At 58.5% G+C, this 56,950-nt stretch carries 52 protein-coding genes, 1 tRNA gene, 2 pseudogenes and 1 riboswitch (1 of these 56 only partly in view); of the genes and pseudogenes, 40 read left to right on the top strand and 15 right to left on the bottom strand.

What is annotated here, in order from left to right; translation table 11 throughout:
- Positions 1–67: the 3' portion of a YbhB/YbcL family Raf kinase inhibitor-like protein gene (locus HMPREF2724_RS07190; protein WP_061922432.1), read on the top strand. The gene continues 473 nt to the left of window position 1, outside the view; the window shows 67 of its 540 coding nt (coding positions 474–540); its start codon lies beyond the left edge, outside the window; its stop codon occupies positions 65–67.
- A 92-nt stretch (positions 68–159) separates the two neighbouring features.
- On the opposite strand, the gene HMPREF2724_RS07185 is transcribed toward HMPREF2724_RS07190, so the two are convergent.
- Complete coding sequence (locus HMPREF2724_RS07185) at positions 160–1,269, bottom strand: quinone-dependent dihydroorotate dehydrogenase (RefSeq protein ID WP_061922436.1); 1,110 nt, start codon at positions 1,267–1,269, stop codon at positions 160–162.
- A gap of 15 nt (positions 1,270–1,284) precedes the next feature.
- Positions 1,285–2,295, bottom strand: coding sequence for a hypothetical protein (locus HMPREF2724_RS07180; RefSeq protein WP_141744792.1), 1,011 nt, complete (start codon positions 2,293–2,295; stop codon positions 1,285–1,287).
- Positions 2,296–2,419: 124 nt separating this feature from the next.
- Here HMPREF2724_RS07180 and HMPREF2724_RS07175 point away from each other — a divergent pair, with 124 nt between their 5' ends.
- The 9 genes from HMPREF2724_RS07175 (at position 2,420) to HMPREF2724_RS07135 (ending at position 11,984) form a co-directional block, all read left to right on the top strand.
- Positions 2,420–3,244, top strand: coding sequence for an undecaprenyl-diphosphate phosphatase (locus HMPREF2724_RS07175; protein WP_201040701.1), 825 nt, complete (start codon positions 2,420–2,422; stop codon positions 3,242–3,244).
- A gap of 92 nt (positions 3,245–3,336) precedes the next feature.
- Entirely contained in the window at positions 3,337–4,575 is a 1,239-nt protein-coding gene (gene mshC, locus HMPREF2724_RS07170; RefSeq protein WP_070588004.1) for a cysteine--1-D-myo-inosityl 2-amino-2-deoxy-alpha-D-glucopyranoside ligase, read from the top strand.
- 24 nt (positions 4,576–4,599) lie between these two features.
- Complete coding sequence (locus tag HMPREF2724_RS07165) at positions 4,600–4,983, top strand: hypothetical protein (RefSeq protein WP_061922445.1); 384 nt, start codon at positions 4,600–4,602, stop codon at positions 4,981–4,983.
- 20 nt (positions 4,984–5,003) lie between these two features.
- Entirely contained in the window at positions 5,004–5,759 is a 756-nt protein-coding gene (locus HMPREF2724_RS07160) for an HAD family hydrolase (RefSeq protein ID WP_062040812.1), read from the top strand.
- Positions 5,760–5,808: 49 nt separating this feature from the next.
- Entirely contained in the window at positions 5,809–6,072 is a 264-nt protein-coding gene (locus HMPREF2724_RS07155; RefSeq protein WP_061922452.1) for a phosphoribosyl-ATP diphosphatase, read from the top strand.
- Between the two features lie 17 nt (positions 6,073–6,089).
- Positions 6,090–6,935 carry an ATP phosphoribosyltransferase gene (gene hisG, locus HMPREF2724_RS07150; RefSeq protein WP_061922455.1) on the top strand — a complete coding sequence of 282 codons (846 nt, stop codon included), beginning with the start codon at positions 6,090–6,092 and terminating at the stop codon, positions 6,933–6,935.
- Between the two features lie 144 nt (positions 6,936–7,079).
- Positions 7,080–8,612, top strand: a complete 1,533-nt coding sequence (gene aspA / locus HMPREF2724_RS07145; RefSeq protein WP_061922458.1) for an aspartate ammonia-lyase — start codon at positions 7,080–7,082, stop codon at positions 8,610–8,612.
- Between the two features lie 311 nt (positions 8,613–8,923).
- Positions 8,924–10,231, top strand: a complete 1,308-nt coding sequence (locus tag HMPREF2724_RS07140; RefSeq protein ID WP_061922461.1) for an anaerobic C4-dicarboxylate transporter — start codon at positions 8,924–8,926, stop codon at positions 10,229–10,231.
- An 85-nt stretch (positions 10,232–10,316) separates the two neighbouring features.
- Entirely contained in the window at positions 10,317–11,984 is a 1,668-nt protein-coding gene (locus HMPREF2724_RS07135) for a formate--tetrahydrofolate ligase (protein ID WP_070432922.1), read from the top strand.
- On the opposite strand, the gene HMPREF2724_RS07130 is transcribed toward HMPREF2724_RS07135, so the two are convergent.
- The gene (locus tag HMPREF2724_RS07130) at positions 11,981–12,805 is read right to left on the bottom strand and encodes a RecB family exonuclease (RefSeq protein ID WP_070432923.1); all 825 of its coding nucleotides are present in this window, start codon (positions 12,803–12,805) and stop codon (positions 11,981–11,983) included. The genes HMPREF2724_RS07135 and HMPREF2724_RS07130 overlap by 4 nt on opposite strands.
- A gap of 46 nt (positions 12,806–12,851) precedes the next feature.
- On the opposite strand from HMPREF2724_RS07130, the gene HMPREF2724_RS07125 reads away from it, so the two are divergent.
- The 13 genes from HMPREF2724_RS07125 (at position 12,852) to HMPREF2724_RS07065 (ending at position 28,109) form a co-directional block, all read left to right on the top strand.
- Positions 12,852–14,111 (top strand): M18 family aminopeptidase, encoded by a 1,260-nt coding sequence (locus tag HMPREF2724_RS07125; RefSeq protein ID WP_061922470.1) that lies wholly within the window; start codon positions 12,852–12,854, stop codon positions 14,109–14,111.
- Between the two features lie 45 nt (positions 14,112–14,156).
- Positions 14,157–14,993: a tRNA (adenine-N1)-methyltransferase gene (locus tag HMPREF2724_RS07120; RefSeq protein ID WP_061922473.1), complete on the top strand. Its 837-nt coding sequence runs from the start codon at positions 14,157–14,159 to the stop codon at positions 14,991–14,993.
- Positions 14,994–15,085: 92 nt separating this feature from the next.
- The gene (arc, locus tag HMPREF2724_RS07115) at positions 15,086–16,645 is read left to right on the top strand and encodes a proteasome ATPase (protein ID WP_070588002.1); all 1,560 of its coding nucleotides are present in this window, start codon (positions 15,086–15,088) and stop codon (positions 16,643–16,645) included.
- Entirely contained in the window at positions 16,630–18,147 is a 1,518-nt protein-coding gene (dop, locus tag HMPREF2724_RS07110; RefSeq protein ID WP_070587999.1) for a depupylase/deamidase Dop, read from the top strand. Before arc ends, dop begins: the two co-directional genes overlap by 16 nt.
- A 73-nt stretch (positions 18,148–18,220) precedes the next feature.
- Positions 18,221–18,412: a ubiquitin-like protein Pup gene (locus HMPREF2724_RS07105; RefSeq protein WP_061922482.1), complete on the top strand. Its 192-nt coding sequence runs from the start codon at positions 18,221–18,223 to the stop codon at positions 18,410–18,412.
- Between the two features lie 44 nt (positions 18,413–18,456).
- Positions 18,457–19,833 (top strand): Pup--protein ligase, encoded by a 1,377-nt coding sequence (gene pafA / locus HMPREF2724_RS07100; RefSeq protein ID WP_179294261.1) that lies wholly within the window; start codon positions 18,457–18,459, stop codon positions 19,831–19,833.
- A gap of 34 nt (positions 19,834–19,867) precedes the next feature.
- Positions 19,868–20,866, top strand: a complete 999-nt coding sequence (locus HMPREF2724_RS07095; RefSeq protein WP_070587993.1) for a helix-turn-helix transcriptional regulator — start codon at positions 19,868–19,870, stop codon at positions 20,864–20,866.
- 2 nt (positions 20,867–20,868) lie between these two features.
- A complete protein-coding gene (locus HMPREF2724_RS07090) occupies positions 20,869–21,825 on the top strand; it encodes a helix-turn-helix transcriptional regulator (protein ID WP_061922492.1) in 957 nt (318 codons plus the stop codon).
- Positions 21,826–21,902: 77 nt separating this feature from the next.
- On the top strand, positions 21,903–22,166 hold the full coding sequence (gene tatA, locus HMPREF2724_RS07085) for a Sec-independent protein translocase subunit TatA (RefSeq protein WP_062035022.1): 264 nt from the start codon (positions 21,903–21,905) through the stop codon (positions 22,164–22,166).
- A gap of 85 nt (positions 22,167–22,251) precedes the next feature.
- Complete coding sequence (gene tatC, locus HMPREF2724_RS07080) at positions 22,252–23,313, top strand: twin-arginine translocase subunit TatC (RefSeq protein ID WP_371326207.1); 1,062 nt, start codon at positions 22,252–22,254, stop codon at positions 23,311–23,313.
- A 21-nt stretch (positions 23,314–23,334) separates the two neighbouring features.
- Positions 23,335–26,148, top strand: coding sequence for a DEAD/DEAH box helicase (locus tag HMPREF2724_RS07075; protein WP_070587991.1), 2,814 nt, complete (start codon positions 23,335–23,337; stop codon positions 26,146–26,148).
- A gap of 23 nt (positions 26,149–26,171) precedes the next feature.
- Positions 26,172–27,356: a M24 family metallopeptidase gene (locus HMPREF2724_RS07070; protein ID WP_070587987.1), complete on the top strand. Its 1,185-nt coding sequence runs from the start codon at positions 26,172–26,174 to the stop codon at positions 27,354–27,356.
- Complete coding sequence (locus HMPREF2724_RS07065) at positions 27,357–28,109, top strand: SDR family oxidoreductase (RefSeq protein ID WP_070455636.1); 753 nt, start codon at positions 27,357–27,359, stop codon at positions 28,107–28,109.
- A 70-nt stretch (positions 28,110–28,179) separates the two neighbouring features.
- Here HMPREF2724_RS07065 and HMPREF2724_RS07060 read toward each other — a convergent pair whose 3' ends face one another.
- Positions 28,180–29,061, bottom strand: coding sequence for a hypothetical protein (locus HMPREF2724_RS07060; RefSeq protein WP_246815586.1), 882 nt, complete (start codon positions 29,059–29,061; stop codon positions 28,180–28,182).
- 100 nt (positions 29,062–29,161) lie between these two features.
- Between HMPREF2724_RS07060 and HMPREF2724_RS07055 the strand changes: the two genes are divergently transcribed.
- Genes HMPREF2724_RS07055 through HMPREF2724_RS07045 form a run of 3 tightly spaced genes read left to right on the top strand, consistent with a single transcriptional unit; the run spans position 29,162 to position 32,213 of the window.
- On the top strand, positions 29,162–29,770 hold the full coding sequence (locus tag HMPREF2724_RS07055) for an FxsA family protein (protein ID WP_062040772.1): 609 nt from the start codon (positions 29,162–29,164) through the stop codon (positions 29,768–29,770).
- Positions 29,770–31,317, top strand: a complete 1,548-nt coding sequence (lnt, locus tag HMPREF2724_RS07050) for an apolipoprotein N-acyltransferase (protein ID WP_070587985.1) — start codon at positions 29,770–29,772, stop codon at positions 31,315–31,317. The genes HMPREF2724_RS07055 and lnt overlap by 1 nt, the downstream gene beginning before the upstream one ends.
- A gap of 5 nt (positions 31,318–31,322) precedes the next feature.
- Entirely contained in the window at positions 31,323–32,213 is an 891-nt protein-coding gene (locus tag HMPREF2724_RS07045) for a polyprenol monophosphomannose synthase (RefSeq protein WP_061922519.1), read from the top strand.
- A 142-nt stretch (positions 32,214–32,355) separates the two neighbouring features.
- Here HMPREF2724_RS07045 and HMPREF2724_RS07040 read toward each other — a convergent pair whose 3' ends face one another.
- Positions 32,356–32,730, bottom strand: coding sequence for an RNA polymerase-binding protein RbpA (locus tag HMPREF2724_RS07040; RefSeq protein WP_061922522.1), 375 nt, complete (start codon positions 32,728–32,730; stop codon positions 32,356–32,358).
- Positions 32,731–32,860: 130 nt separating this feature from the next.
- On the opposite strand from HMPREF2724_RS07040, the gene HMPREF2724_RS12415 reads away from it, so the two are divergent.
- Complete coding sequence (locus HMPREF2724_RS12415) at positions 32,861–33,199, top strand: hypothetical protein (RefSeq protein WP_082778601.1); 339 nt, start codon at positions 32,861–32,863, stop codon at positions 33,197–33,199.
- A gap of 6 nt (positions 33,200–33,205) precedes the next feature.
- On the top strand, positions 33,206–33,904 hold the full coding sequence (locus HMPREF2724_RS07035) for a YceI family protein (RefSeq protein ID WP_070587982.1): 699 nt from the start codon (positions 33,206–33,208) through the stop codon (positions 33,902–33,904).
- A gap of 440 nt (positions 33,905–34,344) precedes the next feature.
- Here the strand turns inward: HMPREF2724_RS07035 and HMPREF2724_RS13205 are convergent.
- A pseudogene (locus tag HMPREF2724_RS13205) lies at positions 34,345–34,473 on the bottom strand (bile acid:sodium symporter family protein); the annotation flags it as partial.
- A gap of 106 nt (positions 34,474–34,579) precedes the next feature.
- Between HMPREF2724_RS13205 and HMPREF2724_RS07030 the strand changes: the two are divergent.
- Positions 34,580–37,501 carry an FAD-binding and (Fe-S)-binding domain-containing protein gene (locus HMPREF2724_RS07030; RefSeq protein ID WP_070587980.1) on the top strand — a complete coding sequence of 974 codons (2,922 nt, stop codon included), beginning with the start codon at positions 34,580–34,582 and terminating at the stop codon, positions 37,499–37,501.
- Here the strand turns inward: HMPREF2724_RS07030 and HMPREF2724_RS07025 are convergent.
- Positions 37,498–38,811, bottom strand: a complete 1,314-nt coding sequence (locus tag HMPREF2724_RS07025; protein WP_070587976.1) for a class I SAM-dependent methyltransferase — start codon at positions 38,809–38,811, stop codon at positions 37,498–37,500. The genes HMPREF2724_RS07030 and HMPREF2724_RS07025 overlap by 4 nt on opposite strands.
- Positions 38,812–39,009: 198 nt before the next feature.
- Here HMPREF2724_RS07025 and HMPREF2724_RS07020 point away from each other — a divergent pair, with 198 nt between their 5' ends.
- The 3 genes from HMPREF2724_RS07020 (at position 39,010) to thiD (ending at position 42,179) form a co-directional block, all read left to right on the top strand.
- Positions 39,010–40,350: an NAD(P)/FAD-dependent oxidoreductase gene (locus HMPREF2724_RS07020; protein WP_062035000.1), complete on the top strand. Its 1,341-nt coding sequence runs from the start codon at positions 39,010–39,012 to the stop codon at positions 40,348–40,350.
- A 180-nt stretch (positions 40,351–40,530) separates the two neighbouring features.
- Positions 40,531–41,073 (top strand): CAP domain-containing protein, encoded by a 543-nt coding sequence (locus tag HMPREF2724_RS07015; protein WP_070587972.1) that lies wholly within the window; start codon positions 40,531–40,533, stop codon positions 41,071–41,073.
- Between the two features lie 178 nt (positions 41,074–41,251).
- Positions 41,252–41,349, top strand: a riboswitch (TPP riboswitch).
- A complete protein-coding gene (gene thiD, locus HMPREF2724_RS07010; protein ID WP_070587969.1) occupies positions 41,337–42,179 on the top strand; it encodes a bifunctional hydroxymethylpyrimidine kinase/phosphomethylpyrimidine kinase in 843 nt (280 codons plus the stop codon). Its footprint overlaps the riboswitch before it by 13 nt.
- A 27-nt stretch (positions 42,180–42,206) precedes the next feature.
- Here thiD and HMPREF2724_RS07005 read toward each other — a convergent pair whose 3' ends face one another.
- On the bottom strand, positions 42,207–42,806 hold the full coding sequence (locus HMPREF2724_RS07005; protein WP_070587966.1) for a class I SAM-dependent methyltransferase: 600 nt from the start codon (positions 42,804–42,806) through the stop codon (positions 42,207–42,209).
- 108 nt (positions 42,807–42,914) lie between these two features.
- Between HMPREF2724_RS07005 and corA the strand changes: the two genes are divergently transcribed.
- Positions 42,915–43,988 (top strand): magnesium/cobalt transporter CorA, encoded by a 1,074-nt coding sequence (gene corA, locus HMPREF2724_RS07000; protein WP_061922546.1) that lies wholly within the window; start codon positions 42,915–42,917, stop codon positions 43,986–43,988.
- 52 nt (positions 43,989–44,040) lie between these two features.
- Here the strand turns inward: corA and HMPREF2724_RS06995 are convergent, their stop codons facing one another.
- Positions 44,041–44,502, bottom strand: coding sequence for a PaaI family thioesterase (locus tag HMPREF2724_RS06995; RefSeq protein ID WP_246818227.1), 462 nt, complete (start codon positions 44,500–44,502; stop codon positions 44,041–44,043).
- A 43-nt stretch (positions 44,503–44,545) separates the two neighbouring features.
- On the opposite strand from HMPREF2724_RS06995, the gene gndA reads away from it, so the two are divergent.
- The 4 genes and pseudogenes from gndA to HMPREF2724_RS06975 all read left to right on the top strand — a co-directional run bounded on the left by gndA (position 44,546) and on the right by HMPREF2724_RS06975 (position 49,278).
- Entirely contained in the window at positions 44,546–45,991 is a 1,446-nt protein-coding gene (gene gndA, locus HMPREF2724_RS06990; RefSeq protein WP_062034992.1) for an NADP-dependent phosphogluconate dehydrogenase, read from the top strand.
- A gap of 116 nt (positions 45,992–46,107) precedes the next feature.
- Complete coding sequence (locus tag HMPREF2724_RS06985) at positions 46,108–47,508, top strand: DEAD/DEAH box helicase (RefSeq protein WP_070587963.1); 1,401 nt, start codon at positions 46,108–46,110, stop codon at positions 47,506–47,508.
- Positions 47,508–48,370, top strand: a pseudogene (locus tag HMPREF2724_RS06980) (3-methyladenine DNA glycosylase). The gene HMPREF2724_RS06985 and the pseudogene HMPREF2724_RS06980 overlap by 1 nt, the downstream one beginning before the upstream one ends.
- Before the next feature lie 71 nt (positions 48,371–48,441).
- Positions 48,442–49,278 (top strand): VWA domain-containing protein, encoded by an 837-nt coding sequence (locus tag HMPREF2724_RS06975; protein WP_246818226.1) that lies wholly within the window; start codon positions 48,442–48,444, stop codon positions 49,276–49,278.
- Positions 49,279–49,648: 370 nt separating this feature from the next.
- Here the strand turns inward: HMPREF2724_RS06975 and HMPREF2724_RS06970 are convergent, their stop codons facing one another.
- The 5 genes from HMPREF2724_RS06970 to secA2 form a co-directional block, all read right to left on the bottom strand.
- The gene (locus HMPREF2724_RS06970; protein ID WP_141748361.1) at positions 49,649–50,227 is read right to left on the bottom strand and encodes a MerR family transcriptional regulator; all 579 of its coding nucleotides are present in this window, start codon (positions 50,225–50,227) and stop codon (positions 49,649–49,651) included.
- Between the two features lie 117 nt (positions 50,228–50,344).
- A complete protein-coding gene (locus HMPREF2724_RS06965) occupies positions 50,345–50,983 on the bottom strand; it encodes a bifunctional nuclease family protein (protein WP_070455643.1) in 639 nt (212 codons plus the stop codon).
- Positions 50,984–51,074: 91 nt separating this feature from the next.
- Positions 51,075–51,821: a transcriptional regulator FtsR gene (locus HMPREF2724_RS06960; RefSeq protein WP_070455644.1), complete on the bottom strand. Its 747-nt coding sequence runs from the start codon at positions 51,819–51,821 to the stop codon at positions 51,075–51,077.
- A gap of 39 nt (positions 51,822–51,860) precedes the next feature.
- Positions 51,861–52,292 carry an oxoglutarate dehydrogenase inhibitor Odhl gene (odhI, locus tag HMPREF2724_RS06955; RefSeq protein ID WP_062034986.1) on the bottom strand — a complete coding sequence of 144 codons (432 nt, stop codon included), beginning with the start codon at positions 52,290–52,292 and terminating at the stop codon, positions 51,861–51,863.
- Between the two features lie 98 nt (positions 52,293–52,390).
- Positions 52,391–54,682, bottom strand: coding sequence for an accessory Sec system translocase SecA2 (secA2, locus tag HMPREF2724_RS06950; protein ID WP_070587960.1), 2,292 nt, complete (start codon positions 54,680–54,682; stop codon positions 52,391–52,393).
- A 106-nt stretch (positions 54,683–54,788) separates the two neighbouring features.
- Here secA2 and HMPREF2724_RS06945 point away from each other — a divergent pair, with 106 nt between their 5' ends.
- The 3 genes from HMPREF2724_RS06945 (at position 54,789) to HMPREF2724_RS06935 (ending at position 56,499) form a co-directional block, all read left to right on the top strand.
- Complete coding sequence (locus HMPREF2724_RS06945; protein ID WP_070587958.1) at positions 54,789–55,943, top strand: bifunctional alpha/beta hydrolase/OsmC family protein; 1,155 nt, start codon at positions 54,789–54,791, stop codon at positions 55,941–55,943.
- Positions 55,940–56,338 carry a YchJ family protein gene (locus HMPREF2724_RS06940; RefSeq protein ID WP_062034979.1) on the top strand — a complete coding sequence of 133 codons (399 nt, stop codon included), beginning with the start codon at positions 55,940–55,942 and terminating at the stop codon, positions 56,336–56,338. Before HMPREF2724_RS06945 ends, HMPREF2724_RS06940 begins: the two co-directional genes overlap by 4 nt.
- Before the next feature lie 84 nt (positions 56,339–56,422).
- Positions 56,423–56,499 (top strand) — tRNA-Pro (locus HMPREF2724_RS06935).
- Between the two features lie 69 nt (positions 56,500–56,568).
- On the opposite strand, the gene HMPREF2724_RS06930 is transcribed toward HMPREF2724_RS06935, so the two are convergent.
- Positions 56,569–56,950, bottom strand: a 382-nt coding sequence (locus tag HMPREF2724_RS06930; protein WP_210386686.1) for a TetR-like C-terminal domain-containing protein, incomplete at its 5' end; no start/stop codon positions are given.

Raw genomic sequence — 56,950 nt, 5'->3', positions numbered from 1 at the left:
AGGCTTTAATCTTCATTTCCACGCCCTGGGACGTGCGATCACTTGGGGTTGGTACGAGACCACCTAAGGCTCGTTAAAGACGTGTTAAAACGCCCGTCCCGCCACCTTGTAGGTTGAGGTGGTGGGACGGGCGTTTCGTGGTTTTGGCTTGGCAGCTTTCTACTTCCAAGGAAGGCCGGAGCCTACAGCCTCAGAGATGTTGCGAAGGCCGTGAGCCCGAATTTGCTCGGCGATGCCGCGGTGAATATCGCGAATCCAGTCCGGGCCGCCGTAAATCAGGCCCGTGTAGCCCTGCAGGAGGCTGGCTCCTGCAGCAATGCGCTCCCACGCCTGCTCCGGGGTTTCGATGCCACCAACGGAGATGAGCACGAGCTTGTCACCCACCCGCGCGTGGAGGCGGTGGAGGACCTCCAAGGAGCGCGCCGCAACCGGTGCGCCCGAAATGCCACCAGCGCCCATTGCAGCAACCTCGTCGGCGGGGGTCTTGAGTCCCTCACGTGAAATAGTGGTGTTGGTGGCCACGATGCCCGCAAGGCCCAGCTCGACCGCCATATCGGCAACTGCGTCAACGTCCTCGTCAGAGAGATCTGGAGCGATCTTGACCAGGACTGGAGAGCTGGTGGATTCCTGCACAGCAGCCATGATCGGACGCAGGGACTCAACGGCTTGGAGGTCACGCAAGCCCGGGGTGTTTGGCGAGGAGACGTTAACTACGAGGTAGTCAGCCAGGTCGCCCAAAACCGAAGCTGACTGGCGGTAGTCCTGGACCGCTTCTTCGGCAGGGGTGACTTTAGTCTTGCCAATGTTGATGCCGATGACGTCGGAAGTCCGACGTGCCCGCAGGTTGCGGGCTGCAGCGGCTGCGCCCTCGTTGTTAAAGCCCATGCGGTTTAAGATTGCGCGATCCGCCTTCAAGCGGAAAAGGCGTGGGGCAGGGTTTCCCGGTTGCGCCTTTGCCGTGACGGTGCCCAGTTCTGCATAGCCAAAGCCAACAGCAGACCAAGTATCGGCGGCTGCGGCATTCTTATCAAAACCAGCTGCAAGTCCCAGCGGACGCGGGAACTTTACACCGAATACCTCTTGCTCCAGTACTGAATCATTGACTGGCACCACCTTGTGTAGACCGCGGTGCAGCAGGGGTGCTTTCTGCAAGCCGGATAAAGCACCCATCATAATGAGGTGAATGCGCTCGGGCGCGAGCTTAAACATGCCTTTGAGCGCTAATTGATAGGCGGCTTTGCGCAGTGCGTCGACGCGAGTTTCTTGCATGGTTTTAAAGGGCCCTTACTTCAGATTCGGTTCGGAAATAAACTGGATGCCGCTGCCACTCGCAGAGGCGGTGACCACGGTGGCGTCGTCAAGCACGGCGATATTTTGAGCATCTGCGACCGTGTCAACACTACCTTTATTCTCAGGCACGCCGGAGACGATGGAAAAGGCATGTGCCTTGCCGTTGTCGGTGGTCGTAACCCATGCCAGCTGGCGCTGTGGGTCCCATGCCACGCCCCATGGCGAGCCGTCGACGTTGCCGTATTGGTGCAGGCGGATTACGTCGTCGGCGGTATATACCGCAAGACGCTCGCCAGAGGTATCGGAGGCGAGGACGAGGGCACCGCCACCAACAGAGATCTGGCCTATGCCTTGGCCTGCGCGAAGGCGGCCGCCGGCGCGATCGTTTTGCCAATCGATGTTCTGGATCGTGGAATCAGCGCGCAGGATGCGCACGACGTTGTCGGCACCGGCGTCGTTAGGCACAGCTAGGAGCTGATCGGAGCCTTCCTCGACCTCAATGTCGCGGTCGCGCTTGCCGTCCTCATAGATGCCAACCGTGCGCGAGTCCTTGGAGCCTGCGAAGATCTCGCCGCTAGAAAGTTGCGTGGCGACGGTGACCGGAGCTTCTTCTTCCATGGCTACCTCGGTCGGGGCATCGGGCTTGGTTGGGTCAATGAGATAGACCTTATCGCCGCAGGCAAGTACGAAGCCCTGCTGGGAGGCGTTCAAATCGCCGCACTTTTCGTCGATGTCGATCTTCTTTGCGTCGCCGCCGAGGAACTCGCTCTGCTGGCCGACGTAAAGTGCGTCCTTGGTGCGGACGGCGATGGTGTTGCCGTGGGCCGCGAGGTCCGTTACCTTCTCCTCAAATTTCGCGACCTTGCCTGCAGGCTTTGCCCCATCGTTGGAGGCAGGAGCAGGCGTGGCGTTTACCTTCAGAGCTGAATCTGGATAGCCGCCAACGCCTACCTCCGGCTGGCATGCACTAAGTGCTAGGGCGCTTGCAAAAAGCGTCAGTGGCATCAATTTCTTTGTTCTGGCCAGTGGTTTCACGGTTGTTTATCCTAGCAGCCAGCGTGGGTAGATCCCGAAGCGCGCCAGACTATGTATGCTCACCCGAGTGAATACTGCAGCAGCAACAGACGCAATGTCCTGGCTTCAGGTCATCGTCCTATCCATTGTCCAAGGCCTCACCGAGTTTCTGCCAGTTAGCTCTTCCGGCCACCTGCGGATCGTCTCCGAGCTTTTTTGGGGTCAAGACGCTGGTGCATCCTTTACTGCCGTGATCCAGCTTGGTACGGAAGCAGCCGTATTGGTCTACTTCGCCGGAATGATTTGGCAGATCCTTAAAGGCTGGTTTGCTGGACTTTTCAACAAGGAAAAACGGGGTCAAGACTATCGAATGGGATGGATGGTCATTGTCGGTTCCATTCCGATCGGCATCCTGGGCGTGCTGGGCAAGGATTTCATCCGTGACAATCTGCGCAACCTGTGGATTACGGCTGCGATGCTCATCCTTTTCTCTTTTGTCTTCATCACGGCTGAGCGCACCGGAAAAAAGGAGCGCGGCTTCGAAGAATTGAACATGAAGGACGCCATCGTCATGGGTCTATGCCAGTGCTTGGCGCTGGTGCCTGGCGTTTCCCGTTCCGGCGGTACCATCTCTGGAGGTCTCTTCTTGGGCCTCGACCGCGAGGTGGCAACTCGATTTAGCTTCTTGCTCGCAATCCCAGCCGTGTTGGCTTCCGGGCTGTTTTCTTTGGGGGATGCCTTCGGCCCGACTGTCGGCCAGTCCGCAACCGGCGCGCAATTGCTAGTGGGCACCCTTATCGCCTTTGCGATTGGCTATGCCTCCATTGCATGGCTACTGAAATTCGTGGGCAACCATTCCTTCGAATGGTTTGCCGCATACCGCATCCCAGTGGGCATTATCATCATGGCGCTCATCGCTTTCGGCTACCTTCAGCCATAGGCCGGTTTTCTCATAACTGGCTATTAGCCCTGCCTGATGCCTAATGCTGTACAAAGTGCATTAGGCATGAAAAGGGCGCTACGATAGACCGCATGCATTCTTGGCCTGAACCCCATGTTGAATTAGTTCCAGGGAAACCCCACGCACTCCGCCTCTACGACTCCGCGGATCAGCAGATCCAGAAGGTAGAGGTAACGGGGGACACCGCCACCATGTACGTGTGCGGTATTACTCCCTATGATTCGACCCACCTGGGCCACGCGGCAACATATTTGACCTTTGACCTGGCCTATCGCCAGCTCCTGGATAACGGCTACAAGGTTCATTACGTCCAAAACATCACGGATGTGGATGACCCGCTCTTTGAGCGTGCAGAGCGCGACGGCGTCGATTGGCGTGAGCTCGGCACCTCCCAGATTGATCTTTTCCGCTCCGATATGGAGCTGCTTTCTGTTTTGCCACCCCAGGATTACGTGGGCGCGATGGAAGCCATCGATGAGGTCACCGAGATGGTGGGCAAGCTTCTCGATGCCGGCGCCGCCTACATCGTTGACGACCCCGAATCCCCCGACGTCTATGCGTCCATCGAAGCCACGGAAGCCTTTGGCTACGAGTCCAACTACTCCGCAGCGGAGATGGAGGAGTTCTTCGCCGAACGCGGTGGGGACCCTGAGCGTCCAGGAAAGCGCAACCCGCTGGATGCCTTGATTTGGCGCGCTCACCGTGAAGGCGAGCCGGCATGGGATTCTCCATTTGGCCCGGGCCGACCTGGTTGGCACATTGAGTGTTCTGCTATCGCCACCAATCGCCTGGGCGCCTCGTTTGATATCCAGGGCGGCGGAAGCGATCTTAAGTTCCCACACCACGAGTTCTCAGCAGCGCATGCGGAGGCAGCCTTGGGTGTGGAGCGTATGGCGCAGGTTTACGTGCACACCGGCATGATTGGCCTCGACGGCGTCAAGATGTCGAAGTCTCTGGGCAACCTCGTTTTCGTACACAAGCTGGTTGAAGCGGGCGTTGATCCCTCCGCCATTCGCCTGGGCGTCTTCGCAGGCCACTATCGCAGCGAGCGCGATTGGTCCGATGAGGTTCTGCACGCGGCCAACGAACGCCTGGCAAACTGGCGTAAGGCACTGGAGAATCCGGGCAGCGTAGATGCCGCACAGGCGCTTGTCGACGCAGTGCGTCTCGCGCTTTCCAATGACCTGGATACGCCGGCAGCTTTGCAGGCCGTCGACGAGTGGGCAGCGGGCGAGCGCGGCGCAGATGACGAGCAGGCGGCCGAATTGCTGCGCACCGCTTTTTATTCGCTACTTGGCGTGCGCGTTTAAGAAATATCAGGCAGAATTCACTTCATGAGCATTCGCGCAGACTTTCAGCCCATCGTCGATGAGTTCATCAGCAATCTCGAATCCTTTGCCACTGGCAGCTACCTCAAAGAAGAAGAGAAAGAATTCTGGGAGGCGCCCTTCGACGCCGGCGTTCTTCCAGAGCTGCGTTCCATTGTGGAAAAGCTTCTCGACGATCTTGATGCACTCCCTGATGATCCAGACGGGCAATCTCTTGCCGCGAGCGTAAACAAGTCAGTCGAGAAGCTGGCTGCGTTCAACCGCAAGAACGCAGATGCAGTTTTGGAGCCGGAGGAAAAAGAAGAGCTCTCTGAGCTTATCTACAATGCCTCCGCAGCCACCGGCGCCGATGACGAAGCCTTGGCACAACTGCCTGAGCTCGACTTCTAAACGTAACCCCTTATCTTTTGATGAGCTCATCTTTCGAATCTGCAGGTTCCGCATCCAGTCAATCCATACCCAAACGGCCCGCAGCCATCTTTTGGGACATGGACGGCACGCTGACCAACTCTGAGCCCTTGTGGGCCCAAGCCACATTGCATCTGTCTAGCCTTATGGGCCATGCAATGACCCCGAAGGAGCGGCTTGCTACGGTTGGCGGCACTTTTGAAAAGACTCTTTCAGTCTGCGCTGAGTTGGCTGGAGTCGAGCTTATGCCCGGTGACTATCAGCGTTACCAGGAGGTTACTTTTGACTACGTCAAAAATCTCTTCCACGGCAACCTAGAAATCTTCCCAGGTATCCCGGAGCTTCTGCGCGAACTGCATGCGGATGGTATGCCGATGATGGTCACCACGAATACGGAGCGCTATGTCGCTTCTTCGGCCATTCCGGAGATAGGCGAAGAATTCTTCGTCGATACAATCTGCGGTGACGAAGTACCAGCCGGAAAGCCTGCACCCGATATGTACTTGGAGGCAGCACGTCGCCTCGATCTTCATCCCGCTGATTGCTTGGTCTTTGAGGATTCCGCTGCGGGCATGCGTGCGGCTGTCGACGCCGGCTGCCACGTCATTGGCCTACCAGAGGATGACAGGGTAGAGGTTCCAGCGGAAGTAACCGAAATTTCTACGCTACGGCCTGCGCGTCACTTAGACGGCGTTAACGCGGCCGATGTCTATGCGTGGTTTGGCGAGATGAGCTCTAATTCGTCCAAATCTATTTAGTTATCGATTTTAGCCCTCGGAGCCAAGTTTCTATGCAACAATAGAATCCGTGAAGAATTTCGAGTCCCTTTTTGCAGAACTGTCCGAGAAGGTTCAGGCCCGTGCAGCGGGCTCTGGAACCGTGGCTGCATTCGATAAGGGCGCTCATCATCTTGGCAAGAAGATCATCGAGGAAGCCGGTGAGGTCTGGATTGCTGCCGAGTATCAATCCGACGAAGAGCTCGCCGAGGAAATGTCCCAACTTATTTACTGGCTACAGGTCATGATGCTAAAGCGGGGGCTTAGGCCAGAAGATATCTACAAGTATCTCTAAAGGGAAGGAGCCTTAAGATGATTAAAGTTGCCGTTCCCAACAAGGGATCATTGTCCGAGGCTGCCCTTAGCATCTTGGCAGAAGCCGGCTACAAAGGCCGCGGGCACTCCAAGGCACTCAACATCGTTGACGAGGCTAACGGCGTCGAGTTTTTCTTTTTGCGCCCCAAAGACATCGCCATCTACGTCGCCCAAGGCGTCTTGGACTTAGGCATAACTGGTCGCGATCTCGCGCGTGACTCCCGCGCATCATTCAACGAGGTTTTAGATTTAGGCTTTGGCGCATCCACTTTCCGCTACGCCGCCCGCCAGGGTGAAGACTGGACCATTGAAAAGCTGCAGGGCAAAAAGATCGCTACTTCTTATCCCAATCTCGTGCGCGCGGATCTGCGGCAGCGGGGGATTGAAGCTGAAGTTATCCGCCTCGATGGTGCGGTGGAAATTTCCATCCACTTAGGCGTTGCCGATGCGATCGCAGACGTGGTCTCTACCGGAGCGACGCTGCGTCAGCAGGGGCTTGCCCCGTTTGGGGAAGCCATCACCGAGTCCACGGCGGTCCTCATCAAGCGCGCCGGCGTGGGATTGAGCGATGAAGAGCAAGTAGTCCTCCAACGCATCCAGGGCATCCTAAATGCGCGTAACTATTTGATGCTCGATTACAACGTGCCCAAAGAAGACTTGGAGGCGGCTTCGGCAGTAACACCGGGGCTTACCGGGCCCACGGTTGCCCCTCTCGCAAGGGACAATTGGGTAGCGGTGCGCGCGATGGTCCCACGGCAGGATGCGAATCGAATTATGGACCACCTTTCGGCGTTGGGAGCGGAAGCTATCCTGGCATCAGAGCTACGCATCGCCCGCTTTTAGGGGTAAATTTTAGAGATCTTGCGCAGATTGAACGCCGGAATGCCTGCTCTAGCTACGATGGGCCTTGAGTTTACTCAAACAACTATCGTTCGAAATGCTCGCGGATTTTTCAGCGAGTATTGACCACTTAAGGAGTCCCGCCAAATGGCTAAGACCACTAAGAAGGATGCAGAAATCGACGCTAAGCAGGAGGGCGTAAAACCTTCTGCTAACGAGGCCAAGGACGCTGCCAAGGCTAAGAAGTCTTCTTCTAAGAAGTCTCGCACCGAGACCGACCTTCTCGGCTCCATGGAGATCCCGAATGACGCGTACTACGGTGTCCACACCCTGCGCGCCATCGACAACTTCCAGATCTCCTACGTCACTATCAACACCATTCCAGACTTCATCCGCGGCATGGTGATGGTCAAGAAGGCCACCGCAATGGCCAACCGTCGTCTGCACGTTCTGCCTAAGCAGAAGGCAGAGGCAATCATCTGGGCATGTGACCAGATCCTGGACGAGGGTCGCTGCATGGACCAATTCCCGCTCGACGTCTTCCAGGGCGGCGCGGGCACCTCGCTAAATATGAACACCAACGAGGTTGTTGCCAACCTCGCTCTTGAGTACCTCGGCGAGGAAAAGGGCGCATACGACATCATCAACCCGAACGATGATGTCAACATGTCCCAGTCCACCAACGACGCATACCCAACCGGTTTCCGCTTGGGTCTGTACTACTCCCTGGACACCCTGATCGAGCGCATCGATTCCCTGCAGAACGCTTTCCACGACAAGGGCAACGAGTTCCAGGACATCCTGAAGATGGGCCGCACCCAGCTGCAGGACGCTGTTCCTATGACCCTGGGTGACGAGTTCAAGGCATTCGCTCATAACCTGGCTGAGGAGCAGGCGGTACTGCGCGACGCTCAGAAGCGCCTGCTGGAGATCAACCTTGGTGCCACCGCAATCGGTACCGGCGTTAACACCCCAGCTGGCTACCGCCACCAGGTCACCGCAGCCCTATCCGAGGTCACTGGCCTGGAGATCAAGACCGCTCGCGACCTCATCGAAGCAACCTCCGACTGCGGCGCATACGTTCTGCTGCACTCCGTCATCAAGCGCACCGCTATGAAGTTGGCCAAGATCTGTAACGATCTGCGCCTGCTGGCTTCCGGCCCACGCGCTGGCCTGGGCGAGATCAACCTGCCTGCTCGCCAGGCTGGTTCCTCCATCATGCCGGGTAAGGTCAACCCGGTTATCCCAGAGGTTGTCAACCAGGTCTGCTTCAAGATCTTCGGCAATGACCACGTTGTCACCATGGCTGCTGAAGCTGGCCAGCTCCAGCTCAACGTCATGGAGCCGGTCATCGGTGAGGCACTGTTCCAGTCCATCCGTATCATGGGCAACGCTGTTGACACCCTGCGCGAGAAGTGCGTCACCGGCATCACCGCCAACGCTGATGTCTGCCGCGCATACGTTGAAAACTCCATCGGTATCGTCACCTACCTGAACCCGTTCATCGGTCACCACAACGGTGACGAAATCGCTAAGGAGTCCCTGAAGACCGGCAAGGGCGTCAAGGAACTCGTTCTGGAGAAGGGCCTTATGGACGAGGCAACCCTGTCCAAGGTTCTGTCCGTTGAGAACCTGATGCACCCAGAGTTCCGCGGCCAGCTCTACATCGACGAGGACTAAATCCGACCTAAACCTTTAATGGTTTCGCTGGGGGAGTATCAGCGCCTCCTGCGAGCTATTAAGTACGGATTTTAGGCCATGTGGTTTTACCACATGGCCTTTCGTCGTTTTGTTGTTGTGCAGGGATTTCTCTGGTTTTCAATCAACCAACCGTAATGCAAAAGGTTAATTTTGTGGGAACAAGCACAAACGGGCGTTTTAATTAACCAAAACCACATGATTTGGGGGACAATGGGGAGGACAGAGCATGGCTGACTCGTTTATTTTCGGCTGAGGAAGCCATTTAATTTTTCGACCTTGTGGAGATTCCCATGGCTGTAGTCCATATCCTCATTGTCCTCGCCGCGATTTACTTAGGTGCCCGCATTGGCTCAATCGGCATCGGTGTCGCTGGCGGTCTCGGCGTCCTTTTGCTGGGCCTAACAGGCGTGCCGGTTACCCGCGAAGATATCCCTTTCGACGTCATCGGCATCATCATGACCGTTATTGCCGCCATCGCCGCCATGCAGCGCGCGGGCGGTATGGACTACCTGGTCCAGGTGGCCGAGCGCTTCCTGCGTAAGAACCCGCGGCGCATCACCTACTATGCGCCGATCGTCACCTGGCTGATGACCGTTCTAGCAGGTACTGGCCACACCGCATTCTCTACGCTGCCCGTCATCGTCGAGGTAGCAAAGGAAGGCAAGGTCCGCCCATCGCGTCCGCTTTCCATCGCCGTGGTGTCCTCCCAGATGGCAATTTGTGCCTCGCCGATTTCCGCCGCCGTGGTCCTGCTGGCCTCGCTTCTGGAGCCAACCGGCATCGGTTACCTCCAGCTGCTCGGCGTTCTTATTCCAGCAACCTTCCTCAGCATCTTCCCGGCTGCTTGGCTAGCAAACCACGCGGGTAAGGAACTAGAAGACGATCCGGTCTATCAGGAGCGCCTCGCACAGGGCCTCGTCGCAATGCCGAAGGGACACACCGACCAAAGCACGCAAAAGGGCGCAAAGGCCTCCATCTACATCTTCCTGGCTGCCATCGTCATCGTCATGATTTGGGCAACGCTGACCTCGGAGCAGGTTGGCCTCATCTCCGAGCCGACCCTGCCACGCAACGAGGCCATCATGACGGTCATGCTTACCGCAGCAACACTCATCGTCATGATCACCAAGATTCCAGCCGCCGACATCCTCAACACCCCGGTATTCAAGTCCGGTATGTCTGCTTCCATGTGTGTTCTCGGCGTCGCCTGGCTGGGCACCACGCTCATCAACCACTACATGGACAACATCCAGACCATGGCGGGCGACGTCGTCAAGTCCGCTCCGTGGATGCTGGCCGTCGTTCTCTTCTTCGCCGCCGCACTGCTGTACTCCCAGGCTGCTACCACCAAGGCGCTGCTGCCGGCCGCGCTGGCCCTGGGCGCAAGCCCGCTGACCGCACTGGCCGCATTCCCAGCCGTTTCCGCTCTGTTCATCCTCCCGACCTACCCAACCTTGCTGGCCGCAGTTGAGATGGACGATACCGGCTCCACCCGCATCGGAAAGGCTGTGTTCAACCACCCATTCCTCATCCCAGGAACGGTCTCCATCGTGGTCGCTGTTCTGCTGAGCTACGCACTCGGTGCTGTCATCGCCTAGAGCCCGCGATTTGACAATTTAGCCGCCCACTGTCCTTTTCTCCGAAACAGGCAGATCGGGCGGCTTTTCTCTGTAGCATAAAGCCATGGCTACCCAACTCTCAGATGTCGAAATCGCACAGGCTCACAAACTGGAGCCAATTACCGATATTGCTTCTCGTGCGGGAATCCCGGAGGAAGCGCTCATTCCTTATGGCAACACCAAAGCCAAGGTTGATATCACGAAGCTCGAGGACCTTCCCACCAAAGGCAAGCTGGTGCTCGTCACTGGTGTTTCTCCAACACCGGCTGGTGAAGGCAAGTCCACCACGCTGATTGGTCTAACCGATGCTTTAGCACTACTGGGGCACAAGGCCATCGTCGCTTTGCGTGAGCCTTCCCAAGGTCCAGTCATGGGCATCAAGGGTGGTGCCGCCGGCGGCGGTTATTCCCAGATTGTCCCGATGGAGGATATCAACCTTCATTTCACCGGTGATTTCCATGCCATCGCAGCGGCCACCAACACCTTGGCTGCCATCATCGATAACCACATCCACCAAGGAAACCAGCTCGGCATCGACCCGCGCCGCGTGACCTGGCAGCGCTGCCTCGATGTCAATGACCGTGCGCTGCGCGGCGTCGTCACTGGCCTCGGCGGCCCGGCACACGGAGTGCCTGCGGAAACCGGATTCACCATCACCGCAGCTTCAGAGATCATGGCTATCTTGGGCCTGGCTACTGACCTCGAAGACCTTAAGAAACGCTTGGGTGATATTACCGTTGGCTATACCTTCGACCAAAAGCCAGTCACGGCACGCGAGCTTGATGCCGAGGGCACACTGACTGCTTTGATGCGCGACGCCCTCAACCCGAACCTAGTACAGACTCTGGGCGGCACCCCGGCATTCGTACACGGTGGACCTTTTGCCAACATTGCGCATGGCTGCAACACCTTGCTTGCAACACAGACTGCGATGAAGTTCGGCGACATTGTGCTCACCGAGGCTGGCTTTGGCGCCGACTTGGGCGGCGAGAAGTTCATGGATATCAAGGCTCGCTTTGGCGAGCTCGACGTCGCGGGTGCTGTGGTCGTTACCACCATCCGCTCCCAAAAGTACAACGGCGGCCAGGCCCGTGAGGACCTGACCACGGAAAACCTTGACGCACTGCGCAAGGGCATCGTCAACCTCGAGCGCCACGTTGAAAACATCCGCAAGTTTGGTCTGCAACCAGTAGTTGCGCTCAACTCCTTCTACAGCGATACCGAGGCCGAGCGCGAATTCATGCGGACCTGGGCCAAGGACTTTGGCGTCGCCCTGGCTGAGGCAGATGTCTGGGCAAAGGGCGGCGAAGGAGCCAAGGAGTTGGCAGAAACTCTCTTAGAAAACCTCTCCGAGGGTCAGGCACATCAGCTCTACGATCCAGCAGAGGGCGTGGAAAAGTCCATCGAAAAGATCGCCACCGAGGTCTACCGTGCAACCTCTATCGAGTACGGCCCGAAGGCCAAGAAGGACCTGCAGTACATCAAGGACAATGGCTGGGATAACTTCCCAGTGGTCATCTCAAAGACGCAGTACTCCTTCTCCGATAGCCCGGCTTCCTTGGGCGCTCCAGAGGGCCATACCCTCCACGTGCGCGAGCTGCTGCCGCGTACTGGTGCGGGCTTCATCGTGGTGCTGACTGGCGACGTCATGACCATGCCGGGTCTGCCGAAGAAGCCGGCGGCCAACAACATCGATGTTGCCGCCGATGGCACCATTTCCGGCCTGTTCTAGTTATCTGCGGCGGAGCCCGGCCAACCCGGATACTCGGGCGGGGTTCCGCCGAATTCAGGACAAAGCTCTTGGAAAGAGCACCAGCCGCAAAGCTTCGAGGTCTTCGGGCGGAAGAGACCTTCCTTACCGTCGCCCTCGATCTTTGCCCATAGCTCGCCTAGATCGCGCTCGAAGTACTCCAGCTCTTCGCGGGTTGGGGTAAGGAACATCGAGTCAATGACCTTGAGGTACATCAGGCGCAGCTGGGCGGGGATGACGCCTAGCATTCGCCAATAGACAAGCGCGTAGAAACGCATCTGGAACTGGGCGTCTTGGCTAAAGCGGGGGATTGGCTTCTTGCCGGTCTTATAGTCCACGACGCGGACCTCACCGGTTAGGGCAACGTCCACGCGGTCGATGAAGCCGCGGACCGGCACGCCGTTTGGCAAGACGGTATTGACGTACATCTCGCATTCTTTAGCATCGAAGCCCTGCGGGTTTTCCATCTGGAAATAGCCCTTGAGCAATTCGCGGGCCGCTACGAAGAAATCGAGGGTTTCTTCCTCGGGCACGAGCTCTTTAAGCTCGGCGTCGGCAGCGACCATTTTGGCCCATTCCGGCTTAATCATTTTCACTGCAGCGGGGTAGTCACGCTCTTCGCGCGGCAGCTTGTGGGTGTTTTCTAAAACTGCGTGGACCAGCGTTCCTTTTACTTGCGCTACGGTCTTCGGCTCGGGGAGCTTGTCAATTGCCCGAAAGCGGTAGAGAAGTGGGCACTGTTTATAGTCTGAGGCCCGAGAAGGCGAAAGCGCCAACGGGCGAGGTTTTCGTGCATCAGCCATGGTCCTTTTAGCTTAGCGCGGCGCAATTCATGGCAAAGTAGGAGGCATGAGTATTTCGGATGAGTTCCTTGATTTCATAGCCGCTTCTCCTTCTTCCTATCACGCGGCCCACGAGGTGGCGCGCCAGCTAGAAGAGGTGGGCTTTGTCCGCCAGGATGAGGCCGCGGAATGGTCAGCAGCCCCAGGCGGCCACTACATGATTCGCGGCGGCGCCATCATGGCTTGGTTCGTGCCGGAGGGCGCGGGCAAACACTCCGCGTTTAGGATCATCGGTTCTCATACAGATTCGCCGGGCCTTGTGCTCAAGCCGACCCCCGATTTTGATGCTGCGGGCTGGCAGCAGGTCGCGGTAGAAATTTACGGCGGCCCGTTGCTGCATACCTGGTTTGACCGTGAGCTGACCGTTGCCGGTCAGGTGGTAACGAAGGATGGCGTGCATCATTTGGTTAACACCGGCCCGATTCTGCGTCTTCCTTCGCTGGCTATCCACCTCTACCGCAAGGACGAGTTCAAGCCGGATCGCCAGCACAACATGCAGCCGGTGCTTTCCGTGGGCACTCCCGATGCCTCGGTATTGCGCGTGGTAGCGGAGTCCATCGGCGTGGCTCAGGATGAGATCTCTGCATTCAATCTCATTACTGCCGATGCCCAGCGGGGCGCCGTATTCGGCACCGGTGAGCGCTTCATCGCGGCCGGCCGCATGGATAATCTTTCTTCCGTGTTTGCCAGCCTCGTCGCAATGCGCAATGCCGCCCAGCAGAAGGACTATGGACACGAAGACATTTTGGTCATGGCTGCCTTCGACCACGAAGAGGTGGGCTCGGCTTCTCGTTTCGGTGCTGCCGGCCCGATTCTCGCCGATGTCCTGGGGCGCACTGGTCGCGCGCTGGGAGCCAACGAGGAGGAGCGGTATCAAATGTATGCGCGTTCTTGCTGCGTGTCGGCCGACGCCGCGCATTCGGTCCACCCTAATTACGCAGGCAAGCACGATCCCACGCATCACCCGATTATCGGTAAGGGCCCCGTCACCAAGATCAACGGCAATCAGCGCTACGCGTCCGACGCCACGACCGTCTCCCTGTGGGAGCGCGCATGCGAGCGAGCCAAGGTTCCTTTCCAGCGCTTCGTGGGCAACAACGACGTGCCCTGTGGCTCCACCATCGGTCCCATCACCGCGACCCGCTTAGGCATCGACACCGTCGACGTCGGCGTGCCGATGCTTTCTATGCACTCCGCACGCGAGATGGTCGGCGAACGTGACCAAGTATGGATGGCCAAGGCCATTGAGGCATACTTGTTAGGTTAATTAAACCTCCTTTAAATCCACGAGAAAGCATAGGAAGCACACACCATGCCTTATTCCGGACCTTTTCACTATGGCGATCGCGTCCAACTGACCGATGCTAAGCGCCGCCACTACACGGTGATACTTGAGGAAGGCGGCGAGTTTCACTCGCACAAGGGCATCATCCGCCACGACGAAATCGTCGGTCTGGATGAGGGCTCCGTGGTGCGCTCCACACTGGGCAGCGACTTCCTGCTCTTCCGCCACTTGATGGTGGACCACGTGCTTTCCATGCCGCGTGGCGCGGCGGTCATCTACCCGAAGGACTCCGCGCAGATCCTGGTCGAAGGCGATATTTTCATGGGCGCACGCGTCCTGGAGGCTGGCGCCGGCTCCGGTGCGTTGTCCATGACGCTGCTGCGCGCCGTTGGCCCGCAGGGACACGTCTTCTCTTACGAGGTGCGCGATGATCACCTGGAGTACGCCGTGGACAACGTCAAGGAATACTTCGGCGAGCAGCCTGAGTGGTGGACCCCGCGCTTGGGTGATTTGGCGGACGTCACCGTGGAAGAACTCGGCGGTCCGGTCGACCGCGTCATCCTCGACATGCTTGAGCCGTGGGAGCATTTGGAGAAGGTTCGCGACATCCTGATCCCTGGCGGCGTTTTCATGACCTACGTGGCTACCGTGCCGCAGCTGATGAAGGTCATGGAGGGGATCCGCGAGCTGAAGTGCTTTACCGAGCCGAAGGCCTGGGAGTCCCTCGTGCGTGAATGGAAGGTGGAAGGCCTTGCCACCCGTCCAGAGCACCGCATGAACGCGCACACTGCGTTCCTCATCTGGACGCGCCGCCTTGCCGACGGCGTGACTCCACCCCGCCCGCAGCGCCGCGCCCGCAAGTAGGTGCAAAAGAAACGAAGCGGAGCCAAAGAATCCGCGGGGAGATTTTAGGCCAACCTGACTTGTCGGCATGGTTCACGCGCTAGTGTGTAGCTATGACCGACGCAAGTCACACAGCCGCCCTCAAAAGGCAGATTGATCAGCTAGCCGAGCGCAACACCAAGCTCGCTTCGCTGCTGCAGGATTCCCGCAACAAGCTGCAGCAGATGTTGGCCGAGGTCAACGAACTATCAGAGCCTGCCTCAACCTATGGTGTATTCCTCGGATACTCAGGAAAGCCGCATGATTCCCGGCGCGACGCCGAGGTCTATACCAACGGCCGCCCCATGCGGGTTAAGGTCTCGCCCAACCTAGAGCCAGGCAGCCTTGAAGCCGGCCAACTCGTGCGTTTAGGCGAGGGCTTCGTCGTTGTAGAAGCTTGTGGTCACCCGCAAACGGGAAGCCTTGCCACCGTGCAAGAGACTTTAGGCACCACCCGCGTCATCATTGCGAACTCCTCCGGCGAGGAGCAGGTTGTGCTTTTGGCCGCCCGTCTTCGCGAGGGCATTCGCGCTGGCGACACAGTCCTTGTCGATGGCAAGGCAGGTGTCGCGCTCGAAAAGATTGAAAAGTCCGAGGTGGCACAGCTTTCGTTGGAGGAGGTCCCAGAGCTTAGCTACGACGACATCGGCGGTCTGGATGCTCAGATCTCCCAAATCCGCGATTCGGTCGAGCTGCCTTTCCTGCATCCGGATCTTTATCGGCAATATGACTTGGAGCCGCCGAAGGGTGTGCTGCTTTATGGCCCGCCGGGCTGTGGCAAGACCTTGATTGCTAAGGCCGTTGCCAATTCGCTCGCTACGAAGATGGGTAGTGGCGGCCCGAGCTTCTTTTTGAACGTCAAGGGCCCTGAACTCTTAAACAAGTACGTGGGTGAGACCGAGCGCCGCATTCGCCTTATCTTTGAACGCGCTCGCGAACTCGCAGCCCAGGATTCGCGCCGCCCGGTCATCGTTTTCTTTGACGAGATGGAATCCATCTTCCGTACCCGTGGTTCCGGAGTTTCCTCAGACATGGAGACAACGGTGGTTCCGCAGCTGCTGACGGAGCTCGATGGCGTCGAAAAGCTGGGCAACGTCATCGTCATCGGCGCCCCCAACCGTGAGGAGCTCATCGATCCCGCCATCATGCGCCCGGGCCGACTCGACATCAAGATTCGCGTCAATCGCCCCAGCAAGCAAGGCGCCCGCGAGATCTTTAGCCGGCATCTGGGTCAGAAGGTGCCGCACCAGGCGGACCTCGAGGGGCTGATTGATTCTGCAGTCGAAGAGCTCTATTCGGAGCGACCCTTCGTACGTCTGCATTACCGCAATGATGAGCCACGGACGTTGTTCTACCGCGACTTTGTCTCCGGCGCGATGATTGCCAACATCGTAGCGCGTGCAAAGAAGCTTGCGATCAAGGACGCGCTTGCTGATAGCGACATAAGCACGCACGGTATTACTTCGGAACACTTACGCCAGGCCATTGCCGCGGAGCAGGCGGAGTCAGAATACGTACCAACCTCGGCTAGCCCTGAGGAGTGGACCAAGATTGTTGCCGGCACCCAAGCTGGCGCAGAAGTAACCCGAGTCGAGCTAATGGGCTTTAGGAGTACCTCATGGCACGCGTCCTAGGAACAGAAACTGAGTACGGGATTTCCCCTCCCACGAGTCCGGAGTTTTCGCCCATTGTCACCTCGACCCATGCCGTGGTGGCTTATGCGGCGCTTCATACTTTGGCGCGTTCGCGCTGGGACTTCCGCGAGGAACATCCGCTGCGTGACTCCCGCGGTTTTGATTTGAAGCGCTATCAAACCGTTCCTGTGGTTGATCCAAATGCAATCGGCGTGGCCAATGTGGTGACCGCAAACGGTGCGCGCTTCTACGTCGATCACGCGCACCCGGAGTATTCCTCCCCGGAATGCACGAATGCTTGGGACGCCATGCTTTACGACGCCGCCGGTGACGTAGTTTTGCGACAAGCCGCCGAAGCGGTAGCGCGCCTATCCGCGCAGGGCACATCTGTGCTGGCGAATCATGATCCGTGCCCGCCACTGAAGTTCTACAAGAACAATGTGGATGGCAAAGGCGCATCCTACGGTTCGCACGAAAATTACCAGTACCGGCGCTCTACCGAGTTTTCCGCGATTGCCGCGGGCCTCATCCCGTTCTTCGTGGCACGTCAGGTGGTGGTTGGCGCTGGCCGCGTTGGCCTTGGCCAAGAAGGTGAAGAGCCAGGATTTCAGATCTCCCAGCGGGCTGACTACATCGAGCAGGAAGTCTCGCTGGAGACAACGCTCAACCGCGGCATCATCAACACTCGCGACGAGCCGCACGCGGTAGCTGAGGACTTTGGCCGCCTACACGTCATCATTGGCGATGCCAACATGTCACAGACAGCAAACCTGTTAAAGCTTGGCATGACCTCCTTGGTGCTTGATGCCATTGAAGCGGGCGTCGATTTCAGCGACCTACAGCTCCGCGATGCGGTGGCCGAGGTTTCCTTGGTTAGCCGAGACCTCAAGCTACAGCACAAGCTGAAGCTCAAGGACGGACGCGAGCTCACAGCACTTGAATTGCTAGCTGAATATCGCAAGCGGGTCACTCCGACGAACGACGTGGATGAGAAGGTCCTGGCGGCGTGGGACGAGGTCGCCGGCCTGCTCGCGGCAGAGCCGCTTTCCGCAGCACATCTGGTGGACTGGGTAGCCAAATACCAGTTGCTCAAGGGATACATGGATCGCGGCGTAGCCATCGATGATCCCAAGCTGGCTCTTATCGATCTCCAATACACTGACGTCGATCCCGCCAAATCGCTTTACCATGCGCTGGTGCGAAAGGGGCGCATGCGCGTGCTCGTCAGTGAGGAGGAGATTGACAGGGCAGCCCAAAACCCGCCGCGGGATACGCGTGCGTTCTTCCGCGGTCAAGTCATAGAAAAGTACGGTGAGGCAGTCGTTGCCGCCAGCTGGCAGTCTGTCTCCCTGCGCAGTGGTTCCGGTATCGCGACCGTCACTCTCGATGACACGCTAGAGCTAGGCGCAGCTGATGCTGCGGAGCTCATCGAGCGGGCTGACGACGTCGAAACACTACTCGTTGAGCTCGATAAGGCCGGGGTAGCAATTCGGCGCAGTTAGCGCGAAGTATCCATAAGAAGCAATTCACCGAAAAGATAGAAAGATAGTAGGAAAGAAAGAAGGTTTAGAGACAATGAGCGGAAACCAATCCCAGGTAAACGCCGGCAACGGCGGTAGCAACGGTGACGAGGCCGCGGAGTTCTCCGCGGGCCAGGTGAGCATCAATAGCGCGGGCACGGATGATCTGCTTGATGAGATCGACGGCTTGCTTGAAAACAACGCTGAAGAATTCGTACGCGCATATGTGCAAAAGGGCGGCGAATAAACGTGAGCGAGGCGCACACGGATCACGTTTATGCCCGCCGCATCATGGGCATCGAGACCGAATATGGCGTGACCTCACGGGCTGATGGCGATCAGCGCGCGCTGACTCCGGATGAGGTGGCGCGCATCCTGTTCCGGCCCGTCGTGGAGCAATATTCTTCCTCGAATATCTTTAGCCCAAATGCCTCAAGGCTCTACCTTGATGTGGGCTCGCATCCGGAGATCGCCACCGCCGAGTGCGATAGCCTCACCCAGCTCATCAACTATGAGCGCGCGGGTGACCGCATCGTAGACGAGCTAGCCCGCAAAGCTGAAGAGACGATGGCTGCCGAAAATCGCCCAGCTTCCGTCTACTTGTTTAAAAATAACGTCGACTCAGCAGGCAACTCTTATGGCTGCCACGAGAACTACCTCATTAGCCGTCACGCGGTGCTCAAAGACTTAGGCCTGGCCTTGCTCCCTTTCATGATCACCCGCCAACTCATCTGCGGCGCCGGCAAGATTCAACCGGCTAAGGCAGACGAGCCTGCTCGCTTTTTGCTTTCCCAACGCGCGGATCAGGTCTGGGAGGGCGTGTCCTCGGCCACGACTCGTTCGCGGCCTATCATCAACACCCGTGACGAGCCGCATGGTGACTCTAAACGCTTCCGCCGCATGCACGTCATCGTCGGCGATTCCAACATGTCGGAGACCACGCTGGCGTTGAAGATCGGTTCAACGTTGTTGATGCTGGAAATGCTAGAGGCAGGCTTCGACGTACCGCGTTTCGATGTCGTTGATCCGATTCATCGCATCCGTGACATCGCCCGCGATACCACTGGCCGTACCGAATTAGGGTTGAAGGACGGCTCGACCATCACAGCATTGGAAGTGCAGTACGCCCTTTGCGAAGCCGCCCAACGTTGGCTGGAGGAACGCCCGGATGAGGGCACTCCGAATGCCGAGATGCGCAAGGTAGTAGACCTCTGGCAGCGCACGCTGCATGCCATTGACACCCAAGATTTCAGCGGCGTCGACCGCGAGATCGATTGGGTAATCAAGCGCAGCCTTCTGGATCGCTATCGTGAGCGCCTTGGTGGCGATTGGGCCCACCCCAAGCTGGCGCAGATTGACTTGACCTATCACGATACTCGCCCTGGCCGCGGCCTGTTTAACGTGCTGGAAGCGCGCAAGATGGTTGAGCGTTGGACCACCGACGCGGCAATCGCGGCCTGCGTCGATACTCCGCCGCAGACTACGCGTGCGCGCCTGCGCGGAGAATTCCTGCAGACGGCGCGCCGCTTGGGCGCCAACGTCACCGTGGACTGGACGCGTCTGAAGGTAAACCGACCTGAACCGCACACCGAGGAGTTCTCAGACCCGTTTGTCTTCGAGGATGCCAGGCTGCAAGCGTTGTTAGACTACATGGAGCACAACGCATAAATTCACCTATTGCCTTTAAGGAGCACACGGGCCTATGGCGAAGCCTCAACCAGGCAAACGCGACCCCGCCGTTGAAAGGTTGACCAATCTTTCTTTTGCGCTGCAGGGCGCAGCCCACGGCGGCGGCAGTCCCGATCGCAGCGCGGCCTGGATCCGCAAGAACGTGGAAGGCTACCAAGATCGCGGAGACGAGGCCTTTCTAAAACAGCTTGCGCGCGACGTCGTCACGCTCCAGCGCGCAGGCGTGCCAGTGGTCCATACCAGTGGTGAATTTGGCTCGACCTATCGTCTTAACCAGGAGGAGTACCAACTTCCTCCGGTCCACTTCACCCCAGAGGAAGCGATGGTGTTGGGCGTAGCCGGCGGCATCGGCAAGCCGGGCGGACTCAGCGATTTCACGCTGTCTGCTTGGACCAAGATTGCCGCCTCGGGCGCCTCAAGGGATCTCAGCGGCGCGCCGGTCTACGTTGCGGTAAACGACATCACCCGCATTAGCCCTGAGTTAACCACCGCAGTGCTGACGGCCGTGCGTAAGGGGCTGCGTATCAGCTTCGACTACTACGCGCGGCCTTCCGCGCCGGCAGTCCGGCGCACTATGGATCCGTGGGGATTGGTCAACCATGACAGCCGCGTTTACCTCGTGGGCTGGGACGTCGACAGACAAGCCCCTCGCGTATTTCGCGCCACTCGCATCGATAATGTGAAACGTTCCCGGCAGGAGGCAACCCACCTTGTTGCCCCCAAGCCACTGCAAGAGCTGGTGATAGACACGCTTAAGCGCGGTCAGCGCGTCGATGCGCTGGTGGCGATCCCTGAAGGCGGTGCCCGGGAGCTAGAAACAGCAGGGGTACGACGCGATGATGGAATCGTGGAGATGCGCGGCGTGGATAAGGATTGGCTCGTGCGAATAGCAGCAAGTTATGCGCCCGAGGGGGAGGTTAAGGAACCTGCAGACGTACGCGAGGCAATAATTAAGCTGCTGAGTGCGCCACTCGGCGTCACAGATGAGGCCGCACTGGAAGGAGGGGAGTAGCCATGGCTGATGGTTCGCAAAAGTTGCAAGCGCTAGTACGCTCTTTAAACCTGATCCCGTACTTTCGCAATCACCCGGGCCAAACCCCGATGGAAGCCGCCACCGACCTTGGTATGACGCCGGCGGAGCTTAAAGACGCGGTCGATCGCCTTTTTTGCTCAGGCGTGGGCCGTCACACTGAAGACCTGATCGACCTGTCCTTCGATTATCGCGACGGCATCCAAATCTACAATGACCAAGGCTTAACGCAGGCGCTGCGGCTTACTCCGACGGAAGCCGGTGCGCTTTTGCTCACCCTCGAAAGCCTCGAGGCCATGCCTGGGCTCATCGATACCGAGGCCGTTAAGTCAGCAGCCGCAAAGCTGCGGGAGATCATGGATGAAAAGACAGCAGCTATCTATGACTCTCTCGCGGATACCGATCCACATGAGTCTCAAGTCCAGGCCACGCTAGCAAGCGCCGTCGATAAGCGGCACCGCGTGCGCTTCAAATACTGGTCCGCCTCCAGCAACCAGGAAAAAGAACGCACCGTGGATCCTGCGCGCATCTTTATCTATGAATCCGAGCCATACCTCGTTGCGTGGGAGGAATCGCTAAAAGCGCATCGCACCTTTCGCTTGGACCGCATTCAGGAGGTCGAGACGCTTGCTGAAAAGGCCTACCCCCACCTGCGGGAGCTTGACTTCGATCCCGAGCAGCCCTTTGCCATGCGACACGCCAAGAAGGCGACATTAGAGATTCACCCAGAATTCACATGGTTAGCAGAACAGCACGACATCGACTTGGGCGAGACGTTAAAAAATGGCTACGTAGCTGCAACGATGCCGATCGGTTCGGAGGAGTGGTTTATTCGTTTCGCGTTAAGCCAAGCTGATAGAGTGCGGGTCACCAGCCCGGATTCCCTCGTGAAGGCGATTACAGATCGCCGTCTAGCGGCACTGGACGGTTATACTAAATAGCCGTTCGTAAGTTCAGAAGGCGGTTGCTTTTTAAAACTGCCGCCCCACACCAATAATCTGAAGAGAAAGAGGAACCCATGAGCCTGGGACCTTGGGAAATTCTAGCTATTCTGCTTGTCGTTTTGCTTCTGTTCGGCGCTACCAAGCTGCCGGAGCTGGCTCGTTCGATGGGCCGCTCCATGCGCATCTTCAAGTCTGAAGTAAACGAGATGCACCAGGAAAACCAGCCAAAGCAGGAGCCAAACCAGATTTCTGCCGCTAAGCAGTCCGACGAGGAGTTCTGGAACGGTACCTCTTCGCAGCCAGGCCAGGCCCAGCCAAACGGCGGCAACGCTAACTAATCACTAGGCCTAGCAACCACGGCGAACTCCAGCCTCAGCTGAGGTTCGGTGTTCGCCTTTTTATGTGAAAGCATCCTTTTAAACAATGCCGAAGAATTCTCCTGCGAAAGCCGCGAAGCCCGCGAGCGCACTTGCGCGTTTGCGCGCGCAACGCAAGGCAAAAAAGAACCCGTTGGGGGAGATGACGCTCGTCCAGCACCTGCAAGAGTTGCGCCGCCGCATTGTCATCTCCTTGCTTGCGCTGGTGGTAGGAACCATCGTCGGTTTCATTTGGTATCAACAGGCACCGTTTAACATGCCACCGCTCGGTGAGATTCTGCGCGGACCTTATTGTTCGCTTCCGGAAGAAAAGCGCGTGTCCTTTACCGCGGACGGAGAGTGCCGCCTTTTGGCAACCACTCCGTTCGAGATGCTGATGCTGCGAGTTAAGGTGGGCGCCCTAGCGGGTGCCGTGCTGTCTTCGCCGGTGTGGCTCTACCAAATCTGGGCCTTCATTGTTCCTGGCCTGCATAAGAATGAGCGCCGCTTTACTTTTAGCTTCGTCGCTATCGCGGTGATTCTTTTCGTTGCCGGTGCAGTTCTTGCTTACTTCATTCTGTCGGTTGGCCTTGAATTCCTCATGGGCATTGGTGAGGAATTCCAGACCGCAGCGTTGACTGGTGGGGACTATTATCGTTTCTTGCTCGGTTTGCTCATTATCTTCGGTGTCAGCTTCGAAATCCCGTTGCTCGTTGTTGCTTTGAACCTGTTGGGCATCCTGCGGTACGAGCACGTTAAGGACAAGCGCCGCATCATCATCGTGTTGATTATGATTTTTGCCGCGTTTATGACGCCTGGCCAGGATCCGTTCTCGATGCTGGTGCTCGCTGGCTCGCTGTGCTTGCTCGTAGAGCTTGCATTCCAGTTCTGCCGCATCAACGATAGGCGCCGCAAACGCGAACGCCCCGAGTGGTTGGACTTGGACGAAGAGACAGCCTCACCGCTTAATACCCAAGCCAGCGGCATTGGCGGCGCCTCCGCAGTCTCGGCTCCGACCCCGATTGCCGCACCGCAGCAAACCCGTCCCACGCAGGCTTCACAGCCATCAATTCCCAACTCTCAGTCGGCACCGAACAATAACGCGAGCTTCTTCGACGATGTGTTGTAGCAACAGGTAGCCTTGGTGCTTATGACTTCCATGCACCTGGATACCTTTCGCGCAGAACTTAGCCACCCCCTCGATGACTTCCAGGTGGAAGGTTGCCGTGCGGTTGAAGATGACCACGGCGTGCTGGTCTGCGCGCCTACTGGCGCGGGTAAGACCATCGTCGGTGAGTTTGCAGTTTCCCTGGCGCTTTCGCGCGGCACTCGCTGTTTCTACCCCACGCCGATTAAAGCGCTAAGCAATCAGAAATACCACGATCTCGTAGCTGCCCACGGCGAGGATGCTGTGGGGCTTCTAACTGGCGATGTCTCCATCAATTCCGGCGCGGAAATCTTGGTGATGACCACCGAAGTTCTGCGCAACATGATCTACGCCGAGTCCGGAGCCTTGGAGCGGCTTAGCCACGTTGTCATGGACGAGATCCACTTCCTGGCCGATGCCTCTCGTGGTGCGGTCTGGGAAGAAGTCATCCTCAACCTTGATGAAAGCGTATCCATCATCGGTCTGTCAGCCACGGTTTCTAACTCGGAGGAGTTCGGTGAGTGGCTGTCTACCGTACGCGGAGATACCACCGTCATCGTCTCTGAGCACCGTCCAGTTCCGCTCGACCAATGGATGATGATTGGCCGCAAGGTCTATCCGCTCTTCGAGCCAGAGACTGGGGGACAGGTAAACGCCGAACTGGCGCGCCGCATCCGACGTCTTGAAGCCGGCGATAGTGACGATGGCAAGACAGCTGGCAACGACCGTGCAGGTTTTCGCAGCCGCGCGCGCCACAAGGGTGGCGGACACGGCGGAGGCCGCGATAAGCGCGGCCGCTCTGGCAATGCCCGATCCCAAGACCGGTATCGTCCGCTCGGCAGGCCGGAAACCCTTCAGGTGCTCCAGGGAATGGACATGCTGCCGGCAATTACCTTCATCTTTTCCCGAGCTGGCTGCGACGGCGCACTCTATCAATGCCTGCGCAGCCGCATGGTGCTGACCACTCAGGAAGAGTCCGAGGAGATCAAGGCGATTATCGATGCCGGCGTAGAAGGCATTCCGGAAGAAGATCTCCAGGTGCTTGACTTCAAGCGTTGGCGCGAAGCGCTGTCGCGAGGATTTGCCGCCCACCACGCGGGCATGCTGCCGGCTTTCCGCCACATCGTTGAAGAGCTCTTCGTTAAAGGTCTCGTGCGCGCGGTATTCGCCACGGAAACCCTGGCGCTGGGCATCAACATGCCGGCCCGTACCGTGGTTCTAGAAAAACTGATCAAATTCAACGGCGAGGCGCACGTCGATCTCACTCCGGGCCAGTACACGCAGCTAACCGGCCGCGCGGGCCGTCGCGGCATCGACACCATCGGCAACGCGGTGGTGCAATGGGCACCAGCGATGGATCCGCACGCCGTCGCAGGTCTTGCCTCCACGCGTACCTACCCGCTCATCTCTACCTTTACGCCGGGCTACAACATGGCCATCAACCTGCTCGGCATGCTGGGCTTCGAGGAATCGCTGCGCCTGCTGGAAAAGTCCTTCGCACAGTTCCAGGCAGACGGCTCAGTGGTGGAGGAGACCCGCGAGGTAGAAAAGGCAGAGCACCGCGTACGCGAGCTGCGCAATCAGCTTGACGACGCCATCGATGCTCTAGCACCGCCGGCGCGTGACGGGGAGGATCCGGCTGAGGTGCTCATGGACTATATCCGTTTGCGCCGCAAGCTCACCGAAGAAGAAAAAGCCGCGCACGCGAACAACACCGCGCAACGCAACCAAGAAGTCGCGGTGGTGCTCGCCCGCCTGCAGGTCGGTGAAGTCATTGCTATCGCAGGCAAAAAGCGCCCAATCTTGGCCGTGGTGGTCACCCCGGCAAATCAGGCTGCCGATCCGCGCCCTTGGGTGACTACTGAAACCGGCTGGTCCGGCCGCATCGACGCCTCCGGGATCAACAACCCGCCGATTGTGGTCGGGCGCATGAAGCTGCCGCGCCCAGTGCAGAAGAATCCCCGTCGCAACACCAAGTTCGTGCAGGATTCCTTCAAGCGCAACCACTATGACCGCCCGAAGAAGATGCGCTTGGAGCCGCGCAACCGACCAAATAAAAAGGTCGGCCAGTTGCGCGACGCTATTCGCCAACACCCAGCGCATGCGTGGCCGGCCACGGACCGCGAGCAGCTCGCAGGCCTAGCTCAGAAGCTTGCCCGCCGTGAGCGTGACCTCGAGAAGGTCAACGCTCGTATCGAGCGCGCCACCGACACCTTGGGCAAGACCTTCAGCCGCATCGTAGACCTACTTTCAGAGATGGACTATGTGGAGTTCGAAGGCCTTGGCGCGAAACGTACCCCCGTTATCACCGACGAGGGCGAGCGCCTTGCACAAATCCACAGCGAATCCGACCTACTAGTCGCGCAGTGCCTCAAGCGCGGTATTTGGAACGAGTTGGATCCCGCGGAGCTCGCAGGCGTGGCTTCGCTGTGTGTCTTCGAAAACCGCAAGGAGACCCGTGGTGAGCCGGAGGCTGCAACGGAAGCGATGGCCGATGCGATGGAGGCAACCTACCGCATCTACACTGAGCTCATCGCAGACGAAGCGCGCCACAACCTGCCGCGCACTCGCGAGCCTGAGGCCGGCTTTGCGCTCGCCATCCACCAGTGGGCCGCGGGCGCACCGCTGGGCTACTGCATGGCAGCGGCCAACGAGGCCGGTGCGGAGCTTACTCCAGGTGATTTCGTGCGCTGGTGCCGCCAGGTGGTCGATATGCTCCAGCAGATTGCGAAGACGGGTTACGAGGAAGATATACGCCGCAATGCCCGCAGGGCTATGGATGCAATCCAGCGCGGCGTTGTGGCAATCGGAGCTTAATCCAAAAAGGTAGGCTCGAGGGCATGTCTGATTCACAAATCGCTTTTCCCGTTTCGGTCTACGCGCAGCGTCTTAAGCATGCGCAAGAAGTCGCCGCAGAAAAGGGGATTGACCTCCTTATTCTCGGTACCGGCGCAGACTTTGCCTACCTCACCGGCTCGTGGGTTTCTTCCCACGAACGCCTGACCGCACTGGTCTTGCGCCCGGACGCCGCGCCTTTTATCGTTGCCCCTGCAACCGATATTGAGACGCTGAATGCTTCCCCTGTCGCAGAGCTGGGCATCGAACTGCGCGGCTGGCAAGATGGCGAAAATCCTTATGAGCTGGCCTGCGATTCCTTTGCACAGCAGCAGGACGGCGCTGCGGGCACAGTGGACGAAGGGAACAAAGCGCCCACTATTGCGCTGGGCGCCTCCCTGACCGCCGATCATGTGCTGCGCTTGCAGGATGGGCTGCGCGCCAATTCTTCTGCGCAACCGCAGTATGTACTGGCCACCTACGCATTGGCTGAGCTTTTCACCCGCAAGGATGACGCCGAGATCAAGGAGCTGGCGAAGGCGGGCTCAGCTATCGACGCCGTGCATAACGCCGTGCCGGAGCTGCTTAAGCCTGGCCGCACCGAGGCCGACGTCGCCGCGGATCTGCGTGAGCTGATCCTGCGCGAGCATGTCGAGATCGACTTCATCATCGTTGGTTCTGGCCCGAATGGCGCGACCCCGCATTATGACTACGGCGACCGCGTGCTCACCGAAGGCGAGCCGGTGGTCGTCGACATCGGAGGAACCTTGCCTTCCGGGTACCACTCCGACACCACCCGCACCTACGTCGTCGGCGGCGACGTTACCGCGGCACCGCAAGACTTCCAGAAAGCTTATGCAGTACTAGAGCGTGCCCAGGCTGCCGGACGCGCTGCAGCCAAGCCCGGTGCCACCGCGCAGGATGTAGACCGCGCCACCCGCTCCATCATCGAAGAGGCGGGCTATGGCGAGTACTACACCCATCGCACCGGTCACGGCATTGGGCTTTCCACTCACGAGGAGCCTTTCATCATGGAAGGCAACGAGCTCGTGCTGGAGGAAGGCATGGCCTTTTCCATTGAGCCGGGCATCTACATTCCGGGCAAATGGGGCATGCGCTTGGAGGACATCGTTTACACCACTGCGGATGGTTACGAGTCCCTGAACAAGGCTCCGCGGGAGCTGCGCTAGATGGCAGGGGTTTTGATCTTGGGCGGTCGCAGCGACATCGCCGGCGAGATTGCGCTGCGCCTTGCGCCGGGAAATGAACTGGTGCTGGCCGCCCGTGGCCTGCACGGCCTTGACGAGCGCGTCGCCACGCTTCGCGCCGCGGGTGCCACCGAAGTACATACGCTAGATTTCGACGCCACCCAGGTAGAAAAGCATCGCGACCTCGTACACGCGGCGCAGCGCTGCCTCGGCGAGAGCGAAGAACTCAAAACGGCAGTAGTCGCGTTCGGCATCTTGGGCGAGCAAGAACGCGCGGAGCATGACGAAGCACACGCATTCGATATCGCACTGGTGGACTATGCCGCTCAGGTGTCCATGCTTACGGTCTTAGCTGATGAGATGAAGTCCGGACACATCGTCGCTTTTTCTTCGATTGCCGGATGGCGCGCGCGCCGCGCGAACTATGTTTATGGTTCCACCAAGGCTGGTCTAGACGCCTTTTGCCAGGGACTGGCAGATCGCTTGCACGGTGGTCCGCTCGCGCTAATCACTGCTCGCCCGGGCTTCGTGATTGGCTCCATGACCACTGGTATGAAGCCGGCGCCGTTATCAGTGACTCCCGACGTCGTGGCAGATGCCGTCGTGGATTCCATCACGGCAGATGAAGGCCGCATGCCCCGCAGCCGCACGCTTTGGATTCCTCGCGCTTTGCAGGCTCTGGCATGGGTCATGCGGCTTGTACCACGTCCTATCTGGCGGCATATGCCGCGTTAGACGCAGCGTTGAGAATTCGCTGCCGAGTTTAGCTTGTAGCCAAGCCAAACTGCGTGGCCAATAGGAGCGCTTAAAAGCTGTAGAGATCCGGCGAATTGATGTCGAAGATGAACCCGCGTGGCGCAAGAACTCGCAGGACCACTTCGGCATCGCCTTCCGCGATGTCGTGGAAGATAAGTCCCTGCCACGGGGTGACGGTAATCGGGGCATCGAGACGACCAATCAGATCCGCAAACTCTGCCGGGATGATTCCTTTGTGAAGGCCCGCGCCAAGGTCCACGATGCCTTCGCGAGTATGCTCAGCCAGCCAACCGATTGGCAGCGCCGGGCGCTCGCCCTCAAAAGCCCCACGGTCGTGTTGGGCCTCGCCGGAGCCATGTGCCGCGGTAGCTGAAAGGGTATCGCTTTCTTCCAGCGCCTGGACTAGCGCTGGCACTAGCTCCTCGATGCTAAAAACATCTTCATCTAGTGCGCCGGCTTTAATCAGGCGCGCGCTATTTTCGCCCTCCAGCATCGCGCCAAAGTCCAGCCCCTCATGCAAGATGTCGCCATGGCCGCCGTCGACGCCGAGGCGCAGGTTTGCCGCAGCATCCAAGCTTTCTACTACTGCTGCGATATCGCGTGCCACGGCACGAGCAGCGGGAGATAGAGGAGAGGCCAGCACCGGCCTAGTACCTGCCAGCAAACCCGGGGCGCTAACGCGCGCCAACAGCTCTTGCTGATCATGCACGCCGCGTAGCTCCAGTGCGGCGCCTTCTACCAAGTACACATTCCCATCGGCCAAATCTTGAGCCAGGGCTGCAATCTCTACCCAGTCGGCAGCGGTGGTCGAGCCTGCGACCGGAACAAAGCGTGCGATGGTGCCGAAGGTGGCGTCGTCAAGCAGCAGCGGCGCGCCATGAGGGGCGCCCTGCGGTGATTCTTGGGGCGGAGTGTGGGGCAAATCAGTCATGGCTGCGATCTTAACTTTCCTCGCCCCACCGCCAATATTCGCGTCTGCCAAGGAGTGTTGGCCGCACCCGCGAAGTTTGCAGATAGGTAGGGTAGAAGCCATGCCTTTTGTTCTGTTTATCGCCTATGTTTTGCTCGAGTCCGTCGCCTTTTGGGCCGTGACTAAATGGCTAGGCATCTTGGGCGCGGTGCTGGCGCTTTTTATCACCATGTTCTTCGGCATGACCATTGCCGCATGGGAAGTTCGCCGCATCATGCGTCGTCAGGTGGTCCGCGGCGAAGATGGCATTTATTACATGGACGGCAAGCAGGCGGGAAAGACCGCAGGCAACGTGGGACTCACGCTGGCAGGAGGCATGCTCTTATCGATGCCAGGCTTTGTGTCCACCATTGTGGGTGCGTTGCTGATCTTCGCGCCTACCCGTTCCCTGGCGCGCACTATCCTCGCAGCGTCGATGGTGCGCAAGATTGAGCACATGGGTACCCGCATCTTCGAAGCCAGCCCCATGGCACAGCACCACGATTCTTATGGCAGCTTCGGCGGATTCGATGGCTTCAAGACAAACAATGGCTCTAACGCGCGGAATCCTTTCCAGGAGGGCTCGGCAGAGGTCCTTGACGAGGAAGAGATCCGCAAGTGGAGCGAGAATCTCAGTCCGGATGATTTCACAGGCGGTGGATCTGGTTCTGCGGGGGATTCCGCGAAGTAATGAAGCCCCTTTTAACCCGCCTGACGCTAGCCTGCCTGTCGGGCGGTCTTACTTTTCTAGCCGTCCAGCCACTCAGCTGGTGGCCGATGGGAATCCTAGGCATTGCGTTGCTCTATGGCGTGCTCACGCCGTGGGGGAGTAATGCCCCTACTTTGCGCGCCGGCGCCGGTTTCGCGTTTGCACATGGATTCATGCTCTACCTGCTCACGCTGCCATGGATCGGCGAATTGGTGGGCAATTTTCCCTACGTCGCCTTGGCGTTTTGGTTAGCACTATACAGCCTGCTGCTGGGCATGGGCGGCACCGCATTAGCGCGACATAAAACGGGGTTTATCTTCTTTGCGTTCTTCTACGTCGCCGTTGAGATGCTGCGTTCGAGCGTTCCCTTCGGCGGTTTTTCCTGGGTGCGTCTGGCTTGGGGGCAGATCGACGGGCCGCTTGCGAACCTCGCACCGCTAGGCGGGCCTGCGCTTATCACCTTCGCCACGGTGCTAATGGCGTCCGGCCTCGTAGGGATGATTCGATCTCGCGGTAAGTTGCGTGCGGGGGCTGCCGCTGCTGTCATCCTTCCGCTTATCGTTGGGTTCGCTGCAGGCAGTCTTGTTAATCGCCCAAGCAAAACAGTAGGTGAGGTCAACGTTGCAGCGATCCAGGGCAACGTTCCGCGCATGGGGCTGGACTTTGCCGCGCAGCGCCGTGCGGTGTTGGAAAACCACGTGCGGGTAACCAAAGAGGCCGCCGCGGCAGGCAAGCCGGTGGACATGGTTGTTTGGCCGGAGAATTCTTCCGACGTAAACCCATTTGAGGACGCCCAAGCTAGCGCGCTTATCGACGCCGCGGTGCGCGCCATCAAGGCCCCCATTCTCGTGGGCACGCTGACCGAGGACGCAGTGGGTTCACGCAATACCATGCAGGTTTTTAAGGCGGATGGGGAAGTAGGAGAGCACCACTACAAAAAGTATCTGCAGCCTTTCGGCGAGACCATGCCGATGCGTTCTTTCTTCCGCAAGATCACCGACTTGGTGGATTTGGCCGGTGATTTCAAAGCCGGCGATGGCCCCGGCGTGGTCCACATGAACAATGTGTTGGTTGGGGTGGCTACCTGTTACGAGGTTTCTTTCGACCAAGCCTTCCGCAGCTCGATTCGCAATGGGGCGCAGATTCTTACGACGCCGACGAATAACGCCACCTTCGGATACTCCGACATGACCTATCAGCAGTTGGCCATGAGCCGCCTGCGCGCCATGGAGACCGACCGCGCGGTTGTGGTGGCGGGGACCTCCGGCGTCTCCGCCATCGTCGCCCCAGATGGCACGGTGAGCCAGCAGAGCGAAATTTTTGAACCCAAGTATCTGATTGAGACGCTTCCGCTGCGCGAGGGTACGACGATCGCTGTAAGGTTTGGTTCGCTCCTGCAATGGCTGATGGTTATCATTGGTACAGTCAGCGCGTTGTGGGCTCTTCGCTCATTGCGGAAGAAACCTTGTTTAAGTGCGCCACACAGAAACTCTGCCGTCTTAGCGGCAGCAAACAAAGAGGAGCTTTAAAAAACGTGAGCAACACCCACGCTTCCACCTTGGTTATCATCCCGACTTATAACGAGATCGAAAACCTTCCGCTAATCACCGGACGCGTCCGCAAGGCAACGCCAGAGGTCAACATCCTCATCGTTGACGATAATTCTCCCGACGGCACCGGTGAAGCAGCAGATAAGCTCGCAGCTGAAGACGAAAAGCTGCACGTCTTACACCGTGAGGGGAAAGGTGGCCTGCTGGGTGCCTATATCGCCGGCTTTAAGTGGGGTCTAGAGCGCGACTACCAGGTTCTCTGTGAGATGGACGCTGACGGCTCTCACGCACCGGAGCAACTGCACCTGCTGCTCTCTGAGATCGACAAGGGCGCTGATCTGGTAATCGGCTCCCGCTACATCCCAGGCGGCGAGACCGTCAACTGGCCGGCTTCCCGCGAGTACCTGTCTCGCCTGGGCAATATCTACATCTCAGTGGCTCTGGGCGCAGGCCTGTCCGATATGACTGCAGGCTACCGCGCATTCAGCCGCGAGCTGCTCGAGTCCATCGACTTCGAAGACTTGTCTAAGGCTGGCTACATCTTCCAGGTAGATCTTGCTTTCCGCGCCGTCAAGGATGGCTGGGATGTACGCGAGGTGCCAATCACCTTCACCGAGCGCGAGTACGGCGAGTCTAAGCTTGACGGCTCCTTCGTTAAGGATTCACTGATGGAGGTAACCAAGTGGGGCATCGCGCATCGCTCTGAGCAGGTAAAGGATTTCGCCGGTGAGGTAGGAAACATCGCATCCTACACCTACCGCCACAGCAACATCCCGGGCTTGGGCGCCAAGGTCAAGGAAGGCTTTGCCTGGACCGGTGACTTCGCAGACGAGGTCAAGGCTCTGCTCAAGCACCAGTTCGGCAACTCCAAGTAGTACACCAAGTACTTCGTCGGGCTAAGCCCGCAAAAGCGGCCTGTGAGCTTCTCCTTTATCACTTAGATTTAACATCTAGGAGAGCTGACAGGCCGCTTTCTTAATCTTATTTAGCTGCGTTCATCCGCTGCGGAAGGCCGCACTAGCCCTGGTTCTCCTGCTGTTCCTTGAGCAGGCGAGCGGCAGAACGACGGCGGGAGCGCAGGTTCTCAATGCGCTCGCTGAGAAGCTCATCCAGCTCCTCAATGGAGCGGCGTTCACGCAGCATATCCCAGTGGGTGCGTGGCGGCTTAGCTGGCTTGGACTCAACGCCTTCGCCCTCAATCAGGGTGCCAAGCTTACCGTTCTTGCACATCCACTCCTCAGGAATTTCCGCATCATCTGCGAAAGGAACTTCGTAGATGTCACCGTCTTCGGTACGGTACTTGACCATCTGGCGTGGTGCGAGATCGTGGTCACGGTCCGTCTCGTAGCTGACGGCGCCCATGCGGCTACCACGGAGTACGCGATCTGCCATGCAACATCATCCTTTTCATAAAGTGTGCTTGGAAGGGTAGACATACATCACCCAAGAAACTAACAGTATAACGAAGTGCTCCGCGGGTTTGTTCCCACCCCGGGATAAATGGACTAAGGTGTATCAGGTGATCCGTCAAGCTACCCGCGACCGCGCCCAAGCCACATGCCAATGGTGCGGCAAGGAGATCCCGCAAGGAGGGCGCGGACGCCCTCGTAAATTCTGCAGCCCATCTTGCAAACAACGAGCATACGAGCAGCGCAACAACGTCTCTGGAACCTCGATTCCGAAAGACGCTGTCATCATGACGCCCGAACGCGCTGACGCGCTTCGCGACGGCCTGTTTGAGCTGCGTTGCTCCGCAGAGGACATCGGGATTGCCGCACAGGAAGGCGCGGACACTAAAGAGCTTCAACAGCTGTGCACGGAGCTTGTCACTCTGGCACGCCGGCTCGAGGAATTGAGGTAAGGACAAATGCAGAAACTTCTACGTAACCGCAAGCTGGTCATCTCCATTTTCGTGGTGCTGATCCTCATTGCAACCTTGGTGGCGCTTGGCCCGCTGTTTTACTCGATCTACATGGGTCGTGGTGTAGAGACCAAGCCTGTCGACGCCGCACATACCAAGCCAGCAAGCACTGAACTAGACGGCAATTGGCACGTTATTGCTGGTACGCCGCATAATTTCACCTCAGTTGGCTTCAGCATCGACGAAATCCTACCTGCTGAGAAAACCCGCACCTCGGGTTCCACCAAGGAAGTTGAAGGTCAGGCAGTAATCAAGGACCAAAAGGTTGAAGAAGGCACAATCGTTGTCGATATGACCAACCTGACCACGGATAAGAAGGTCCGCGACCAGAATATGAAGGACAAGCTCTTCATCACGCGCGAGTACCCGGAGGCCAGCTTCAAGCTGACGGAGCCCGCTGACTTGTCGAACGTTCCTGAGGACGGCTCGGTGGCCAAGGTGACGCTGACAGGCGAGCTTACTATTAAGGACAAGACGAAGAAGGTTAGTGAAGACTTTGACGTTGTCCGTGACGACAAGACGATTGTCCTGGGCGGCAACATTCTAGAGAACCGACTGGATTATGGAATTGAGACACCAGAACTAATCGCCGCAAAGATCGCCGAAGAAGGCGAAGTTAATATCCGCGTAACGCTCGAGAAGTAGAAAATCAGATAGTGATGAACTCCAAGCATCTGATTCCGATCATCTGGTTCAGGCTCGTCGTACTGATTGACTTTGGCATATTCGTCGGCATCCAACAGATGTGGTTGTTGCTCGGCGTTGTAGTCTTATTGGGATGTCTGACGGGGTTCCAATTGTTTAACGCATACAAACGCCAGTAACGGAAACACCACCGCTTAAAGTCACAGTTACTTTAAACGGTGGTGTAAGTGTATGCCGGCCAACCGCGAAAATGGCGGGCGATCCTGTTTATCCATATCGATAAATGTCCGATAATGTACATTATGTCATTTTAGATTGGGCTGGCCAATCTCCCATCTAACCGGCAGGCACAGAAACCTCGTCTGCCTCCCGCCGGGCGCTAGAGTCAGACTCACTGACAGCCTCGACTCGCCTCTGGGTCCGCTGTCTCCCGCCGAAGGCTTGCGGCGAACCAGCGCCGCGATCACAGCGCCAGTAATGTTCGCCCACACCGCAGCAACGACGCCAGGCAACGCAGCCTCCGGCGTAAAGAACTGAAGCGCCAATGCTGAAGCCAGACCAGAGTTCTGCATGTGCAGCCACGAAAGTCACCACTGTTTGGCTAGAAGCCCCATCTCCTGCACGTTAGGCAACACTTACTATCGGTTAATAGATATATACCGCTACTTTTAATGTATGAAGAAGCTCCTTTCACCCGACTCCACAAAAATTTCCCGCCCGGCCGGGGCTATCAGCCAGGCCGACGCTGTGCCCCCGAAATTCACCAACGGCTCTCCCCTGCCGCTTATCAAAGACATGGAGGCTATCGTTGGTGAAGCCAACGTGCACGGGCGTCTGAGTGATCTCGTTCGCTTCTCTTCCGACGCTGGTCCGTATCACTCCATCCCCCAAATTGTTGTATCTCCACGTAGCGCGCAGGATCTCGTCGCATTGATGCGCTACTGCCGCAACAACGGCCGCCACATGACTTTCCGCGCGGCGGGAACCTCCCTTAACGGCCAAGCGATGTCCGATGACATTCTGGTAGACATCAAGCGCCACTTCTCCGGAATGGAAATTCGGGACAGTGGCACCAAGCTATGGTCGCGCCCGGGCGTAATCCTGGGAGATGCGCAGGCGGTGCTTGGGCGCCACGGCTTCATGCTGGGACCAGACCCAGGTTCTACTTCCGTATGCACCATCGGCGGCGTTCTAGCGGATAACTCCGGCGGTATGCGCTGTTCTTTGGAACGCGACAGTTACCACTGCGTCGAAGAGCTAGTCTTCGTACTGCCGTCTGGCACCATCGTGGACACGGCGCGCGGCGACGCCGCGTTCAAGGCGCAAGAGCCCGAATTGCACGCAGCTCTTCTCGCCTTCCGGGATCGCCTGCGTGCTGACGAAAAGATGGTTCAGTTCCTGCGCAAGAAGTTCTCCATCCGTAACACCAATGGCTTGCGCATCGATGCATTCTTAGACGAGGACGAGCCAGTCCATATCTTGAAACGTCTCATGGTCGGCTCCGAGGGCATCTTTGGCGCCATCGTTGAATCGGTAATGAAAACCGTCAAGCTCCCCACGGTCAAAGCCACGACTTGGGTTGAGCTACCGAACCTGCGTGATGCCGCGAATTTCGTGCACCCCATCATGGAGGCAGGCGCCGAGGCCTGCGAACTGCTCGTGGCACCAGTCATGCGTCGCTCTGCCGAGCACTACTCGCACGCGCCAGCTTCCTGGAAAGACCTCGACGACGATGCAGCGGCGCTGCTGCTGGAGGTCGGCGGTGCTAACGAAGACGATCTTCATGACGCCATGGAAAGGCTGCAAGGCGTCCTCAAAGACGCGCCTTTGCTACGCCCAGTCGAATTCGAGACCACTGCCGAAGGCATGCGCGGCGCCTGGGAACTGCGAAACGGTCTTTATGGCCTGCTCGGCGCCGACCGCCCCAACGGCACCACTTATATCACCGAAGACGTCTGCTTCCCGCCTGCAGAGGTTGGCAATGCCGCAGCGGACCTGCTGGACTTACAGCACAAATACGGCTATCCGGAGTCCGTCATGGGGCACGCGGCCTTTGGCAACCTTCACTTCTTCCTTACCCCACGCTTCGACATCGAGGAAGAGCGCGAAGCCTACGCCAACTTCTTGGACGAATTGGCCGAGCTAGTCATCGACAAATACCAGGGATCGATGAAGGCCGAGCACGGCACCGGAGTGAACATGGCTCCCTTCCTCGAGCACGAATGGGGCCCCGAGGCTTTCGAACTGTTCTGGGAGGTCAAAGAGATGCTTGACCCGCACGGAATCCTTGCGCCAAATGTGAAGCTCACGCGCGACAACTCGGTCCATTTGAAGAACTTCAAGTCCTTCCCCAAGGTCGAAGACACCATCAACCCCTGCGTGGAGTGTGGCTTCTGCGAGCCCGTTTGCCCTTCGCGCCACGCTACCGTGACACCACGCCAGCGCATCGTCTTGCGCCGCGAGATGGCTCGCCAACCAGAAGGTTCCAAGGTATTGCGCAAGTTGCAGGAGGAATACCAGTACGACGCGGTCGACATGTGCGCTGCCGATGGCACCTGCTCCATTCCATGCCCGATCAGCATAGACACCGGTGCTGTGATGAAGCAGCTGCGCAAGCAGGAAGCAGGTCCAAAGGCAGAAAAGGTCGCACTGAGCACCGCCCAACGCTGGGAGGTCGTCGAAAAGCTCGCCCGCGCCGGTGTCATCTCTGCCAATAAAATCCCGCACAAGCCACTCGAACTGGGCACCAACATGGCTCGCAACGTGGTCTCGCCCGACCTTCTGCCCACCGTTCCGGGGCCTCTTCCAAAGGGCGCCTCTCGCCTACCGGAGACACCCCGCGAGGGCGCGCAGGCGCTCTACTTCCCTGCCTGCATCAACCGCATCTTTGGTCGTCCGGCCGGCGCAGCCCCAGACTCCGTTGATCTACCGCGCGCCGTCGTGGAGCTCGGGCGGCGCTCGGGACAGCCGGTGTGGATTCCAAACGACGTAGCCGGCGATTGCTGCGGCACCCCGTGGTCATCCAAGGGCTATAAGGAGGGTTTTACCTACCAAGCCACCAAGATCGTGCGCGATCTCTGGCAGTGGTCCGACGAGGGCGCACTGCCGATCATTGTCGACGCCGCCAGCTGCACTCATGGCTTGCTCGACAACGTGCCAGAGGCGCTTGCCGACGCCGAGCTAAAACTGTGGGATCAGCTGCGCATCATGGATGTTGTGGAATGGCTGCGCGATGAAGTGGCCCCTCACCTGCCGATCGTGCACTCTATGGGCAAGATTGCAGTCCATCCGACGTGTTCTACCCACCACATGGGTATCAGCGATGACCTCGTTGCCCTGGCCGGACTCTGCGGTGAAGCCAAGGTGCCAGAGGGCGCCATGTGTTGCGGCTCCGCTGGTGACCGCGTCATGCTGCACCCGGAGCTGGTGGAATCTGCCACCCGCGAGGAGCGAGCCAGCTTGGAGGCGGAAGACTTCGATGCCTTCGTCTCCGACAACCGCACCTGTGAGATGGGCCTGGAGATGATCTCCGGCAAGGCCTACGACTCAATCGCGGTACTGCTCGAGCGGGCTTCGCGCCCAGTGGTCACGCCTTAACGGCGGCCACCACGGTGGCGGTGGGTGGCCGTGAGTTGCACGGCATCCACCTGGCCAAGCTCCAGCAAAGCCTGGCGCAGCGCAAACTGGAAAGTCCACAGGCGGCGGAACACAGGATCGAAACCTGCCGCCGCGGCTTCGCGTAGATGACCATCGAAGTAGCTGCGCTGCTCGCGTAGCGATTCCACGTAGTGACCGCCCACGTGCGTCTGCGCGATGATGCGCAGATTCGAGTTGCGGTCGAAGAGCTTGTGCGTTTCCTCGAGCGTTGGGTAATCCAGTCCGGGCCAGACATAGGCGCGCAGAACCTGTATCGCCGAACGGGCAGCCGGGGTCATCGTCTCGGTAGCGAAAGTCGAGGTGAGCGCGACCCTACCCTCTGGGATCAGAGAGCGATCCAGCATCCCCACGAAGCGCTTACGCTCTGCGGGCGTAAGCAGCTCTAGCTTTTCCACGCTGACGATCGCGTCGTAGCGACCACGCCATTGTTTCGGATGCGGCACGGTGTCATCGATCTGCTGAATCTGTACCGAATCTGCCGCGCCCTCGAGCACTAGGGTTTCGTTGAAGTCCTCGACTTGCTCGGCGTCGGCAGTCAGCACGTCCACCGTCGCCCGCCTGTTGACTGCTTCGACAGCCACATTCATTCCGGCTGCGGGATAAACCAGCAGATGAGTGCCGGCGCCGGTGCGCGTGGCGTCGAGAAGCCATTGCGCAGCACGCTTTTGGCCATCCTTCAGGTCGGTGCGGTCCACCGCAGTCGGCTCACTAACGTGAGTGACATCAACGAAGTGCTCCTTAGGTTCCTTGCGGCCAGCCTGTGGGCTAAAGCTCGGCACCGCCTCCCGGACCGTCGTCGGAACGCCGCTGGCAAAGATGCCACCCGAATGGGTATAGCCATCACCGGCATAAAGACGCACCAATTCCACGGGTAGCTCACCCGGGGTGGAATGCTCGACCTCGAGCTCGCGCGCCTTCGGGCGATATTTCGCACGCAGTAGTCCACTCAATACCTTGACCAGCTTGTCAGAGTCAGCGGTGGTCCACTCGCCCGCCAGATAAGACTCCGCGAATCCAAGCCAGCCGGTGGCTGCGATGCGAATGAAGAGGGCGTCGTGCAACACGGAAAGGTCTGGTCCGCCCTCTGCCTTAGATTCAGGATCCAGATCCAACTCCGCGAGATCACAGGCCTTGGCGAATTCCGCCTCCGCACGCCGGGCTTTAAAACGTGCAAAGCTCACCGCCGGAAGCGTCGCTACGCTCGGCCACTGATTGGCATCGATGGTGGCTAGATGTGGAAAATCACCCATTGGTCCGGTTTTCTCCTTGGCAAACGTCTACGTGCACGAAGGCTTCCAATTAACCCTAGTGTGAAAAGCCCACCTAGATGCGCCGCCATGCCGAAGAAGGAGCTGTTTAGCCTACATAAAGTATGCATGTACGGTGACTAGGGTTTAGACTGATTCGGTACAAAACTTTTCGCTTTCTTAGGAAGGTATCTCCCCACTATGGCTGAAACCCCTTACCGCCCTGCAGGCGGACGCCACCATGTAGTCGTCATCGGCGCCGGCTTCGGCGGCCTCAATGCAGTTCAGCAGCTGAAGTACGCTGACGTTGAGATCACCCTGATTGATAAGAAGAACCATCACCTGTTCCAGCCGATGCTGTACCAGGTAGCCACCGGCATGATTTCCGCCGGCGAGATTGCTCCTTCCACCCGTCAGCTACTGCGCAACCAGGCTAACGCTCACTTCGTCAACGGCGAAGTCACCGACATCAACCTGGAAGGCCAGACCGTTACCGCTGAGCTGGAGGGCTTCCAGCGTACCTTCGCCTACGATTCCCTCGTCGTCGCCGCTGGCGCTGGACAGTCCTACTTCGGCAACGATCACTTCGCTGAGTTCGCTCCGGGTATGAAGACCCTGGATGACGCACTGGAGCTGCGTTCCCGAATCGTCTCCGCCTTCGAAAAGGCCGAGTTCGTTGACGACCCAGCTGAGCGCGAGCGTCTCCTGACCTTCGTCATCGTCGGCGCCGGCCCAACTGGTGTTGAGTTGACCGGCCAGATCGCCGAGCTGGCTAACCGCACTCTGCGTGACCAGTACTCCAACTACGGCACCACCAGCGCCAAGATCTACCTGCTTGATGGCGCACCGCAGGTTCTTCCGCCATTCGGCAAGCGCCTGGGCCGCAAGGCGCAGCGCACCCTGGAGCGTCTTGGCGTCGATGTGCGTCTGAATGCCATGGTCACTGACGTCACCGAGGACGCCGTCACTTACAAGAACATGAAGAACGACGAAGTCGTCACCATTGAGGGCGCAACCAAGATTTGGTCCGCCGGTGTGGCCGCTTCCCCACTGGGCAAGATGGTTGCTGACCAGGCAGGCGTCGAAGCAGACCGCGCTGGCCGTGTCTCCGTTAATGATGATCTGACCGTGGGCCAGCACTCCAACGTCTACATGGTCGGCGACATGATCTCCCTGAACCGCCTGCCTGGCGTGGCACAGGTTGCGATCCAGGGTGGCGCACACGTGGCCAAGCTCATCAAGGCAAAGGTCGACGAGGAGTCCACCGCCAACGAGCGCGAGGCATTCGAGTACTTCGACAAGGGCTCCATGGCCGTCATCTCCCGCTTCAACGCGGTTGTGAAGATGGGCAAGACCGAGTTCGATGGCTTCCCGGCTTGGGTTTCCTGGATGGGACTGCACATCATGTACGTCCTTGGCTTCCGCAACCGCACCACCGTCGCGGTGAACTGGATCCAGAACATGATCTCCCGCGACCGCGGCAACCTCGAAATCACCGAGCAGCAGCGCATCGCTCGCAACTTCATCAACAAGAACAAGTAGGCCCAAATAGTCGCTGTTCTAACTGTTGCAGCTATCCCCCGCACAACCACCAACCCACCTGGTGTGCGGGGGATTTTGTGTCCTTGATCTCGTTTCTGCGGAACCACGTCCGAAGACGCGTGACGGGTGGTTATATGAGAAATGTATCTACCCCTTCTCTCCTTACAAGGACGGTTCTCTATGCCTACTTCCTTGCTCAACATGGTCCCGCAGATTCTGGCCGGCCTTCTCACTCTCATCCTGACTCTCGTCGGTATTTTCACCGGCGGTTCAGTGGGCTCTAGCTCCAATGCACCGCAGCCGGGCAATCCCTCGGTTACGAGCCCTAGCAACGGAAACTTCAACGTGGCTGCAGATCAAACCCGCGTCTTCAACGAGCTCAACAAGTACCGCGCAAAGTATGGTTTGGAGGCGGTACAGCGCTCCAGCACGATGGATCAGCGCGCTCAGGAGTGGGCAAACTATCTTGCTGAGACCGGCCAGTTCTACCACGACCCCAAGTTCAATGAACGCGAAAACATTGCGATCATCATGACCAATGATGTGTCCGAAGCCGTCTGGAACAGCTGGCACAATTCCAGCGGCCACCGCGCCAACATGCGCGCTGACGATGCCAAGTACGCAGGCCATGGCGTAGCTATCATGAAGAGCGGCAAATTCAAGGGCCAGAAAGTCATTGTTCAAAAGATCTCTGACGTTGCAGTACCGAATACTAGGGCATAGTCCGCATTAGGTTGATGCATTGTCCAGCTCCCACAACGCCGTGGGAGCTGGACTCTTCTTTTGTCGATGCATCTGAACTCCGCAACATTGCGTGATAATAGACGGGGCCTCCAACGCACTACCTGCCGATAAACTAGGCAAACCGCCTTCGTGCACTCCCAGTCTTTGTTAATCTCACTTCTACAACAAGGGGTGCCGCAGGCCTGCGGCTGAGATTAGACCCTTAGAACCTGCACTTAGTTAGCACTAGCGAAGGGATAGTTGTGAAGAATTCTCATCCACGGGGTAGTTTGCCGCGCGTATTGACCATTGCGGGCACCGATCCGACAGGCGGCGCCGGCGTCCAAGCGGACTTGAAGGCGTTTATGGCTGCGGGTGCTTATGGCATGTCCGTGGGAACGGCGCTGGTGGCGCAAAATACGCAGGGCGTGCGCTCGGTGCACACGCCGCCGCTGGAGTTCCTACAGGCCCAGTTGGACGCAGTGCTTGACGACGTCACGGTTGACGCCGTCAAGATCGGCATGCTCGGCAATGCAGATATCACCGCCTCCGTGGAAAAGTTTCTAGACCAGCTAGCACCTTCCACGCCGGTTGTTCTCGACCCAGTCATGGTCGCAACGAGTGGCGATCGCCTCTTGGACGAGCAAGCTGAGGCCGCAGTGCGGCAGCTGTGCAGCAAGGCCACCGTGATTACGCCGAACTTGAAGGAGCTCGCGGTGCTCACAGATACTCCGCAGGCCCAGACCTTCGAGGAGGCTACGGTCATCGCCCAGCGCTGGGCTGCTGATACCGGCACTGCCGTCATCGTCAAAGGCGGCCACCTGCCATCCGGCGATGCAGGAAACGCTGCTGTAAGCGCGGACGGCGTCTTAGTGCAGGTATCGAGCCCGCGCGTAGAGACCAAGAACACCCACGGCACCGGCTGCTCACTGTCTTCGGCACTGGCAGCACGATTGGGCGCCGGCGAAGATCTAGCAGAGGCTCTGGAATGGTCCACCACCTGGCTGCACGAGGCGATTGCCAATGCGGATGCCCTAAACGTAGGAAAAGGCCACGGCCCGGTGGACCATGGCCATATGCTGCGACGCCTCGCAGGGCTTTCATAGCAGCTCGTATCAGCTACTCAAGCGCGTTTAGAGAAGGTCAGCGCCCGGGCGCGTGAGAACCGCCACCAGGAAGGTGGAGCTTTCCTTGAAGACCTTCATATCCCACGAGGAGAAAAGGAAATCAACGCGGAAGCCCACCTCCTTAGCTAAGGTCAGGAAGTCATCGAATGCCCAGCCGCGGCCCTCACCAAAACCGACGACAAAACGGCCGTCGGAATGCAGCGAGTTGTAGATATTGCGCAGGGCTGCCTCACGGCCATCTACTGCCAGGAAGGTCATGACGTTACCTGCAGATACCGCTAGGTCGAAATCGCCTTCGGGAATCTCGTCTTCAGACAAGTCGCCGACTACCCACTGGCCATCCGGAAAGTCATGCTCGGCATGCGAAATCAGGATCGGGTCCACGTCGACGCCCACCACCGTGTGGCCGCGGCCCACCAACTCGCCGCCTAGGCGGCCCGTGCCACAGCCGGCGTCGAGGATGCGAGAGCCACGTTCCACCATGGCGTCGGCAAGCCGTGCTTCACCATGGATGTCTTTGCCCTGCGCAGCAAGCATCCTCCATTTGCGTGCGAAATTCTCCGAGTGCGCGGGGTTAGCTGCGGTTACTTCTTTCCAGGTAGGCATGAAAACTAGTATATGCCCTAAGCAGTGTAGGATTTAGCCGCTAAGTAAAACTGCCTGCCGAACCTGTTTTGGCGCGCAAACGTTATAGAAGTGAAGGAGGCTGAAACGATGCCGTCTGTCCCGTCGCCCTTTAGGCCACGCAAGAGAAACGATCCTCCCAGTTCCTCCCGCACCTTCTCCGTTCCAGCTGAGCGCGCGATAGAACACTGCCGTGTCTTCGTCGACGGCGAGGCACTACCGGGCGAGTTCACCCCTCACTCCGCACTCCGGACCGTCGAGGAATATGGCCGCGGATTCGTTTGGGTGGGTCTGCATGAGCCTTATGAATCCCAGATGACGAAGGTCGCTTCCGAGTTCGGTATTCACGAGCTGATTGTGGAAGACGCCGTTCAGGCGCACCAGCGTCCCAAGCTGGAGCGCTATGATGACCAGCTCTTCGTCGTCGCACGCTCGGTTAACTACCGCGACCATGATGAGGTTGCCGATAAGCGCCAGATCATCTCCACTGGTGAGGTCCAGATGATTTTGGGCAACAACTTCATCATTACGGTGCGCCACTCGGCTAAGCTGCCGAACCTCGCGTACACGGTGCAGGATGAGCAGGACTTGGTCGAGCTCGGCCCCGTGGCCATGGCCTGGAAGATTCTGGATATGCTGGTGGACCGCTACTCCGAGATCGTTCGCCTCATCGCAATAGAGATCGATGAGATCGAGGAAGAGGTCTTTACCCCACAGACCAAGTTCAACATCGACAGGATCTACATGTTTAAGCGTGAGATCTTGGAGATGAAGCACGCCATTGACCCGCTTTCGGTAGCGCTAAAGGCCATGACCAATGATCACAAGGATCTCATCTCCAAGCAGATCCGTTCCTACCTGCGCGACGTCAACGACCACGAGCTTGTGGTCAAGGACCAGGTTGCGGGCTTCGACGAGCGCTTAACCTCGCTTATCGACGCCTCCGTTGCCAAGGTGACCATGCAGCAAAACAGCGACATGCGCACCATCTCCGCGGTGGTCGGCATGTGGGCTGCCCCTACCCTGGTCGCCGGCATCTACGGCATGAACTTCGATGTCATGCCGGAACTGCACTGGGGCGGCGGCTACTTCATGGCGCTAGGCGTCATGGTGCTCGTGGTCGCGGTCATGTGGTGGTGGTTCCGACGCAACCACTGGCTCTAGGGCTGAAACAAACGCCCTAGGGAGTACACAGCATTCCCTAGGGTCCGCAGCACTATGGGTTGACCATCGTGCGCAGGTTCGTGCGCGCAATGAGTTTGCCGGCTTTGCGCATCTCAATGCACCAGATGTGAGTGCGCCGACCCAGCTGTACTGGTGTTGCCACTGCTTCCAGAATTCCGTCAGACACTGAGCGGATGAAGTCAGTATTGTTGTTGATTCCAACGACCGGTGCAGCCGCTGCAACGAAGGATGCAATGGAGCCCACGGATTCCGCGATGGAGCAATAAAGGCCGCCGTTGGCAACGCCCCACGGCTGGTGGTGCTCAGGCTTGACCTCAAGCTGGGCACGTACTTCGTCCTTCGAGACAAAAGTAAAATCCAGGCCGAGCAGCTCGCCAAAGCCGTGGTTGTGGGCGTTGAAAATCGCGAGTTCCTCGGCGGAAAGCGGGCGTTCTTGGACGGTGGCGACCATTTTCGCCATGAGTTCAAACTTGTCTGGGTTTTCTTGGCTCATGCCATGACAGAGTAGCTGCAAACTCTGACGTAGGATAGAGCCCATGACTGAAAAGACTGAACTCGCCCACATCGGCGTTGTCGGCTTGGCTGTTATGGGCTCCAACTTGGCCCGCAACTTTGCCCACAACGGCAACACCGTAGCCGTCTACAACCGCAGCCCGGAAAAGACCCACAAGCTCATCGAAGAGCACGGTTCTGAAGGCAACTTTATCCCTTCCGAGACCATCGAGGACTTCGTCGCTTCTCTCGAGCGCCCACGCAAGGCCATCATCATGGTTCAGGCGGGCAAGGCTACCGATGCAGTCATCGACCAGCTGGCAGAAGCCATGGATGAAGGCGACATCATCATTGACGGCGGCAACGCCCTCTACACGGACACAATGCGCCGTGAGAAGGAAGTAGCTGCCAAGGGCAAGCACTTCGTCGGCGCGGGCATCTCCGGCGGCGAAGAGGGCGCTCTCAACGGTCCTTCCATTATGCCGGGTGGTCCGGCTGAATCTTGGGAGACTCTGGGCCCAATTCTCGAGTCCATCGCCGCTGAAGTCGACGGCACCCCGTGCGTTACCCACATCGGCCCGGATGGTGCTGGCCACTTCGTCAAGATGGTCCACAACGGCATCGAGTACGCCGACATGCAAGTCATCGGCGAGGCATACCAGCTGCTGCGCTACGGCGCGGGCTTGGAGCCGGCAGAAATCGCTGAGGTATTCAAGGAATGGAACTCCGGCGACCTCGATTCCTACCTGATTGAGATCACCGCTGAGGTACTCGCACAGAACGATCCAGAAACGGGCAAGCCGCTTGTCGACGTCATCCTGGACGCCGCCGGCCAAAAGGGCACTGGCCGCTGGACCGCCATCAACGGCCTAGAGCTCGGCGTACCAGTCACCGCCATCGCAGAGGCAGTCTTCGCCCGCGCACTGTCTTCTTCTGCTACTCAGCGCGCAGCTGCGCAAGACGGTGAGCTGCCAGCAGGCCTCATCCCCTCGGATGTCGACAAGCAGGCGTTCATCGAGGACGTACGCCGTGCCCTTTACGCCTCCAAGCTCATCGCGTACTCGCAGGGCTTCGATGAGATCAAGGCTGGCTCCGAGCAGTTCGGCTGGGACGTTGACCCGCGCGATCTTGCCACCATCTGGCGCGGCGGCTGCATCATCCGCGCGAAGTTCCTGGATCGCATCCGCGAGGCTTATGACACCAACCCGCAGCTGCCTGCTCTCATCCTCGACCCATACTTCAAGGGCGAGCTCGCCGAACTCATCGCTCCGTGGCGTCGCGTTGTCGTTGCCGCAACCCAGATGGGCCTGCCGGTGCCGGTATTCGCTTCCTCCCTGTCCTACTACGACAGCCTACGCGCTGAGCGTCTGCCGGCTGCGCTGATTCAGGGTCAGCGTGACTTCTTCGGTGCGCACACCTTCAAGCGCGTGGACAAGGAAGGCACCTTCCACATCGAGTGGTCCGGCGACCGCAGCCTGACTGAGATGTAAAAAGGCTTTTTCAGCCTTCTTCCAAGGCGCTAGGTTCTCTTCTGTGGAGGGTGCCTAGCGCTTTTGCTTTGCCTGGATTGCGGTCTAAGAAGCGTTGGCCACTAAGCTTTAAGGCAATGACTACTTTCGCCGAACTCGGCTTACCTCAAGAAATCGTGCGTGTCCTCAACAAGCAGGGCATCACCGAACCTTTTCCCATCCAGCAGGCGGCTATCCCCGATGCGCTCGCTGGCAAGGACGTGCTTGGCCGCGGCCCGACAGGCTCCGGCAAGACCTTTACCTTTGGCCTGCCGATGCTCGCGCGCCTGGCTAAATCCGGCGCCTCTAAGCCTGGCCGGCCACGCGGCCTAGTGCTCGCGCCCACCCGCGAGCTTGCCACCCAGATCCACGAGCGCCTCAACGACCCAGCTAATGCCTTGGGCCTGCGCGTGCTTTCCGTGGTCGGCGGCGTGAACATCAATCATCACATCCGTTCGCTGGCACGTCCCGTCGACCTTTTGGTTGCCACGCCGGGCCGTGCACAGGACCTCATCAACCAGGGCAAGCTCTCCTTGGAGGATGTCTCTGTCGCAGCGCTCGATGAGGCTGACCACATGGCGGACATGGGCTTCCTGCCGCAGGTACGCAAGCTCTTAAAGCTCACGCCTGCCGACGGCCAGCGCTTGCTGTTTTCTGCCACCCTCGACGGTGATGTGGACAAGCTGGTGCGCCAGTTCATGCACTCCCCAGTAACACACTCCACCGCGCCTGTCGAGGCTGCCGTGGACACGATGGAACACCACCTCGTATTCGTGGGCGACCGCGACGCGCGAAACGACGTCGTCGTGCGAATCGCCGCACGTGAGGGCAAGACGATCATGTTCATGCGCACCAAGCATGGCGTCGACCGCCAAGCCAAGAAGCTGCGCCGTGTGGGCATCAATGCATTGCCACTGCACGGCGATAAGGGCCAAGGCGCACGCACCAAGGCGATTGAGGGCTTCGCCGACGGATCCGTGCCGGTTCTCGTGGCTACCGATATTGCTGCCCGCGGCATCGACATCGCGAACGTTTCCCTAGTCGTCCACGTTGACCCACCAGCTGAGCACAAGGCTTATCTGCACCGTGCTGGTCGTACCGCGCGCGGCGGCGCATCAGGTGCCGTGGTAACACTAGTTATGGACCAACAGCGTGAGGAAGTTGCCAAGCTCATCAAGAAGGCCGGCGTTGCGGCAGCAGAACTCGATCTCAGCGATCGCCCCAACCCCGCCGGTGCCCCAGAGCTAGCCAAGATCACCGGCGCGCGTAAGCCAAGCGGTACTCCCCTTCCTCCACCGAATCAGAATGTATCTTCCCAGCAAGGCGGGAAGAAAAAGCCGGCCGGATCCCGGAATGGCTCGCAGGGTACGCCTAATCAGCCGAAGAAGGGCTCGGGCCGCAACTCCACAAACCGCAGAGCATCCGGCAACGGCAAGGGCTACCGCTCCCGCAACGGAAAGCCAGGTGGCTCTCGCCGCCGAGGTGGTGGTCAGCGCTGATGCTGCTGACTGAGCAGGAGTGGTGTCCACGCCATGACGCCCACGTCGCCCGCGCCGACGCGCTGCTATCCCAGTTCCGCCATCCCGGTGACTATCACCCGGTTTATGACTTCCTCTTCGAGTACTATCCGGTGCGTCCCTCGCATTTGCGCCGTTGGCACCCTGGCTTTAACGTCACGCTCGCCGGCACGCCGGGCACGATCCCGCATGAGGAATGGCGGGACTACCATCGCACAGAGCAAGGTGTAACCCTTGACCTGGAAACCTTCTGGGCACGGCGGGGCGATTCCATCACCTATATCCGCAACCTGATGGCTAAAACAACCACCAATCCGGCTCAGTTCGATTGCTTCGGGCTGCATGAGTGGGCCATGGTCTACAAGACGGACTCACCGCGCCATGACCTGCCGCTACGCCTTGGTGCCCAACGCACCAACGAGGTGGTGGAATCCCATCGCATTCGCTGCACGCATTATGATGCTTTCCGCTTTTCACGGAGCCTGCGCGCCCGCTCAACCTCACGGTCTTGACCCGTGAGGGCCAGCCAGACAGTGACCAGGCCGGCTGCGTCCACGCCACAATGGACCTCTATAAGTGGGCGTGGAAACTCGGCCCGCTGGTTCCAGGCGAACTGTTCATCGAAACGCTGGAACTTGCCATCGAAGCCAGAACTCTCGACATGGAAGCCTCACCTTATGATTGCCGTGGGTGGGGCTTCGGCGTGGTCCCAATCGAAACCGCGGTAGGCAAGGCGGAATATGTGGAGCGCCAGCGCGGGCTGGCCCAGAAAGCCAAACCATTGCGCCAACGGCTTGTCGCCATCGTTGACGAAGCCATGGCGGCTACAATTAGCAACCATTAATGTGGCCTCCTTAAGGCTCGATATCCGGTTGTGAGAACGGCTATTACCGCCCCAGTGTGGAAGGAACTTTCGTGGCAAGACATTCCAACGGCAAAAACACATTCGCAGTGGCAGGCTGGGTATTGGCCCTCCTGGCAGCGTTGATCCTCACACTCGCCGTCGGCGCCTATTTCCTTTTCCGCGGCAACGATGACGCCTCGACCACCACTGCAGCAGCGTCTTCCGCAGTAGAGCCAGCCGAGGAATCAGAAGCAGCAATTTCTGATGCTGCCGCGCGCGATGAGCAAGCAGAAAGCAGCGCCGCCGAAAGCTCTGCGCCTGAGTCTTCAGAAAGCGCTCCTTCTTCCGAGGAGAAGCAACCAGAGGAAAATAAGCCTGCCGCGTTCGCCGAAAATACCCTGGTTCTCCTCGATACCTCCGAGGGCCTGGCACCGTATTTCAACCAGGTAACGCAGGCCTTGGGCAACACCGCGAACGCACTGGGCGAAAAGTCTGGTTTGGTAGGCCTGTGGAACTACTCTTCCCCACTGTCTGAGACCGCGACGGTGGGCTACCGCCAGAACATCGGCTATGGGGAGGCTGGCCCAGTGGCCTTTGCCCTGCAGCAGTTTGGAACCGGCGGCGTTCCGCAGACCCGCAGCGCCGTGACCGCAGCGGTGGCAAACGCAGCCGACCAAGCCGCAGGCACCGAGCAAAAGGCCAAGGTTCTGCTCGTTACCACCGGTACGGCCCAAGACATGGATGATCCAACTTTCCAGCAAGCTCTCGCCGATGCCAAGAGCGACAACGTCTCGCTTTCCGTCGTGCATATTGGCCCTGGGGAAAAGACGCAGTGCTTGACGACGCCGCCGATTCCTTCACCGAAGTCACCGATCCTGCCGACCAGGCTGCCCTCGAGGAAGCCCTAAATCAAGCCGCAGGCGTTTAATCGCCACTGCTGGCCTTACGCCGCCTCGGGGCCTCTCTCCCCCCCGTAGCGTCTCTGTCTTTCGCTGCAAATGGTGAGGTCCAAATGGTGAGGATCAGATGGTGAGGTCGCGCAACACCAGCATCAGCGCTATACATCAAGCACAGCTTTTACGTCGCGTCCTCACCATTTAGAAATCCGGCTGCGGTGCGCCTAGAGCTAATGCTTTACTAGCCCGTTCTCCAGATAAGTGAAAACGCTAAAACGCTTACAGTCCCCAACTCACGTGAGCTCGAGTTGGGGACTGTAAGCGTTTTAAATCTGCCCCGCGGGTTCCCGCGGTAGCAAGGCCGCTTTACGCGGCCTAGAACCTAGGAGGACTTGCGGTTGCGGCGTGCAGCCAGCTCGTCGATGCCAATGACGGTCTCGTCCTTGAATTCGTCCAGGCGCTCTGCCGGGAAGGAAGAGATAGTGCCGGAAAGCTCCTTCAGGATGCCCGGGACCGCGATGCCGAAAACGCCCTGGCCGCCTGCCAGGAGGTCAATGACTTCATCGTTGGAACGGCACTCGTAAACGGTGGTTCCGTCGGAGACGAGGGTCAGCTCTGCAAGGTCGTTAACGCCGCGGTCACGCAGGGACTCAACTGCCAGGCGAATGTTCTGCAAGGAAATACCGGTATCGAGCAGACGCTTGACAATCTTGAGAACCAGAACGTCCTTGAAGGAGTACAGACGCTGGGAGCCTGAGCCACGAGCGTTGCGAATGGACGGGTTGACCAGATTGGTGCGTGCCCAGTAGTCCAACTGACGATAAGTAATGCCGGCTACCTGGCAGGCGATCGGCACACGGTAGCCGAGCTCTTCGTCCGGTCCGACGTCGAAGAGCGACTCTTGCACGTAGCCCTTGCCTGCGCCGTGGGAGGCGTTGTACTCGTCTAGGTTCTCGTTGATGCTCACGTAATTACTCCAATGGGGTTTGTTGGAAGCCTCTAAGGCTTAATTAAAGGCCACGGCCCTAACCCCGTCAAGGCTAGAGGCCAAGGCTTGGCCAAACTCTCTAGCTTTACTTTAGACTTCTTCGTCCCCATTGTCATCATTAGTCACACGCGTGTCATTAGAATCTTTTTTATCTTCCGTTTCAAAAAAGTCCTCTTCAGAGACACCCAGCGAGCGCATCATCGCCTCGAAATCAGCATCTGCCTGCGGATTACCCGAAGCGGAGCTATCTGAGCTGGACGTTTTCACCACTTCCTCACCAGCATCGTCGGCGGGCGGATCGAAATGGAAATCAAAGTAGGCATCCATATCGTCATCCGAGACAAAGACGGCAACTTTAGACAACAGCTCTTTTTCTACAGTGATTGGCACATTGAAGTGTTCCGAAACCACCAGAGCATCGCTAAGCTTTGCGTCGTGCGCCTCACCCGCCGCATCGACGATGTCGACCATAAAGGTGCCTTCGTAATAGTTAACAATCTCAATGGAGCCCACGCCACCGAGTTGCTCAATGAGCTCGATTAGAAGGTCGTGTGTGGTGGGGCGGGTTTCGCTATAACCGTCGAGGCGCTGCATGACGCGCGCGCCTTCTAGTTGCGAGAGCCAAACGGGAAGGATGCGGTTTCCTTCTACCCAGCGCATAAGAGCGCATAGTTCGCTTTCCGGCTCCATAACGTGGATGCCGTGGAACTCAAGACTAATTTTTCCCATGCTCTCCACTCTCCCACATTTGCCCGCCGCGTGGTGACAGAGAGCTTAATGTGGGCCGCTAGCACTAGGCCTAGCGGCGAAATCGGGAAATCTAGGAGTTGTATTCGTGACGCAGGTCAGTCTTGACCATGGTCGCGTGCAGCGAAACAACCAGAGCGGTCATCTGCTGTGACAATTCCTCGGCCTTCTGCACGGCAGTATCCGAGTTGGAGTTGGCCACCGGGGAGGCAACCTGCGCGATGAGATCTGCCTGGCGGCGGGCGTTGTTGCGCAGCGACTTCAGCTGACGCTCTTCAAAACCGAATGCCTTAAGAGCCACTGCGGCAGATACTACGGAGACGTCATCCGCATCAAAGAATCCCGATGCATCCGGGCTAATCAGGCCAATCTTGACGAGGCCAGCAACCTCCGCCTCAGTGGAGCCTGCTTGCTCAGCAACCTCTACGTCAGTAAGACGCGTAATAACCGGAGCACGGAACTGGTCCGGGCTCAGCAACGTTTCTGCCTTGCCAGCAGAAACGATTGCAGTGACCTGGCCGGAATCCATAGCTTCCAGCTGCTCACGGATGACCTTCAGCGGGGTGTAGTTGTCACGCTGAGTGGTGAGAATGTAGAGAAGTCGGTCAACGTCTTCCTGAGTGAAACGACGATAACCAGAGGCAGTACGCTGCGGCGTGATTAGACCTTCAGATTCAAGGAATCGAATCTTCGACACGGTGACGTCTGGGAACTGCTGATTCAGTTGCTCCAGGACGACGCCGATCGACATGGTCTTGGCTTTTTTGGCCTTAGCGGTCCCTTTCCACAGGGCCGCGGCCTTAGACTGTGCTGCGCTCACTATACTTCTCTTGAATTTCTCTAAAGACTCGAAACGTGTTTATTGATTGGCGATGAAGACCAGACGGAACTTGCCGATCTGGATCTCGTCACCCACGTGAAGAACCTGGGAGTTACGCGGCTCGCGGTTGACGTATGTGCCGTTCAGGGATCCGACATCGACGACCTCAAACTCGCCCTCGTTCACGCGGAACTCAGCGTGGCGACGGGAAACGGTGACATCATCCAAGAAGATGTCTGCCTCTGGATGACGACCCGCGGTGGTGGTTGGGCGGTCCAACAAGAAGCGGGCACCTGCATTCGGACCACGCTTTACAACGAGGAGGGCCTGGCCCTCGGAAAGGTTTTCCGCACCTGCAACGGAGGTGTCATTACCGGCGGCAGCGCCGTTTTCCATCTCCTTGAGAAGGTCTGCACGGAATACAGAAGTGGTTTCTACCTGCGGTTCCGGCGTACCGGTATGCTCGCTCATTTTTACCTCCGAAGTGTCGGATTAATGTGGACTTATTCCATACTAGCGACTCGCCCGCTTCCGCGAGCATCCTCACCAGATTTGTTTCATAAATTACGTTAACGGAAGATATTACCGATTCCTTTAAGTACGGAATTTCCTCCGCCAGACAAGGGGTTATCAGAGACCATATAGGTCCAAGTGGCACTCGGCCGCGCAAGCCCCGAATCTTCCATGTGAGCACCTTTTTCATCAATGTCCACCGACTTAAAGGTAGCCACTGACTCCTCCACGGCGCGTTGCGCCAATTCCTTGAACTCGCGGACCGCAATGCGGTGATATTCGTCGATCGGCGTCTCACGGGCGATCGCGCGCAGGTGAATCGACTCACGGACATCGTCCATCAGCTCTAGGTGGTCGGCCCACGCCAGGTCGAGATGGTAGAGCATGATTTCGCGGGCGGCTTTTTCCTTTACCTCTGCGGGAAGTTCGGCAAGCTCCGCGGCACGTTCGGGAGCGCGCTCAGCTAATTCCTCCCAGGCCTGTGCGGTGTCGAGCAGCTTCGCTCGGCGTTCATCGATGATGACGCGTTGATCCGCCAACAGCTGGTTGTACTTCCATGTCTGTGCGTGAATTTCCAGCAGCTGGCCTTCGGTTACGCGCTGACAATGCGCCACGAAGTCTGCCACGCGTTTAGATTCAATACGGCCAGTTTCGTCCGGCTGCGCCGAGAGGGCTTCGTCCTCCCCGCCTTGCTTGACGACGTCGTCTTCCAAAGACACGAAGAACAACGACAGGCCCGGGTCTCCCTGGCGTCCAGCACGCCCGCGCAGCTGATTGTCCAGGCGGGAGGTGCGATGGCGCGAAGTACCGATGACGGCGAGACCACCCAGCTGCGCAACCTGCTCGCGGTCGGCCTCAGTTGCGCCGCCCAGCTTGATGTCTGTACCGCGGCCGGCCATCTGTGTCGAGACGGTCACGCGTGCGATATCGCCGGCTTCGGCGACGATGCGGGCTTCCTCAGCATCGTTCTTGGCATTGAGCACGCTGACTTCGACGCCGCGTTCGCGAAGTGCCTCGGCTAAATCCTCCGACTCCGCGACATCGTGCGTGCCCACGAGAACCGGCTGGCCAGTAGCGTTAAGGGCCACGATTTCGTCGACAATAGCCTTCGACTTCTCCTCGACCGTGGCATAAATGCGATCGGCCTCGTCGAAACGCTGCAATTGTTTATTGCGCTCGATTACAGAAACGCGCAGATCATAGAACTGACGCAACTGGTCAGTCGCCTCAACCGCGGTGCCGGTCATTCCGCACACCGTCGGGTAACGGCGCATCAGCTCCTGCAGAGTGATCGTGTCGAGGATGCGGCCACCCTCGGAGACTTCAAGGCCTTCTTTAGCTTCCACCGCAGCCTGCAGGCCGTCCGGCCAGCGCTGCAAGTCAGCAACGCGGCCGCGGGAGGCGTCGATTAGCTGCAACTTGCCATCTACAACGATGTAGTGGATATCGCGAATCAGCAAGGCCTTGGCGTGCAAAGCCAGATTCACCTTGACCAGAATCGTCCCGATGTTGTCCTCGGAATACAGTGAGTCAATGCCCAACTCGCGCTCGACGCGTGCCGCGCCATCATCGGTCAAAGCAACGGTACGGCCATCTTCGGCGATGACATAGTCCAAGTCCTCGCGAAGTCGCGAAACCACATTGGTGATGTGACCCGTGGGAGCCTCTCCTGGACGGTTTCCTGCTAGTACCAACGGAACCAGGGCCTCGTCGACCAAAACAGAGTCAGCCTCGTCTACCAAAGCGACGTCGGCTCGCGCCTGCACGGTCTGCTCGCGACTAGTGATCTGGTTATCGCGCAGCACGTCGAAGCCGAGCTCATTGACTGGGGCATAAATAATGTCGCAGGAATACGCTTTGCGACGCTGCGCGGCGTCCTTCTTCTCCGTCACGGAGTCTACGGTGAGGCCAAAAAATTCGACTAGCGGGCGCATCCATTCAGCATCACGATCAGCCAAGTAATTGTTTACCGTCACAAGGTGGACGCGCTTACCGGTCAGCGCAAAGCCGGTTGCGGCCATGGCTCCGACGAGGGTCTTGCCCTCACCAGTGGCCATCTGGATGACGTCTCCGGAAAGCAGGCGCAACACCGCTTGGGACTGAACGTGGAAAGGTTGCATGCCAAGCGTACGCTCGCTGGCCACGGCAAGGGCTGCCAAAAATCGCGCTTTATCTGCGATTTCACCCTCACGCACAGAGTCGCGGGCGGCTTGTGCCACGGCGGCGTCGTCAAGCGCGGATAGCTCCTGGGTCGCAGCACCGGAGCTATCCACGATGGCTTTCGCCTTTTTATCGTTCCGCTCGCTCTGCGCACCCATGGCCTTCCAAAACCAGCCAAATGCACCCATGTTCGTCTCCGTTACTGTTGAATGCTTCTTAAGTAAATCTTTAACTCTACCGACTCTAGCTAACCCTCTGTGGCCTATGTAGAGACGGCTCTATATCCTAGTCTTTATGCAATCTGTGAACGTGAAGCTCCCGTCCTCCACTGGAACCATGATGGCGGGTACCATTGACTTTCCTGACTCCGCGCCACAAGCCTTTGCGATCTTCGCGCACTGCTTTGCTGGATCGCGCCACACTCCCGGTGCAGCTCGCGTATCTAAGCAGCTCACCAATTTCGGCGTAGCCACCCTGCGCTTCGATTTCCCGGGCCTCGGCCAGTCCGAGGGCAACTTCGGTGAGACCAACTTCAGCCAAAATGTTGCTGATATTCAGGCTGCAGCAAACTGGCTGGCTGAAAACTACTCCGCTCCGCAGCTTCTGATGGGCCACTCCTTGGGCGGCGCCGCCTCCCTGGCAGCGGCAAGCGGTATTCGCTCGCTCAAGGCAGTAGCAACCATTGGCGCACCATTTGATCCTGCCCACTCTGTTTTGCACTACGCCGACAAGATTGGTGAGGTCGACGCAAACGGCGAGGTCGAGGTCATCCTCGGCGGTCGCGCGCTGACCATCTCCCGCCACTTCCTCGAAGACTTGGCGGATACCACCCCAGAGGAATACCTGCGCCGGCTGCGCAAGCCGCTGATGATCTTGCACTCCCCGATCGACCAAACCGTTGGCATCGACAATGCCCAGAACATCTTCTTAAAGACGCGCTACCCCAAGTCCTTGGTGGCCTTGGACAAGGCAGACCACCTCATCACCAAGCAGGGTGCCGCTGCCCGCGCCGCAGACCTCATTGGTGCTTGGTTCGAGCAGTTCATCGTGCCGGAGAATGTACCAGCCCACATCGATGAAACCGCAGCTGAAGCGCAGCCGGCAGTCGGCACTAAGTTCGGCGTGGTGGTTCGCCACAATGAGCGCAGCGTCACGGCTGACCGCCCCAAGAAGCAGGGCGGAAAGGGCCAAGGTTTTACCGCGGAGGGCCTGCTGATGTCCGCGCTAGCTGCATCGACCACGCAGACAATTAAGGAAGCCTCCAAAGGCATGCCGCTCGACGACGTCCAGGTCAACGTCACCCATGTGGGGGACACGACGTTTGAGCGCCGCATAAAGCTTGTGGGCGATCTTTCCGCGCAGCAGAAGTCGACCTTGCTCGAGGCCGCGAAGTCCTCTCCTGTTGAGCAGTTGCTGGGCGCCGCCCAAATCGTGGACGTCGAAGCATGATCGTGCTCAACCCCTTGAGCCCCGAAGCCCGCTGCCCTTGTGGGCTCGGGCTTTGCTTCGGCGAATGCTGCGGCAAGTTCCACGGCGGCAAGCCCGCCCCGACCGCAGAGGCCCTCATGCGCTCACGCTTTTCGGCCTTCGTGACCGGCGATGAGGATTACTTACTGCGCACCTGGGACCCGGAAACCCGGCCAGAGCGCCTACACCTGGAAGACAACGGTATCCGCTTTTATCGCCTGGACATCATCGATACCGTCGATGGCGGCCCGCTCGATGATACGGGAATCGTGGAGTTCGAAGCTTTCTACAAAGGCGCGGCCGCAGGCTCCCAGCGTGAGCGCTCCCAGTTCCGGCGCACGCAAGGGCAGTGGGTATATAGCACCGGCGATTTTTAAGCAATACCCAGCTCACACAGGCGATTGGAATCAGTGAATACTACTGATGTAATCTATTCAGGTCGCATCCTCGAGATGTGACGGCGGACTATGGCGCAGTTTGGTAGCGCACTACACTGGGGGTGTAGGGGTCGCAGGTTCAAATCCTGTTAGTCCGACCAAACCGGAAAAGAAACCGGCTTTGGGCAGTAGTCATCTACCGCTTAAAGCCGGTTTCTTCTTTTCGACCACTAAAATCCTTGAATCTGGCCCTTGATTCCCAAGTGCTCCGCGATGCCCACGAGCTCGATGTCGAAGATGCGTGAGGCTAGGTCAAAGAGGAATTCACGGGGTTGGTCGCGCAGCGCGCCAAAGGTTGTCAGGTGCGCGAAACCGTGGATGGTGGACCACATCGACATGACCATCGTGTACAGCGCCCATGGAGTACGAGGGCCACCGGCCTCGTCGAGGGCATCGCGCGCAATCGTCATGAAATAGCCGAAGGTCTCGCCCATCTCGAAACGCGAATTGATTAGGTCCTTGCGTTCAAAAGACGCTGGCACGATGGAACCTGAGGTAATCATCGTCAGGCCTAAGAAGCCTACTGGGTCATGGTGCGCGAAGCCTAAATAT

The sequence above is a fragment of the Corynebacterium sp. HMSC071F07 genome, assembly GCF_001810285.1.
Taxonomy (GTDB): domain Bacteria; phylum Actinomycetota; class Actinomycetes; order Mycobacteriales; family Mycobacteriaceae; genus Corynebacterium; species Corynebacterium simulans.
Note: the sequence above shows the minus strand (reverse complement) of the source record. Positions and strands in the feature narration are given on the sequence as shown.

Bases quoted from the DNA above. Each gene is read 5' to 3' on its own strand.
- HMPREF2724_RS07005 (WP_070587966.1), bottom strand. From the start codon at position 42,806: ATGCCTACCTGGAAAGAAGTAACCGCAGCTAACCCCGCGCACTCGGAG.
- HMPREF2724_RS07070 (WP_070587987.1), top strand. From the start codon at position 26,172: ATGTCTGATTCACAAATCGCTTTTCCCGTTTCGGTCTACGCGCAGCGT.
- tatA (WP_062035022.1), top strand. From the start codon at position 21,903: ATGAGCCTGGGACCTTGGGAAATTCTAGCTATTCTGCTTGTCGTTTTG.
- HMPREF2724_RS07060 (WP_246815586.1), bottom strand. From the start codon at position 29,061: ATGACTGATTTGCCCCACACTCCGCCCCAAGAATCACCGCAGGGCGCC.
- aspA (WP_061922458.1), top strand. From the start codon at position 7,080: ATGGCTAAGACCACTAAGAAGGATGCAGAAATCGACGCTAAGCAGGAG.
- HMPREF2724_RS07095 (WP_070587993.1), top strand. From the start codon at position 19,868: ATGGCGAAGCCTCAACCAGGCAAACGCGACCCCGCCGTTGAAAGGTTG.
- lnt (WP_070587985.1), top strand. From the start codon at position 29,770: ATGAAGCCCCTTTTAACCCGCCTGACGCTAGCCTGCCTGTCGGGCGGT.
- HMPREF2724_RS07140 (WP_061922461.1), top strand. From the start codon at position 8,924: ATGGCTGTAGTCCATATCCTCATTGTCCTCGCCGCGATTTACTTAGGT.
- HMPREF2724_RS06945 (WP_070587958.1), top strand. From the start codon at position 54,789: ATGCAATCTGTGAACGTGAAGCTCCCGTCCTCCACTGGAACCATGATG.
- HMPREF2724_RS07025 (WP_070587976.1), bottom strand. From the start codon at position 38,811: ATGGGTGATTTTCCACATCTAGCCACCATCGATGCCAATCAGTGGCCG.
- HMPREF2724_RS07125 (WP_061922470.1), top strand. From the start codon at position 12,852: ATGAGTATTTCGGATGAGTTCCTTGATTTCATAGCCGCTTCTCCTTCT.
- HMPREF2724_RS06995 (WP_246818227.1), bottom strand. From the start codon at position 44,502: ATGAGCCAAGAAAACCCAGACAAGTTTGAACTCATGGCGAAAATGGTC.
- HMPREF2724_RS07160 (WP_062040812.1), top strand. From the start codon at position 5,004: ATGAGCTCATCTTTCGAATCTGCAGGTTCCGCATCCAGTCAATCCATA.
- HMPREF2724_RS07090 (WP_061922492.1), top strand. From the start codon at position 20,869: ATGGCTGATGGTTCGCAAAAGTTGCAAGCGCTAGTACGCTCTTTAAAC.
- HMPREF2724_RS07180 (WP_141744792.1), bottom strand. From the start codon at position 2,295: ATGCCACTGACGCTTTTTGCAAGCGCCCTAGCACTTAGTGCATGCCAG.
- HMPREF2724_RS07065 (WP_070455636.1), top strand. From the start codon at position 27,357: ATGGCAGGGGTTTTGATCTTGGGCGGTCGCAGCGACATCGCCGGCGAG.
- HMPREF2724_RS07020 (WP_062035000.1), top strand. From the start codon at position 39,010: ATGGCTGAAACCCCTTACCGCCCTGCAGGCGGACGCCACCATGTAGTC.
- HMPREF2724_RS07075 (WP_070587991.1), top strand. From the start codon at position 23,335: ATGACTTCCATGCACCTGGATACCTTTCGCGCAGAACTTAGCCACCCC.
- secA2 (WP_070587960.1), bottom strand. From the start codon at position 54,682: ATGGGTGCATTTGGCTGGTTTTGGAAGGCCATGGGTGCGCAGAGCGAG.
- HMPREF2724_RS07130 (WP_070432923.1), bottom strand. From the start codon at position 12,805: ATGGCTGATGCACGAAAACCTCGCCCGTTGGCGCTTTCGCCTTCTCGG.
- hisG (WP_061922455.1), top strand. From the start codon at position 6,090: ATGATTAAAGTTGCCGTTCCCAACAAGGGATCATTGTCCGAGGCTGCC.
- odhI (WP_062034986.1), bottom strand. From the start codon at position 52,292: ATGAGCGAGCATACCGGTACGCCGGAACCGCAGGTAGAAACCACTTCT.
- gndA (WP_062034992.1), top strand. From the start codon at position 44,546: ATGACTGAAAAGACTGAACTCGCCCACATCGGCGTTGTCGGCTTGGCT.
- HMPREF2724_RS07015 (WP_070587972.1), top strand. From the start codon at position 40,531: ATGCCTACTTCCTTGCTCAACATGGTCCCGCAGATTCTGGCCGGCCTT.
- HMPREF2724_RS07175 (WP_201040701.1), top strand. From the start codon at position 2,420: ATGTCCTGGCTTCAGGTCATCGTCCTATCCATTGTCCAAGGCCTCACC.
- HMPREF2724_RS07035 (WP_070587982.1), top strand. From the start codon at position 33,206: ATGCAGAAACTTCTACGTAACCGCAAGCTGGTCATCTCCATTTTCGTG.
- corA (WP_061922546.1), top strand. From the start codon at position 42,915: ATGCCGTCTGTCCCGTCGCCCTTTAGGCCACGCAAGAGAAACGATCCT.
- HMPREF2724_RS07055 (WP_062040772.1), top strand. From the start codon at position 29,162: ATGCCTTTTGTTCTGTTTATCGCCTATGTTTTGCTCGAGTCCGTCGCC.
- mshC (WP_070588004.1), top strand. From the start codon at position 3,337: ATGCATTCTTGGCCTGAACCCCATGTTGAATTAGTTCCAGGGAAACCC.
- HMPREF2724_RS07120 (WP_061922473.1), top strand. From the start codon at position 14,157: ATGCCTTATTCCGGACCTTTTCACTATGGCGATCGCGTCCAACTGACC.
- pafA (WP_179294261.1), top strand. From the start codon at position 18,457: ATGGGCATCGAGACCGAATATGGCGTGACCTCACGGGCTGATGGCGAT.
- HMPREF2724_RS06985 (WP_070587963.1), top strand. From the start codon at position 46,108: ATGACTACTTTCGCCGAACTCGGCTTACCTCAAGAAATCGTGCGTGTC.
- HMPREF2724_RS07030 (WP_070587980.1), top strand. From the start codon at position 34,580: ATGAAGAAGCTCCTTTCACCCGACTCCACAAAAATTTCCCGCCCGGCC.
- tatC (WP_371326207.1), top strand. From the start codon at position 22,252: ATGCCGAAGAATTCTCCTGCGAAAGCCGCGAAGCCCGCGAGCGCACTT.
- HMPREF2724_RS07165 (WP_061922445.1), top strand. From the start codon at position 4,600: ATGAGCATTCGCGCAGACTTTCAGCCCATCGTCGATGAGTTCATCAGC.
- HMPREF2724_RS07185 (WP_061922436.1), bottom strand. From the start codon at position 1,269: ATGCAAGAAACTCGCGTCGACGCACTGCGCAAAGCCGCCTATCAATTA.
- HMPREF2724_RS06965 (WP_070455643.1), bottom strand. From the start codon at position 50,983: ATGGGAAAAATTAGTCTTGAGTTCCACGGCATCCACGTTATGGAGCCG.
- arc (WP_070588002.1), top strand. From the start codon at position 15,086: ATGACCGACGCAAGTCACACAGCCGCCCTCAAAAGGCAGATTGATCAG.
- dop (WP_070587999.1), top strand. From the start codon at position 16,630: ATGGCACGCGTCCTAGGAACAGAAACTGAGTACGGGATTTCCCCTCCC.
- HMPREF2724_RS07135 (WP_070432922.1), top strand. From the start codon at position 10,317: ATGGCTACCCAACTCTCAGATGTCGAAATCGCACAGGCTCACAAACTG.
- HMPREF2724_RS06940 (WP_062034979.1), top strand. From the start codon at position 55,940: ATGATCGTGCTCAACCCCTTGAGCCCCGAAGCCCGCTGCCCTTGTGGG.
- HMPREF2724_RS07040 (WP_061922522.1), bottom strand. From the start codon at position 32,730: ATGGCAGATCGCGTACTCCGTGGTAGCCGCATGGGCGCCGTCAGCTAC.
- HMPREF2724_RS07105 (WP_061922482.1), top strand. From the start codon at position 18,221: ATGAGCGGAAACCAATCCCAGGTAAACGCCGGCAACGGCGGTAGCAAC.